This window comes from Undibacterium sp., from assembly GCF_030683615.1.
Taxonomy (GTDB): Bacteria; Pseudomonadota; Gammaproteobacteria; order Burkholderiales; family Burkholderiaceae_D; genus Undibacterium; species Undibacterium umbellatum.
This window is the reverse complement of the sequence record NZ_JAUXQE010000006.1, coordinates 1-57671: the sequence shown is the minus strand read 5'-3', so window position 1 is coordinate 57671 and position 57671 is coordinate 1. Positions and strand designations below refer to the sequence as shown.

Below are 57671 nucleotides of genomic sequence, written 5' to 3'. Positions count from 1 at the left end.
CAAGTGAAGAGAGACTGACAGCACAACTCACGCAAAGGCTGTATAGCTACCGCTTCCGTCTTGCGCAAATGGCAGGGCCGAATGCGACTTTTGGCTGGTGGAGCGTGCCAGAAAAAGATGGCGATGCCCTGTTGACCACCTATGCCTACTATGCAGACTGGCATGCCAGTCGCGCCTTGAAACTGTCACTACCAGAAGGCCACTTTGACAAGCTCAATGATGTCTACCGCAAGGATGGTGTCAAGCAATCACACTGGCAACGCGCCCTGATGCTTTACTGGATGCAGGACATGGGTTTGCCGATACGCTCCATGGCAGAAGCCCTGAGTGAAGAACTCGGTGCCAAAGGGGCATTTGCAAAACCTGTCGTGATCACTCCACGCTCAGGCATGAACAGCATGATCTTTGCCAACAAGGATGATGATGTACAGCATGCCATGAGCACCTTGCTGGCCGCCTATGTAGTCCAGCAAAGCAAAGGTAACCTGACTGGCATTACCGTCACGAGCTTGCCAGAAGCAGCAGCACGCGTACATCAGGCGGACCTGCCTTTGGGTGAAGCCTTGCTGATACTGACAGGTAAACGCCCCGCCAGTGATGCTGCTGCCGTACTGGAACGTGTCAGATCAGAATCGCCAACTATTGATCGCGCATTGAGTCTGTTGTGGACTTATCGCGCCATGGGTGGAAAATCAGGCACGAATGATCCCCTGCTGCGCAATAACATGGCCAAGGTCGAACTGGAAGCTGGCTGGCAAGCGCGCGAAACCATCACAGGTCAAAGCGTGTACCGCTGGAATACTACCGCCGCAACGCCAACACCAACGGTCATCAAAATGGCATCGACGCCAACTGCTGGCATGATGGCAATTGCCCAGTTTGACAGCCGTGAACCAGAAAAATCCAGCCTCCCAGTGAAACTGGAACGCCGCATATACCGCCTGGTCCCAGAAGCTCTGCCAACACCAAGCAGCGCCAGCAAGCCTGCCATCAATCCAGCGACAGGTGCGCCAGTACAGCCAATAGCTGGAAAAGCGGGCTTCAAGCTGGAATTGCTGGGCGACGGTGCAGCACTGAAGACAGACGAAGTCTATCTGGATGAAGTGGTACTCACCCGCACATCCGGCCCTGAACTGAACTTTGGCATTGTTGAAGTGCCCTTGCCACCAGGCACCTCGGCTGACCGTTCTACCTGGGGTATCAGCCTGCGTTACCCTGGCGGCAAAGATATGGAAGCGATGGAGCGTGCACGCTATGAACAAACACCACGCGGCTATGCCGTGCCAGTGGATGCACTCGATGGCCAGGTCGTGATACGTCACCTTGTGCGTGCGGCACAAACCGGCAAATTCGCCTTGCCACCTGCACGCTACTACCGCATGTACCAGCCAGACCAGAAAGCCTTTGAGGACAAGCCACGTGCGTTTATGGAAATCCGCTGATCCTGCCCGTAAAGTGATCAGCACCATCATGCTTGCCAGCGCGACTGCAGTCGCGCTGGCTGGTTCTGCGCAAGTTGCGCATGCAGCAGATGCAGCTAGTACAGCAACAGTCGCCTGGCTGCGTGACGGCCAGGTGGAAGTGCGGTCTCTAAATTCTCAAGACAGCAAATTCACAGAACAAAAGATACCCCTCGGTAGTTTGTGGAAGTTATTTGTCTATGCATACCTGCAAGACAATCACATTCAGGAAGCCGCATATACCTGCACAAACAAAAAAGATTTGCGCGAGAACTTTCGTGAAAAACAGGAAAAAAATGAAGACTTGTATTGTTGTGAACCAGGTGAACAGGTAGAACGCGACTCTGCCCTGGCACGCTCCTGCGCCCCGTATTTTTCGCCAGCGCGCCTGGGTGTCAACGACAAGGCATGGAAAAGCTACTGGCAAAGCCGCAGCGATGCCAGTTGGCTGCAACGCACAGCACAATTACAGCCAGATACCCAGATAAGCGTAAAAGAACTATTGGAAACCCTGAACAAATTTTCCCCGCAAGCCCGCGCCGCTGCCCGCACAGCCTTGCTGGAAACCGCTGTACAGGGCTATGGCCGCGAAGCCTGGGCGCAACTGGGTACAGGCATACGCTACAAAACCTATTCCTGGCATTTACCCGACAACAGTGCCTTTGGTGGTGCAGCCGGCTGGCTGGCCGATGGCACGCCATTCTGGTTTGGAGCCCGTGGCTCCAGCCGGTCTACTCTGACGACCTGGGCAAGTGCGCTGACAACCACCCTGCCCGTTCCCCGCTGGATTGGTATCAATAATATGGACAACGTCGGCGACGAAGCGCATTGCGTGGATGTGGATTTTTTTGCGCGTTATCCATTGCGCGAAGTATTGTCTACATCCGCAGCAAGTGCTCCAGCGCGTGCTGGAACACTGTTTGGCAAATACAAACTGCAATTCGCCAACGGCAATAGCCTGGACATCAATAGCAATGGCAGCCTGATGTTGCAACGTTCTCCAGGCATGGCACCGCAAGTCACCGGCCGTTTCGCCGTCAATGATTACGTCGCGCGCGTGATAGACCGTGAAGGCGATGCCAGCAATATACACACCGCCCGCAGCCTGGCGATTGCGGCGCGTACCTATCTGGTACAAAACGCTACTCTTGATCACGGCTGCTGGCGCATTGCCGATACGACTACCCGTCAACGCGTCAGCGCCAATGCGCCCACCGATGCGGCCATGGCTGCGGCCTGGTTCACTGATGACCTGATACTGCAGGGGGCAAACGTACGCTATCACAACGACAGTGCGGGCGCCAACCGCATGTCTTTAAAGGAAGCAACCAGGCAGGCAAATCAGGGCTGGAATTTTGAACGCATTTTAGCCACCAGTTATCCGCAAGCCAGCATCGCCAGCTTCAATGGCAAATCTGATTGCAAGCCGCTGGCAGCAGCACAGACCTGGCTAAGCAAGGCCAGCAGCAAATGGCAAAAAGTACTGAGTCGGGAGCCCGGCTTTGAAAGCCCGGACACACCACCTACAGTCTGTTCGCTGGCAAGCGGCAACCCCTATTCAGACCAGAAGCGCATGCGCATCTACGTACGTGGATGGCGCAGCTTGGACGAGCGCATCACTCTCGCCCATGAATACCTGCACCTGGCTTTACGGTTTCATCCGAACGGCGCCAATGAAGACTATGTAGAAAAACTGGCACGACGTCTCATAGAAGGATCAACATGATCAAGTTTTACCCAAACCGAATTATTGTTTGCATGGTCAACAGCCTGCTTGCTGCCTTGCCTTTCTGTGCGATGGCAGACACCAGCGTAGAACTGCCACGTGGCGGCTGGCGCAATAGTGGCGGCGAAGCCGCAGGTTTTAAACAGCCTGTGCATTACCCTGCGGTGTCAGTCAATGCTGAAGGCCAGAATGAAATGGCACTCATCAAGGGGCGAATCAGTACCAGCAACAAGAAAAAACCAGGCAAGCTCATCGTCAATGGTGCTGCGATGCCCTTATCCATAGGCGAAGGTGGTGAATTTTCCCGCCCTTACTCATTCAGCTCAGGTTCCAATAATGTAGAAGTGCGTAGCCCCGATGGTAGTGAAGTCAAACGCGTACAATTTTTTGACACCAACACCAGTCGCCCGAATGCCCGCCTGCGCGTGGTATTGTCCTGGGACAGCGATGGCACTGACCTGGACTTGCATGTTGTATCACCTGATGGTCAGCATGTGTTTTATGGTAACCGTGTGGTACAAAATGGTGGCGCACTGGACGTCGATGTTACCACCGGCTATGGACCGGAAATCTATGCCAACACTGCCCCCCCCAAGGGTAGCTATCATGTCTATGTGAATTATTACGGCAGTGGGGGCGATGAAAAAAATCTGACTATCGCCAGGGTTGCCATCATCAGCCAGGAAGGCACACTGTCAGAAAAACAGCAAAGCTTTCAGGTGCCATTGCGCAAACCCGGCGAACTGACGCTGGTTAAATCCTTTACCTATCCATGATGATCATGCAAACGATAATGAAACCGTCCCTGCTGGCATGCACCCTCTTCATCGCTGCTGCCAATTGTGGTGCTGAAGACAAACCCACCATCAATAGCCCGCGTGGTGGCTGGAATTATGGCGGTCTGACCGACAAATCCGGTGATACACGTGCTTCCTATCCCTTGCCTCCGATAGACCGTGGCACGCAAAAAAACCGCACTCTCATTGAAGGTCATATCCTTGAGGCGGGCAAACAGAGGAAACACACCCTCATCGTCAATGGCAACCCCATGGTGCTCAATTACGGCACTGACGGCCGCTATGAACGCCATTACGCCTTTGGCAGCGGTTCCAACAATATAGAAATCAAGGGACCAGACGGCAAGAGCCTGCAACGCGTGCAATATTACGAAGCCAATACCCAGCAACTGTCACCACAGTTACGCGTCATCTGTTCGTGGGATGCTCCTGAGGCAGAGGTTGACCTGCACATCATTACACCGGATGGCCAGCATGCCTTTTTTGCTGCCCCCATACTGAACGGCGGCGGAGGACTGGATGTAGACAGCGTTGATGGACCAGGTCCAGAAATGTTCACCACCATCGCGCCCAAGCATGGTGCCTACCATGTCTTCGTCAACTACTGGGGTAACTATGGTGCAGGCGGATATAACTTTGATGAAGGCCAGCGCAAGCAACCTATCATCACCACCCGCGTGACCCTGGTGTTTTATGAAAATACAGCAAAGGAAAAACGCGAAAGCTTTGTCATCCCGCTACGCAAGATCGGGGATTTGAATTTGGTAAAGTCGTTTATGTTTTAAAATGAATCCGCCAATGACTTTATTAGGGCTTACCCAAAATTATCACAGCAAGGCGTCAGCGACGAAGACAGTACTTTAGTACGGCTAGGAGCTGCAACGCAGCTGGGGCGATTTTGCGTAAGTCCTATTTATTAAGAAAAACGTAATTCCATCTTGTTGCACTCTTGCAAGATACATGTTGATCTGCAATTCCTGAAAAATTGCGCCCTCTGAGAAATAACGCAACAAAACCCTCCATATTGACCAGGTAAATTGACCTATCCTTGCAACTTTTACTTAAAGCGAATTCAAGGTAATTACCGTGAAAGTGTATACCGAAGTCCGTCGGTTGCTCTATCGAGAACGACTATTCCCTCAAACCGATTCCCAGCAACTGCGCTGCTTCCTTGAGTTTTTCCAGCGCTTCTTCAAATTCATATTTGCTGATATGTTTGCTGATCTGATTGGCTTGATTGGCCAGGTCAAGCTGGCGTAGCTCGCCTAAAATATGAGTAGCGAGTTTATCTGCACGCGCATCGTCATCAGCAAGCAGCTCTGCGAGTTGTTGTAACTGTATGGCGAGCGCCGCCATATCCACAGTTTCTGCTATTGCTACTTTAGGTATAGTACCCGCTATATTGTCAGGCAAAGCTAGTTCAATGTGTTTCAATTGGATGGCAAGCTCTTGCTCAAAGCTCGGCAGGATTACTGTCAAACTGTCTGTCTGATCATTTCGTAATGCGGTTTCCAATTCAGCAGCCAGAGATTGTATTTGGCTGGCACCAATATTCCCCGCAAGTCCCTTGATGGTATGAGTCGCCAGTATGGCCTCGCTCAAATCATCGCGCATCAAGGCCTGCCTGATATTGATGATGGTGCCTCTTTGATTGTCCGCGAAGCGCTGTATGAGTTTTAAAAGTAGCGCATGGTTCCCGCCGAGACGTTGCAAGGCTGAGTCCAGATTTAATCCAGCAATGACTGGCAGCTTGATGTCAGGCCCCAGCACTTCCTGAGAAGCAGACGATCCAACATCTGGGACGGATACTTTTTGGGTCACCCAACGAGCCAAAGTTATAAACAATTGATTCACATCGATAGGTTTGGCGATATGATCATTCATGCCTGCGTCCAGGCAAAGCTCTTTGTCACCGCTCATTGCGTTTGCGGTCATAGCAATAATGGGCAGCTTCGCAAACCTCTGCATTCCGCGTATTTGACGAGTGGCCGAAAAACCGTCCATGACCGGCATCTGGCAATCCATAAGGACACCATCATAGTCGTGAATTTCTATCATGGAGATGGCCTCGAGGCCATTATTAGCAATGTCAACTTTTATCCCCGCATTTTGCAAAAGCTCCGTTGCTAGTTCCTGATTGACACTGTTATCTTCAACCAAGAGCAAATAGGCACCTTGCATTTTTTCTTCAGCTTCGTTGCTTGCTGCATGGCGCTGCTGCCTGCGTCCAGGGTTCAAAATTTCTTTTCCCAGCGACATCAGCATTGCGTCAATCAGAGAAGAAGGATTAATTGGTTTTTGTAAGATACCATCTATTCTGGTTTCCCCCGCTTCTTCCAGCAAGGCATCGATGCTATGAGCTGTTGCCATCATGAAAACAGGTATTTTTGCTAAAACCGGTATGGCACGCATTTCTCTTAATGCAAACAGCCCGTCGCGCTCAGGCATTAGCCAGTCCATTAGCACCAGACCATATGGCTGGGATTGCTCTTCTGCGTAATTTAGTTCCTCTATCGCAGCTCTGCCACTGGACACTGCGGTGGCGGAAAAGTGCTGCGACTTCAGTATTGCCAGCAAGATTTCACGGGCGCGCGCATTGTCGTCCACCAACAGGACGCGCAGGTCATTCGAGTCATGGACCGCTGTTGGTAAAACTTTCTGTTGCGCATATCGACCAAAACTGGCGGTGAAGTAAAAACAGCTGCCAGTACCCAACTGGCTACTTACACCAATCTGACCTTTCATCAATTCGACCAGGCGTCTACTGATGGTAAGACCCAGTCCGGTTCCACCATATTTGCGGGTTGTGGAGGCATCTGCTTGCGAGAATGCGTCGAAAAGCCTGGCGCATTGTTCTTGACTGAGCCCAACACCTGTATCAATGATTTCAAAGCAAAGGACTACTTGATCTGAAAAATTCTGTTCTTGGGCTTCCTGCAATTGAATGCGTACTGTAATCTCGCCTTGATCTGTGAACTTGATAGCGTTGCCAACCAGATTGAGCAAAACTTGGCCCAAGCGCAAGTCATCACCAACTAGGGAAGTTGGTACGTCAGCAGCCACATCGAACAAGAGTTCCAGTCCTTTTTCCTGGGCTTTGATGACGGTTAAATCTGCCAGGTTATCAAGCACATCCTCGAGGCGAAAATCGCGCATTTCAAATTGCAGCTTGCCTGCTTCTATCTTGGAAAAATCGAGAATGTCGTTGATGATGACCATCAAATTGCGCGCTGCCGCATCGACTTTGCTGATGTAATTGCGTTGCTTGGAGTTAAGCTCAGTTTTCAGTGCCAGATGGGTCATGCCTATAATGGCATTCATTGGGGTACGGATTTCATGACTCATGTTTGCCAGGAAATCTGATTTCATGCGTGTCGCGTCTTCTGCCATGTCCTTGGCTTTGCGCATCAGTTCTGCTGCTTCACGTTCTTGCGAAACATCGTCAAACAGCCAGACCGAGCCTCGCGACAAATCTTTACTGTCAATAGCGCTACCACCCAACCTGCACCAGAATGAGCTGCCATCCTTCCGCGTCAATCTTTGGGTACTGTGATGAATCTCGCCACGCAACAAGTCTTGATAAGGACCATCCTCCGCCGCTACACCCTGATTTGACCAGATTGCTGGCGACAGCCCTAACATCTGGCCTGCCTCCCAGCCAAATAGTTGTTCAAGTTTATGGTTGGCCCTGGTTATGATCTTATCCTTGATGAATGCTATGCCCAGCGTAGCTGATTCAAAAATAGCGGTTTGCTCATCATTAGTCTGACGGATATCGCGGTTAGCCTTTTTTTGATCAGTGATGTCGACCAGCCATGCCAGAATGCCAGGTTGATCTGCAAAGTCTGTCGGCAAGTAGGTCACGAGCAAATCGCGCACTGTGCGGTGCGGGCAATACATTTGCAGTTCCATGTTGCGGATCATTCCCTGGGCTAGCATCTCCTTATCTATCCTGTCACGGTCTTCTGGCAACACCAGCGACTGCGCAGATGGGTCTCCAACCTTCATATCAAGCAACTCAGTTACACGCGGATTGGCAAAGCGCACGATGCCGTCAATGCTAACCGCCACACCTACGGGAGCAGTATCAAGGATATTTTGCAAGCTGTTGTTTTGTGCATGCAATTTCCTGACCAGCATATTGATGGTGAGGCCAATCAAGGTGGCATTAATAACCATCGTGATTAACAGTGCCAACCATAAATAGAGATGGAAATATTTGCCCCTGAACGTTGCACTCATGTCGCCATGCGCATTGAAGATAGCCTGCACATCATCGAATGCACGCCATAACAGCAGGCCTGCGGCGGCCGCTATGGGCCAAAGCAAGAGCAATCGCCTTGTCGTGCCGGAGCGTGCACGCATTTTTTGATCAGTGTCGTACAACACTTGCATAACCACCAATGATGTCGCCAACAAAACCAATACACCTGCCACATTTGGCATACCAAGCATATATATACCAAATGCTACAATGGCAACGACACCTATCACTGCATAGTCCCGCACGCCAGGGGGGGGTAAGTCATACAGTCCCCGAAGTCCAACACGAAACAGCACCGCTGCCCCCAGAAACATCACGTCAGCAAGATTAAAAGATTGATAAAATTCCACAACGCTACGATCCGAACGCAGCGACAAAGCCGCCAGATTGCCCGCCAACAGCATGATATTCGCCAGGCTGAAGTTAATTGCAGATACGCGAGAGATATTTAGTCGCCAACCTAACCAGCCCCAAGCAAGACTAGCAAGGCCCGCCAGCATGACAATGATATGTGCAAGCATTTCGAGTTCGCCTACAGGCATGCCTACCTCCTTTAAGATGTAAGGGCATTTTTCTCAAATGCCTCAACTTGCCAACTCAAGCTATGCTTGCTTTAGGCAAACGAACCGTCAGCGTTGTCGTGTTGGACTCATCCGACGTCGCCATTCTGATTTTTCCGCCCTGAGTTTGGGTAATCAATTGTGCAGAAAAAGTGCCCAGACCAGTTCCACTCTCCTTGCCCGAGGTGCTGAACTTCTCAAAAAAAGTCTCACGTATCCCTTCTGGTACTGCGCCATCATTGGTCATGATTATCGTGACCCAATCATCGGTAGATTCCAGTTCAATTTGGATGACTGTATGCGCTCTTGCGGCTTCCATCGCATTTCTCAGTAAGTTACTAAACATGGAATACGACAATATTTCATCGCCGGCGATATACAAATCTATCGGCGCAGGAGTTGCTTCGCAGTGGGAGCTGAATTGAACACTAATTTCACGGGCATTCAACTCGGAAATGACTTCATTGAGTATGCGCTGCAACAGCTTGCCTAAATCCACTTTACTAGGGTGATAGATATAACTACCCTGCTCCATCTTGTAAAGATCCAGCGAGAGATTGACCATTTTCAAGACATTGTAGGCAGACTGCTCTATATACTCGATAATTTCTTTGTGCTCGTCTGCTAACTGTGTTTCGCTTAGCAGATTGGAAGAAAAATTGATGATGCCTGCTATGGGATTTTTGAGATCATGTTGCGCAATGCGCTCAAACTCGTCACGGAGCCGAAGATTTTCTTCTAACAGCGCGTTTTGTTCTTTCAAGGCCAGACGACTTTGCCGTAAATCTTCAAACGTGTTCCGCAGACGTAACTGCGTCGCTATCCTTGCTCGCAAGATAGGTGGATCTGCCGGCTTCGAAATAAAGTCCAGTGCGCCTACAGAAAAACCTCTAGTAACATCCACCGTTTCGTTCATTGCCGTCAGAAACATGACAGGAATATCTGCTGTGGACGGATTAAGTCTGATCTGGCGGCAAACCTCAAAACCATCTAGTTCAGGCATCATCACGTCCAACAAGATCAGATCAGGTATCTTGCCTGATGCCAGTATTTTCAGCGCTCGCACTCCACTATTGGCAACCTTTACCTGATACTCGTCACTCAACAAGTCAACGAGGATATCAAGATTGTCTGGTATGTCGTCAACTACCAAAATAATGGGCTTGGTGGCAGCATTTGCGGAATGTGCTAATGAAATCTCTGCTGTTTTGGGCACCAATTGCCCCGTCGGCGGCAAGACTGCAGGAACGACTTTCCTTTGTTCCAACGAAGTCGGTCGTGGCTGCTTGATGACACGATCGAGCTTGGCTTCCAGCGCCGCTACGTTGAAAGGTTTAATGATATATTCAGATACTCCCGCCTCAAGTGCCGCCTGCACCTGAAAGCGCTCTGTTTCAGCGGTCATAATCAACACAGGCATGTCTGCCAGTTTTGGCGTGCTGCGCACTTTTCGAAGAAGGTCTATGCCTGTCATGACAGGCATATTCAAATCAGAAATCAGTACATCGATCGCCTGTACCTGCAAGATACGCCAAGCTTCGCTTCCATTGGCTGCAGTAATTATCTTGCGTATGCCTAATTGGTTGAGGCTATTGATAAGTATGCGTCGCATACCCTCCATGTCGTCCACCACCAAAAATGTAATGTCCTGTTTCATTCACGCGTCCTTTTGTGTTCGGCTACGTAATATTGTGTCTTGTCCATTTGATAGTGCTGACTAAAGTATCCTCCACTCTGGTGTATCTGACAAACATGATTTATCAGTAAAATGGCATATGTATTGAATTTTCTCCGTTTCTCAATAAGCAAGAATCTCGTTTTACGCAGGAAAGGATTTTTTACTGAATTTTCAGGAAAATGACTTCTATACAACTTGAAGACCATGTTGATGGCAACGTAACTGCTTTTACGTGGAATTTTCGGCTCAGTCGCGTTATTGATCAGAAGGCGCAATTTTTCCCGGAATGGCATATCGCCGCCTCAGACTGGGCGGTGAATCGATGACCGTCCACTTTCAGTCCAGGCTGTGCCAAACGTAAAATTCACAAAAAATCTTGGATAGGTTCACCCTTTCCGATATCGAATAAATCTGATAGCGAGTTTTTTGAAAGGTCGATTTTTATTGAGAAAAAAAACTCAGCGTTTTTACACAGTCTGAGTCTTTTCTGTTCATCCTCCACCGTTACTATTTTTAATAATTTTGTGGTTATCTCAAATTGAAGCCAAACAATAGTAGTAAGACTATCGCTGGCGATATTGCAATCAATGTGAGTGTTGACTCTGATGTAGGTGATGTGATTTCCTAGTCTGTATTCGATTAGCATTGCAATCAGGTTTGTAAAATAAACTCTTTTCTTCAAAAAAATTTCTTTCACCCGAAAATTTCCTGTTGCAAATCTGATCAGTGTAGTGTGCTTGATCTGCTTAAAGGCCGACTTCCTCAATTTCCAGGTCGCAACGCCAACCATGCTGCATCCGCAAAAATATCGCGAAACTCTTTGATATCAGTGCGTGTTCGGCCTGAGAGCCAGAGTCGAGCGTAATCATGAGCGGCTCCCAGTACCAGCGAGGCATAACATTCAGAAGGCAGACGCTTGATCTGGCCGCTGCTAATGTGGGGCTTAAACCAATCACGAATTAAAAGAAGATGCGATTGAGTTTGCTGCTGAAGGGCATCAGCCGCGCCACTCTTGACCAATTGACCGCGGCTATACAAGACAAACCGTGCCATTTCAGGATTGTTCGCTACCCAGTCCACGTAGGAGCAAGTTACGGCCTTAACCCCCTCTTCTGCGCTTTGCGCCTGTTCCAACAATTTTTGCAAAATGGCATGGTAGTCATTCATTGCTAGCTGATACAGCTCCGCGCCGATACTCTCTTTGTTGCCAAAATGGTGATACACACTGCCTACACTGGCGCCACTTAGCTCTCTAATCATCTCTATAGTACTGGCAGCATAGCCGTGTTGATTAAAGCAATGTAAGGCAGCATCGAGGATTTCTTGTTTGCGGTTTATTTTAGAAGTAGCCATGTATAAATAGAGTTGCACAGAATAATATTCTAGAATACTATTCTAATGTAGCTTGCGCCGACGTTTCGGTTTTGGTTGGTAAGACATTGTTGTCAATTTTATGCCATGTTTGTGGTGGCTGGTTTGGCGCAAGGTCGAGCTGCCAATTTTTTTATGATACTTTCCGGTGCAAATCCATGCAAAACCAAGCTCCAATTAGTCCTGCTGCAATAAATGAAACAGTAAGCGGCACCCGTCAGCAAGTCGTCGCCAGGGATGGCCAAGTACTTGTCACCCACCGGTACGACCCTTCCGGACCAGTGCGTGGCGTGGTTGTGATTGCACCAGCAATGGCTGTAGTGCAAGTATTTTACGCGTCATTTGCAAGTTTTATGGCGCAGCAAGGATTCCGGGTCTGGACGTTTGACTATCGTGGCATCGGTGCATCGCTACAAGGTTCAATGCGCCACGTGAAAACCGACTTGAGTGAATGGATAGAAAAAGATTATGACGCTGTGCTCTGTGCCGCAGGCGACTATGATCCTGCGCTACCTCTTTTTGCTATTGGCCATAGCTTCGGCGGCCAAGTCGCGCCACTACTGCCGTCACGTCAGCGTTTGAGCGGGCTGATCACTGTGGCTTCTGGCAGCGGCGCAATGCGCCACAACACACCAAATACGAGGCGGCGAGCGCCTTTGCTATGGTATGTGTTGGCCCCGATACTTTGCCGCTTGTTTGGATTTTTCCCAGGCGCGCGGATTGGAGTGATTGGCGACGTGCCTAGCGGCGCGATTTTGCAATGGCGGCGCTGGTGTTTAACACCGGAATATTTGTTGACGGGCGAGCCAGGCGCTCGCGAAGCCTATGCCACTGCGGCTTATCCTGTTTTGGGATTGGCCTTCAATGACGACGAATTACTATTGGAAAATGGTGTTCGTTTGCTGCACGATGCTTACCTTGTACAGCCAGCAGATTTCCGTTTGATCGAAGTAAGCAAATTGGGTCTAAAGAAAATCGGTCATTTTGGTTTTTTTAAGCGACAAAGTGAGTTGCTGCTTTGGCCAATGGTGACGACCTGGCTGACACAAAAAATGCAACATGACCAAGAATGCAAAGCCTGACCAGAATAGATCCGCATTACTCTAAATCCTGGTCACTTTCCTGAAATCCCTGGGCCTGAATCCCATCAGCGCCAGCGCAGCAAAATAAGTCGCTGCACAAGAGACCAATACGAAGCCCAGAGCGGCAATGCGCAACATGGGGGTATTGCGCATTGCCAACCAATGGAATTGATCTTTAGTCCACAAGGCGACGCCTGCCATTAGCAATAGCGCAGCAAGCAATTTAAGCAGGAACATGGGCCAGCCTTTTCTGGGCTGGTAAATACCGCGTTTGCGCAAACCTGTGTAGAGGAAAATCGCATTCACGCACGCGCCAAGGCCCACTGACAAGGCCAGACCAGCATGATCAAAATACGGCACGAAGACATAATTCAATGCCTGAGTCACCAGCATGACGGCAACAGCAATTTTTACTGGCGTACGGATATCCTGTTTGCCATAAAAACCCGGCGCCAATATCTTGACGACGATCAGGCCAAGCAAGCCCAGGCCGTAGGCTACCAGGGCATTGGAGGTCATTTGCACAGCATGGTCACTGTATTTGCTGTAGTGATAAAGAGTGGCGGTTAGGGCTTCAGGTATCGTCGCCAGGCCCACAGCAGCGGGCAAGGCCAGCAGGAAAGTCAGACGCAGGCCCCAGTCCAGCAAGTCTGAATACTCTGCAGTATCGCCGTCAGAATGTGCCTTGGCCAGACCGGGCAATAAAATAGTCCCCAGTGCCACCCCCAGCAATGCGGTAGGGAATTCCATCAAGCGGTCTGCATTGGCCAGCCAGGTAGTGCTTCCTGTTGTCAGGCTGGAGGCAATGCTGGTGTTGATAGCAATGCTGATCTGGGTTGCTGACACCGCGAGTATCGCTGGCACCATATTGCGCACGATGCGGCGCACACCTTCATCTTGCCAGGCTGTGCCTACCCTGAAACTAATCTTTGGCAACATACCTATCTTGAGCAGTGCAGGGACTTGTATGCCCAACTGCAATACGCCACCCACAAATACGGCTATCGCCAATGCATAAATGGGTTGTTCAAGGTAAGGCGCCAGGAACAGAGAAGCAGCGATAGATGAGAGGTTATATAAAACTGGCGTAAATGCTGCCACTTTGAATTCGCGCCAGGTATTCAGTATGCCACCTGCCAGCGCCACCATGGACATGAAACCAATATACGGGAACATGATGCGCGTCATGATGATGGCTACATTGAATTCAGTCGCCTGGCCGACATAGCCCTTGGCCATGAAATACAATAATACCGGTGCGCCTATGATACCCAAAACACAGGTTACCACCAGCGTCCACGTCATCAGGGTAGCGACATGATCGACCAGGTCTTTGGTGGCGGCTTCGCCCTGCTTGTTTTTGTATTCTGCCAGGATGGGAACAAAGGCTTGTGAAAAAGCGCCTTCGGCAAACATACGGCGCAAGAGATTGGGAATGCGGAATGCAATGTTGAATACGTCAGTATAGGCGTCCGCACCAAAGCGCGTAGCGATCAATACATCGCGCCCCAGGCCGGTAAGGCGCGACAACATGGTCATGCCACTCATGGCGGCAAGGGTTCTTAGTAGATTCATGGTGCGGCATTATACTTTGTAGCGCAAAGAGGGGTCATATTTGCCACATTGGCGATTGCTTCTCTCGAAATACAATTATCAAAATAATCACCCTAAAATGTGTTATTTATATCAGCTTAAGCAATTCGCTTCTGACTTCCTGCAATACTCCGGACCAGTCGCCTGGAACTGTCTGCCTGAATAGCCGCATTACATCCGGATACCAGGGGCTGTCATGCCTGTCCTTGAGCCAGCGCCAGTCAGTCTGGTATGCGGGTAGCATGACCCAGCAGTGCTTGCCCAGAGCCCCAGCCAGATGGGCGACGGCGGTATCAACGGCGATCAGCAAATCAAGCTGCATGAGAATCGCGGCAGTGTCAGCAAAGTCATGAATGTCTGCGCCAAGTGCAGTGATAGGCTGCGGCATTAAGGAGGCAGTAATATCTTCTTCACCCGCCCCTTTTTGCAGGCTGAACCAGTGCACGCCAGGAATATCTGCCAATGCCTGCAAGACATTGAGGTCATGAATAGAGCGATCTGCATCATTCTCAAACCCTGGATTGCCTTTCCATACCAGTCCTACGCGCCGACTACTTCCTGCGACTGACATGGCATTGCTCCAGTGTTGCCTTACCTGCGGCGCACCATGCAGGTAAGGCAGGCTTGCTGGAATTGTCTCCAGCCGGGTCTGAAACAAGCCAGGTAAACTCAGTAGTGGCACCCAGTAATCCCAGTCACTGAAAACGATAGACTCATCAAAGCCATACACATTATCAAGGCCATCCATCGTGGTAAACAGTTTTTTGAGCTGTGGATGACACAAGCAACTGACGCTTACAGCCTTGCGCTGTTTTAACAGGCTGGCGTAACGGACAAACTGTATCATGTCACCATGACCAGACTCAAACAGGATGATGATGGATTTACCACTGAGGTCTTGCCCTTGCCAGCGAAAAATATCAGGCTCTTCGCTGAGGCAATTGTCCAGTACTTCAAGCCCATCGCGCGCCTCCAGCATGTACCAGCCTTCTGCATAGCGGCCCTGTCTTAGCAACAGATAAGCCAGATTGAAGGATGCCTTGCGATAAGCCGGGTCCAGTTCCAGCGCCTGACGATAGCAAGCCTCGGCTTCTGCTTCACGCCAGGTGCTGGCCAGCAAGACACCAAGATTAGACAGCGCGAAGACAGAATCAGGCTCTAGCTGCAAGACCAGTTGATATAGATGCTCTGCTTCATCAAAGCGCCTTTGCTGAGCCAGCATGACGCCAAAATTCAAACTTATTTGTGTGTCCTCAGGTGCCAGTTGGCGTGCTCTTTGATAAGTTGGCTCTGCCTCTGCAAAACGCCCTTGCTGCTGCATTAGCCAGGCCAGATTGGCATGTACTTCTGCCAAACCGTCTTCCATTTGCAAGGCCAGCCGTAATTTGTCTTCAGCAGCAGCAAACTGCCCTCCTGCCAATAATTGATTGGCTTCATAAAATAGGGATTCTGCAGTATCGGTCTTCATGCATACACTCAGGACGCCAGGAACCAAAACATTATAGGTGGCAACAAGCTGCCAGCGCATGTCCTGGCGATACATTTGTTAAACTATGCTGAGATGCAAAAATTGTATGATATGCATATTCCTTAATGAATGGAGCCTGTCGTGACAAGACACAGTCTAACTATACAACGCACCCTGCGCTTACTGGCCGCAAGCTTGCTGGCATTGGGTTTGCATGCCACCACCAGCCTGGCAGCAAGCCCTAAAGCTATCCCCAGCCTGGAGGATGCTGCAAAAAATCTGAAAAACAGCGGCTTCCAGGGCCTGGTATTTGCTGCGCGTGGCGACAAGGTATTACTGGAAAAGGCGTTTGGCAATGTCACCGACACCCGCCAAACCTTCCGCTTTGCGTCCATCACCAAACAGATGACAGCGATCCTGGTCATGCAGGAGGTGGAAGCAGGCAAGCTGCAACTTGATCAGACACTGGGTACATATTGGCCTGATTACCCCAATGTGCAGGCACGCAGCGCAACCCTGCGCCAACTGCTGACGCATTATTCCGGCTTGTATAATGAAATGATCAATCCGGCCATGCATATGATGGATGCCAATAGTGGCGATGACATACAAAAATTCGCTACTGGCTTATGTGCAGGTCCATCCACTGCCGCACCAGGGGCCAAATTTGACTACAACAATTGCGACTACATCGTCCTTGGTGCCTTGCTGGAAAAAATCAACAAGCAAAGTTTTTTGAGCTTGCTGCAGCAACGCATCTTCAGCCCGGCAGGCATGCAACAAGTTGGCTACTACACTGCCGCCCAGCCAGACGTAAAAACCCATGTCCACGGCACCCTTGGCGGCAAGCCTGAGCCAGCAGTCAATTTTGCCAGCTATGGCCCGGCTGGCTCCAGCTTTGGTACGCTTGCTGATTTATATGCATTTGATCTGGCTTTCATGCGCGGTAAATTCTTGTCAGGCAAAAGTCGCGACGAGATGGTCAAACCAAATAGTGTCGGTGGTGCAATCGGCGTCTGGTCTTACCCATTCAAGGCTGGCGACAATGCTGCGCCTGCAATGATCGTCGAACGCCAGGGCTGGATAGCCGGAGTACGCATATTGAACCTGGTGGATTTGCAAAACCAGAATATCCTCATCATCGTCAGCACCAATGGTGACCTGGATTTGTCGCAAACCTGGGCCAATAAGGGCACCGCAGCTGACTTATTACGTTCGCTGATGAATACACGTTAAAATGAAAACGGCGTGCCAGTTTTTTCTGACACGCCGCCTGCGTCATAAATAACGTCCAGATTATGGATTTCTTTTCGCTACTTCGTTACCTACGTAGCCACCACCTACAGCACCAGCGATAGTTGCTAGTGTACGGCCATTGCCATTACCCACCTGGCTACCAATCAAGCCGCCGATCACGGCGCCCACCCCTATGCCGACCGGGCTATTATTTGCCTGCGCTGGCTGCGAAGGATAATTTTTGGTTGGCTGACGATGACTATTATTCTGTGCAACTCTGACAGGGGCCGGAGCGGGGGCAACATAATTGTTTTGTGAGGTCTGCGCAGTATTTGCATAATTCATTGCAGGCTGATTTTGATTATTCGCTGCTGGTGCAGGATAAGTCAGGTTGCCATTGGCCCCCAGGGCTGGCACGGTATTGCTGGCGGGCGCATTGGTGCTGTTTGAACTGGGCAACACGCCTGTAATGGCAGCGGCACCCAGGAGACTCACCAGAATGACTGAACAGGCCGCACCTGCCATTAATGGGTGTATGCGCTTGTTGGTAGTAGCTAATTCCATCTTGATCTCCTTCAGTTTAATGATGACTCATGAGCAAATAACGCGCCAAGCCAGCAATAAGCTGACCTCGATTATGTTACGGTAGTAAGTAAATGTAACGAAAGGCTTGGCACGCAATGACATAATGAGCGTGAACATGCTCCAGGCTATCCAGCTTAATCTGGGGCCACGGTTGAACTTGGTGGACTCATGAGAGTTCATGGCACAATACAGTCATGAAGAATTCGCCGCATCTGGCTTTACCCTACCGCATACGCGCTGACTTGCTGCAACAGTTGGCGGCATTAAGCCATGCTGGCATCGCACCCTTGCAAGCCTTGCCGATGATGAAACTGCCTTCCCCTTATCAGGACAGAATGGTAGTGACCTTGAAAGGCGTCAAGCGCGGTAAAAACCTGGCTGATGCGGGCCTGCATAGTGGATTATGGACACCGCTGGAAGCAGGCTTGATAGGAGCCGCCCTGGCGGCTGGCGACCCCACGCCTGTTTATCGACAACTGGCCAGCTATTATCAGGAAAAAGCCCAACAGATCGCCAACATCAAATCGCGCCTGATGCTACCTGCTCTTATGGGCATACTTTCATTGCTCATTCCACCCTTACCGCAATTGGTCACAGGTGCGCTGAGCATGGGGGCTTATCTTTGGCAGATCGCCAGGACTATTCTGCTCGCTGCGGGTTTGGTCACTGGTGGCATCTATGCATACCGTCGTTTCCAGGTACGCCCAGCAAATGCCTCAGTGTCCTGGCTTGATCAGTTTTTATTGGTCTTGCCAATATTTGGCAAGATGCATAAACGTCGCAATCTCTGTGATTTCTGGCAAAGCATGGCACTCTTGCTGGAAGCTGGCCTACCCATGTTTGATGCGCTGCCGCTAGGCTTGCAAGGGGCCAGCAATGTTTTGTTGCGCCGCCAGCTCGCGCGCATTTTGCCATTAATGCAAAAAGGGGCTACGCTGGCTGATGCGGTCCGCAGCTTACCCGACATTCACGACGGTACTCTACCAGGCCTGATACATACTGGCGAGGCAAGTGGAAAATTACCTGAAATGTTATCGCGCTACGCCAAGGGAGAAAATGCCAGCCTGTTGCTACAACAAAGACAGGTAGCAGACTGGATACCGCGGATAGCATATGCTCTTGTTGCCGCGACGATAGCCTATGGCGTGCTAACAAGCAGCGCGTTCAACCCGCAAGTGCCGGTCCATCTTTAGCCAGGAGCATAAAATCTTGCACGTGGATTTCAAAGAGTACAGCCTGCCACTTTCTGTCTTTGAAAAAACGCGATGCCATATCAACATCTGCTCGCTGCATCCCTAGCGACTGACAGACGCTGGTCGCTCCCCGATTTTCAGCCAGGGTCTCGGCATACACCCTTTGTACCTGCAATCCGCAAAAAGCGAAATCCAGCATGGCCCGCGCCGCCTCTCTTGCCCTGCCCGCATGTTGCCAGGGCACACCCAATTCAAATCCCATGGAAGCTTGCCCCGCTGCTTCCAGTCTTATGCCGCATGACCCCATGAGTACGCCATCTTTTCCACAAATAGCCAATTGAAACTTCTGACGCGGGTTTTCCTGGCTTTGCTGTATGAAAAGCTGGAGCAGGAATGCAGTTTTTTCTGGCGTAACATCCTCATCATCGTAATAAACCTGGAAATCAGGATGGCTGCGTAAGGCGATATACAATGGCAAATCTTGGATGGAAAAATCACGCAAGACGAGGTTTTTTTTTGTATTTGCATATGTGTACATGTCTCTAGTTATGCGCAACAATTCAGGCGAACCAACAGATTTATTTAAAAAAAACTTGAATCAATAATATATTGATAGCACTGCCGATGCAGCGATGAAACGAAAATATCCCTTAAAAAATATTTCACAAGAAACTCCCCAACGGCACGGAAATACTTCCACTGGCAAGGGCGCTGCCAGACGTGAAAGAAACAGGAAATTTAGGGCACAATATGCCAGCGACATGAAATCACGACGTATTTCACGTTTTGTTTTTTCATGCCTGGAGCGCTTCATTTTTCCACTGTTCGGCTCACATTGGGTTTGCCTCTTATTTTGGCCCTTTCTGGGATTGACGTGGACAAGCTTTCCTGGCTATCCGGATTTATCAACGCCGCCACCCTTGCTTGCTACTTTGACTGGGGGCGGGATAGGCTTACTATTTTTTACCTGGAAAAGAAGATCGCCATATCTCATCATGGCAGGCTATGGCGCCGTAGCGGGCTTTTTATTTGGCGGAATAACCGGCACATTGACAGACGCGATGCAGGACGCATTCATAGGCATGTTGCTTGGCCTGGCGTCACCGATTGTTGTTGTGTTGTTTACGAACTACTTTTGATTGAAAAATAGCTACAGGGGAGGCAAAAAACTGCCCTCCCTTATTTCCAAACATCCTTTTAATGTTCAGGCTATCCGAACTTACTTGGACTTACTCGTCGTATTGCTGTCACTAGCGGCAGCAGAACTTGCCGTGTTTTGAACATTCTTGTCTTGCGGATTTTTTGCAGCATTGGCTGAGCGACCATTGCGCCATGTATCAAACTCCGTTGAGAATTTTTGATAGCGCTCTTTGCGCCATTCATCATAGTCATTATCAAGCGCTTCGATTTGCTGATTGCGCCACTGATGATAGTCATGGTCAAAATGTTGTCCATGACGTGTATCTTCATAGCCACCACGCGTCACTTGCTGGCTGTCGCCGCGGTTATTTCCGTCGCGGTCGCTTGAATACTGGCGTGGAGAGGAAGCGCCATTGTGTTCATATTGACCGAAGTCGTTAGGATGATAACGGCCATCATTGGCCTGGCTACTATGGAAGTCCTGGCTGGATTGCTGACCGTTATAACGGCCGGCCTGACTTACATTCTGACGATCGTGCTGTTCAGGATAAGTGCGGCCGTTGTCATTGGCGTAGCGCGGCTCTTGCTGACGGCCACCGTCTACGCCGTAGAAACCTTGCGAACCCGAGTTACGGCTTTGCATTTGTTCACGGCCAAAATCATTGGTGTAGTTTGAGGATGCATGACGTACATCCCTGTTTTGATCGAATTCGTGATTATCACCATAGCCCTCGTGACGGCTGCCATTATTGGCATGGTGCGTCCTGATTTGACGATCACGTTCCTGGAAAGAATTGTCTTGCTGACGTCCGTTCTTCATATAAATCTCCTGAATACTGGTTAATCAATGCAATACGCAATACGATCCGCAATCCAATGCGAAAATTGCGCAAGGGGATTTTCGAGATTCCTCAAAACCCTGTACCTACTTTTTAGCTGGTGTACAGATAGGTGTAAGTTCAAAGCAAAAAAAAGGGACATCAAAAAATACATGCATATTCCTGCTATCCATCTACGTTTCTTTACTTTGAATATACTGCACACAGTGTAATCAGAAGACCAATTTTCAGATATCGGACCAGTCCTAAAAACTTGTAAGCGTTGACTGTCGGACGGATCTATTTTTTTCCCGCCTCAAGCGAAAATGGCAAAAAGATACAAAGCAGTTGATTTTCTTGAGCCACTTAAGCGTGCTCACGATGTACCACATGCTGCATGAGCAGGGCTGGAGCTGCCAGCGCCTGCGCTAAAAAGGAAGGACGGATATCAAGATCTGCCAACTCTGCCCGACTGAACCAAGCAAAAGTGAGCTTCAAGTCACCTTCATTGCCCACATAAGGGCCTACTGTTGTCAGCAGGCGTGAATCTGATGCCAAGCGAACCAAGAAATACAAACCAATTTCATGATGCTGCTGACCGCGATAAGAGAAAAAATTCTCAACTGTCCACAACAGGTTTTCACAGCTAACAGGTTCTGACAATTCTTCCTGCATCTCCCGCACCACCGTGGTGGAAGCGAGCTCTCCTGCATTTACCCGGCCACCAGGTACACACCAGAATGCATCGCTTTCGATTTTGTGCAGCAGCACCCTGTCGCCATCTAGAATGATGGCGGCTGCACGCAGGTTGTAACGATACTCGTCAATATCAAAGGAAATCATGGCAGAGTGATGGTAACGCGGTAGAAGATTATTCAGCCACTAGCAAACTGGTCGCGATTTGCTGTGTATCCTTTAAAGTTTGCAACACGATGTTCGAGCGTATATCAAGCACGCCAGTCGTCTTATAAAGTCGTTCCAGCACAAAAGCAGAATAATGCTTGAGATTGCGGGCACGCACGCGCAACAGGTAATTGGCGTCGCCAGTGATGATATAAGAGCCGATGACTTCCGGCCATTGCAGTAACGCTTGCGAAAAGTTCTCATGCCATTGTTCCACATCGCGGCGCATAGTGACCTGAACAAAGGCATCCACTTCCAGCCCGACTGCCGCTGCATCAATGACAGCGCAATAATGGTGGATGATGCCCGCCTCTTCCAGCATGCGCACGCGACGCAAGCAGGATGACGGGGATAAAAAAACTTTATCAGCAAGCTCCTGATTGCTGATGCGGCCATCGGCCTGTAATTGCTGGAGGATTTTAAGATCGGTGGCGTCGAGTTGCATTTGACTAATCTACTTATTTATTGATGACAAAACCTCTCAACACAGAGGCACAGAGGACACACTGAGAAAAAAAGATGCAGAAAAGCTTACTTGCAAGCATCCCTCCTTTTATCTATCTCGCCGGGGCCTGTGTCTTTTAATCTATTATTACTAGCAGATGAGAAGAGCAAGCAATTGCAAAAACACAAACAATCTGGTGCCTTTGCGCAATGCAAAAACTCATTAATGCATTTTATATCAAAATCTTAAATATAATCGGCAGAATATTCTATTAATTTTGATTTTCATACTGCAATTTGCAAGAAAAATTCAGACAATCCGGCATAAAATCTCTGCATATTTTTCCGCGAGTCATCGTCTCCTGCGAAATCGCTTCTTGAGACCATGAATTGATTTATCTGAAAAAAAACTTGTCGGGCTTGATGCCAGCCCGCGATGCCTCATACTAAGGAGCCTGTTGTAATGACACAAACCACCACTATCACCCGCAGCGATTGCGAAAAGCTTGATCTGCAAGACCCGCTGGCTGCCCTGCGCGAAGAATTTGATTTGCCAGTCGGTGTGATTTACCTTGACGGCAATTCCCTCGGTGCCCGCCCCAAGGCAGCGCTGCAAAGAGCGCAAGAGGTCATCACCCGCGAATGGGGAACTGATCTCATCAAGAGCTGGAATACTGCTGGCTGGTTTGATTTGCCATCCACCCTGGGCAATCAACTCGCTCCCTTGATTGGTGCTGAAGTCAATGAAGTGGTCGTCACCGACACGACATCCGTCAACCTGTTCAAGGCCATCGCCGCAGCACTGCAGATACAGACGGCTGATACCAAACGCAAAACCATCATTACCGAACGCAGCAACTTCCCTACCGATATCTATATGGCGGAAGGCATCACCCGCTGGCTGGATCGCGGTTATCAAATCCAGTTGATCGACTCTCCAGAAGAACTGCCGCAAGTCATCAATGACAGCACGGCACTGGTGATGCTCACGCATGTGAATTACCGCACTGGCTATCTGCATGACATGACTGCCGTCACTGCCCTTGCACATCAACATGGCGCATTGATTTTGTGGGACCTGGCCCATTCTGCTGGCGCAGTTCCTGTACAACTGAATGCCGCAAATGCTGACTTTGCCGTTGGTTGTACTTATAAATACCTGAACGGCGGACCTGGCTCGCCTGCATTTATCTGGGTGCCTGCACGTCATCAAGAAACATTCCATCACCCGTTGTCTGGCTGGTGGGGTCATGCCAGCCCCTTTGCCATGGATCCGGGTTTTACACCTACGCCTGGCATACGCCGCGCCCTGTGCGGTACCCAGCCAATTACGTCACTGGCCATGGTTGCCTGTGGACTGGATGTTTTTGGCAAGACAGATATGCAGGCAATACGCAAAAAATCGCTGGCACTGACGGATATGTTTATCACCCTGGTAGAAGCCCGTTGTGCATCACACCCACTGGAACTGGTAACACCTCGCCAGCACCAGCAACGCGGCAGCCAGGCCAGCTTCAAACACCCACATGCCTATGCCGTGATACAGGCGCTGATCAAGCGCGGCATCATCGGTGACTATCGCGAACCCGCTATCATGCGCTTTGGTTTTACGCCGCTGTACACTAGCTTTGTCGATGTCTGGGATGCAGCAGAAGGTTTGCGGGATATTCTCGACAACAAAGACTACGATGCCAACGCTGAACGAAATGCAGTGACTTGATTCAAGACCCCTCAACACAGAGACACAGAGACACAGAGAAAAGCAAAGAAGAACAAAATGCATAAAAAGCTCTTCGCCTTTCTCTGTGCGACCTCTCCGTCTCTGTGTAATATGGTTTTAGGTAGAAAACATTTTAAGGAAACCTCATGAGCAACAATGAACAAGCTGGCAAATGCCCTATGTCATGGCATGGCGCACAAATGGACTTTAGTGAATCCATGAGCTATGGTGATTATCTGGGTCTGGACCAGATATTGACGGCGCAACATCCACGCTCACCCAATCACAACGAAATGCTGTTCATCGTCCAGCATCAAACCAGTGAATTGTGGATCAAACTGATGCTGCATGAACTGCATGCAGTGCGCCAGCATATACGGAGCAATGATTTGCCACCCGCCTTCAAGATGCTGTCACGCGTCGCCCGCATCATGGATCAACTGGTACATGCCTGGGATGTCCTGTCGACGATGACCCCTAGCGAATACACGGCGATACGCCCTTACCTGGGTGCATCGTCAGGCTTCCAGTCACATCAATACCGTGAACTGGAATACCTGCTGGGTAACAAGAACGCCACCCTGATGACTGTCCATGAAAGCAAGCCAGAAGTACATGCAACTCTCGATGCTTCCCTCCGTACACCGTCTATTTATGATGAAGCCATCATGCTCTTGTCACGCCAGGGTTTTGCGATTGATGCAGACCGTTTGCAACAAGACTGGTCGCAAGGCATAGTCGCCAATGAGTCCGTCAAAGCCGCCTGGCTGCAAGTCTATCAAACACCAGAAAAATATTGGTCTTTGTATGAACTGGCAGAAAAACTGGTGGACATGGAAACCGCCTTCCGCATCTGGCGCTTCCGTCATGTCACTACAGTAGAGCGCATCATCGGCTTCAAAACCGGCACGGGCGGCACTGCAGGTGTCAGCTATCTGCGCAAGATGCTGGATGTGGTGTTGTTCCCGGAATTGTTTGCATTGCGGACTGCGCTGTAAGAAAGCAAGAAAAGTCGATACTCGTGCAGAGGGGTCTTCCTCTGCACGAGCAAGTCAAACGCTAAAAGCCTCTTCCAGTGCCAGCACAAGCTTTTGCACATCTCCGGCATAAAAGCCTGATGAATTCAAGGTATTGATTTCAACAATTTTCAAACCAAGCTCGGTATCGCACACGTCAATGACAAATGCCTCATGCGGTTGCCATTCTTCAATGCGCTCCTCCACATATTGCGTGAAACTGTCATCCACTTCACTCGAATAAATCACCCGGTCACCACGCTTATAAATGGACTTGGTGATAATACACCCCTTGACTACCCAAAACCGCGCTTCGCAGTAAATCAGGATAGGTTTGACGACTTGTATCAAGGTCTGCGGCGTCAGGCTGCTTCCATCTTCAAGTTGTAAATCGCAAACCTGGATTTGCCAGGTTTCAAATTCTTCGCGTGAAAATACACGTCCAGCAAAATACTTGGAATCATTGCATGGGCGTACGAACATGAAATCATCGGTAAAAACCGCATCGGCAAAACTACTGATAACTGAACTGGCATTGAGCATATGCTCACCCCAATGCTTGAGCTGTTGGCCGAAATCCTGCTCGAACAAATCAAATACCCCAGGCGTCCAGCCATGTCGTTTGGCAGCATGACGCATGGAATAGGAGCCTATGCAAATGACGTTATCATGACCAATAGTTGCTGGCGGTTCCAGCTCGCCAACAAATGGCACGACCTTGTGAACAGAATGAGAAATCCCGAAGCGATCGATCGTTTGCAACAACTGATCCCAACCTGTTTCTGAGAAGATATTATTTTGTATAATCCAGTGCATAAAATTCTTAAACTATTGTTAAAAGAGGCTCATCTCCCACGCATTTTTTCCAGAGATGCAAAGGGCCTCGCTGTCATCCACAGGAACGCTTAATTTTCCTGAACGTCATGCTAATCCGCGCGCCAGCACCTGCTTCTTTAGGGATGGCATGCAGCCACTCGCTTTGTATGGCTGCAGACATATACAACAAACTTCCGGGAAGCAATGGATATGAAAACTCCTGGTTTTTATCTTGTTTGCTGCGATAGGCGATATGACGCAAACTGCCTAGCGAAATGATGGCAACGCCACTGCCCTCTGCCAGTTCATCAGTCGAATCTGAATGAAAACCCATGGACGAATTACCGTCTGTGTAAAAGTTCAACAGACAGTTATTAGGAAGGAAGCCCAATTCATCTTCCAGAGCCTGACAAATCACTTGTAAAAAATCTGGCATGGGTGTCGGTGCATACGATATTTGAGAATAATCATAGGCCACACCAAAGCTCGCCGTCTTACGGGCGCGCATTCTTTCATCCCAGATGATTTCATTTTCAAGTTTGGAAAATAAGACCTCTGGTGCGAAGAGGAAATCTGGCTTTAAGTAAATTGCTGGCGCTTGCATAAGTGCTGAAGAGATTTGATTGCACTGGAAAGATGTCAATCTATTGCATTTTGCATTCAAAAGATAGAAATATATTAAACTGCGATTGCCAATCAAAACAATTCAATAAAGGAAACCTGAAGTGGAAGTCACACAACCAATAGCCCTCACCCCAGGTGACCTGATCATCCGCGAAAAAAAACCAGGCTGGATAGCCATGAAAATTCTAGCCTTGGACTCGTGGCCAGACGGCGATGCAACCGCGCATTGCCTGACGTATGAATCAGTTCTCAAAAAACCGGACTTGGCATCCTTGAAGACGGCCAAGGTGAAAGTGTGGCACGCTCCGATTGACGCAAAAAACTTCAATTCAGGATGGGAGCGAGTAGGCAATACCCAGGCAACAGAAGAAGAACTGAGTGGTTTTGTCGAGTACCTGAAACACACTGATTTCCCCCGCTATGCGAACTTCACTGGTCAAGAAATTTCAGAAATCATTCACCAGGCCAGTGAGCATTACAAACACGCTTATGCTCTTGGTGATCAAGGCAAGAGAATCGAGGCGATAGAAGAATATAGCAAGGCCATCGAACTTTTTCCTTTATTCTTTGAAGCAGTGGATAACCGTGCCTTCACTTACATGGAATTAGCTCTCTATGAATATGCACTCAGGGATTTCGAAGTTTCTCTTTACCTTAATCCTGATGGCATGAGCGCCTTCTTTTCCAAGGGAGAATGCTTGTTGAGGTTGGGCAAATTGACCGCAGCTGAAGAAATTTTTTCTGAGGGGATCAGTCGATTCCCTGAGCATGCTTCATCATTTCAACAATTTCTGCAGCAGGTACAGGAAATGCAAAAATAACGGAATATTTGTATGCTTGATCCCGCCGCAGCATTTCGCACAAGATCAGAGAGTGATGATCATTCAAGCAAATACTTTGCTACTCTGGACTCATAAAAAAAGTCAGGGATTGATCGCAATCCCTGACTTTTTTCATCACTACGAGTTATCGGCGGCTTGCGCCTCGACATTAGCTGCCACTTCAGGCATTGGACCTCCAGCTTCAAGTACACGTGGTTTTTGTTTCCATAAACGGCCACTGGCAAATGCCGCCCAGCCCCACTTCAGCCAGTTCAGTAATGACCAGGCCAGCCATAGCGCCCAGATCAGCATGAGGCCGCGATAGACCAGGATGGGCAAGGACAATACCCAGGCAGCTTGCAAATCCGCTGTTGCTCTGTCCAGATACCAGATCAGATTATGCGCACTGGATGCATTGCCGCTGACTTGCATGTCAGGCTGCCCCAGCAAACCACTTTCTACTGCGGCCAGCAAAACCCCAAGCATTATCATGGTCAGGACGACCAGGCTCAATTGACGCAGATTGAATAACCATCTTGCGGTCGCGCTTTCGGTCATTTTTGCGCGCTGGGCAAAGGCAAAGAACCAGGCCACGACCAGGGCAGCACTCCACCAGGCAACTTGTGTCAAACCCAGTGTCAACAGCAGCCATTGGCGGGTAGTCACAGGCAAACCGGCAAAACGCCCCAGAGCGACAGCGACCATCAGCAAGACAATGAGTTTGCCCCAGAACAGGATGGCAGGCCCCATGCCGGGGCCACTAGCCAGCAATAACCAGCGATCATGTGGCAACTTCAATTGCAGCGTATTGTTGACACTCGCCTGCTGCAAATTGACGGAAGCGCTTGTATAACTGCTTCCCATGCCCTGGTCCAGACGCCATTGCACTTCGATGTCTTGGGCACCCGGCATAACCGGCAACACCAGTTGCCTGCCATTTGCACGTAATGGCCTGACCTGGTGATTGATGCTGACACGCTGCAGGACTGCACCTTCTGGCAGAGTCAGGGTATAGTCACCACCACGGCTGCTACGCAAATGCAAGCTTAATTGATAGTCGGTTGCCCTGCTGCCAGGGCTGACCAGCAGCCTGCTTTGATCGATGGTCAGGGTTTGACCAGCGATGGCTTGCGGGCGCTCGACATTCAGGGCAAGCGTTTCGCCCGGCCAGGGTCGGAACACCAGTTCGCCATCGTTTTCACCGCTATTGGCATCGCTGGCCAGTGGCGGCAGACCTGTCGCACTCAAATGCCAGATACCTGAGGCTGCGACTATCCAGGTTTCAGCCCAATGGCTTTGATTGCCAATGCTGAGCTTGATCTGCGCAGACTGCGGTAGATTTGAACGCCACTCGATGCTATCTGTCTGAGGCCCTAGGTTAACGGCCACCATGCCATCCTTGATTGTCAAACCGGCGGTGGTCACTGCCTCACCAGGCAATAAGGGGATTTGTGCAAGAGCAGGCTGACCCAGAGGAGTGTGCCGCGACACGGTGGTTTCCACCTGCCATTCCTTGTCCAATATCAAGCGTCGGGTGACATGCAAAAAACTGGGTAAGGCTGAGGTTTCTGTCTTATTGCTGGCTTTGATGCGACGATTGAATTGCAAGGTATCTGCAACACCTGCGTCGTCAGACAAACCTGCAACATCCCAGGCATCAGCCAGGATGTCAACACGCCTTGGTTTTTGCGGCAACGGCAACTGCAAGGTATCACTTAGCATTAACTCGCCGGTCAGTTCCAGCCTGTGACGCCCTGCTGGTGCCAACAACCAGATTGTTCCATCACCCGTACGACGTACATGGGCAGGCTTGCCATCCAGACGCACATCACTTGGCAACCAGTGCTTGATACCACCTGGCAAAGGAATGCTCGTCTCGATAACGGCATCGATATCCAGACCGAGCCTGACATTGTTGCCATTGATTTGCACCAGCATGCGCGAGATTTCTGCGCAGTCTGGCAGACACTCGGCAGGCCGCATGAGTTTCTCTTTGAGTTCTTCGAGTTGTTCTTTACTGGGCATTTGTGCCTGTACAGGTTCACTGTGCAGGCTCGCCAGGGCAGCCAGGCTGCTGATAAGCACGATGGACGCTGTCTTGCCAAAACCACGCCAGCGCCACCCGCTGGTAGCAGTTGCATTGGCATTGCCTGGTCCGCGTCCGCGACCTTTCCAGAGATCGCTTACGCAAACCAGCAAGACCCCCAACAAAATCAGGCGCAGCAACACCAGTATTTTATTCGCCCAAGGCGGCAACAGCCACAAATCCAGTTGCTGATCCTGTTTGACCGGGCCATCAAAGATCAGACGGTGCGAACGCCAGTTCCAAGTCGGCAAACCAGGCCCGGTCTGCACTTTGGCATCTGGGTCCATAGCCTGGTAGTTGGTGGATCGCGATCCAGTCGCCGACTTGGATCTGACCATGCTGTATGAATTCATGGCATTGGCTTTGGCTAGTTTGTTCGCATCTCTTTGAATGGGCATACTTTCTTCATTCATCACAGGAGGGGGCGGCGGTGCTTCCGCACCGCCCTGCACTTGCGCATTAACCTCGGCAGGCACAGCAACTGATGCAGCGGGCGCAGGTGCTTCATCAACTTGAGCACGCTGAAATCCATAGTCAGCATTACCATCCGTTTCCAGCACGGGATACAAAGCCGATCGCACTTGCTGGGTTGCAAATGCCAGGCTCAACAATGCCAGCACCAGCAGGCTGGCTTGCTGCAGTCGTTTGATCCAGATTTGAAAGCGTCCAGATGGCAAGACCCGAACAATAGCCGTTAGCGCCAACAAGACTATCCATGAGTAGCGTGGCGCATCCATCTCCTGATATGACAACACTAGAGCAAACAAGGCAAGCACGCCCCATTGCTTGCCCCACAGTTTTCCGGCAGCCAGCGCAATCACCAGCACAACGAAAAAATCAAGCAAGTTCCAGCGTGACAACCAGGCCCCTTCTGCCTTGTCGACCCCTCCCGCATGCAATAGACGCCAGCCAGCAGGCAATATCAATTCTATGCCTAACTTATCAAAATCTTGCTGCCAGGTCACCGCAGATAACTTGCGTGTGGCATTGCCAACCACGCTGTCTGCACTTACTGTGATGTTGCCACGCTTGATTTCTATGCCCGCCAGTTTGTCATTACCACGGGTAATCAACTGATCTTGTCCGGACAGGCTGACTCGCCCCAGTTGGGCTATATCACCCATGATGAGACGACTGGAACGGCTAATGTCGCCCTTGATCTGATCACTCATGGTCAGGGTGGAACCGTCAAAACTTAACCATAGACGGCGTTGCATGGACAGTTTGTCGGGTGCCGGATCGCTGTCACCTCGACGTATCTCTTTGATTCCAAATGTACTGCCGGCATGCATGAGATAAGCAGGCAGGTTGCGCCATTCTTGTGGCAATGTCGTTTGCTGGGGATCAACTGTGGATGGTCCTTCTATCGCAGCAGTACGTATCATGGGTGTTGCTTCATAGGACCAGACTTCTTCTTCCGCCATCAATCCATTCCCCTCTGGCAGAGCAAGATTTTTAACAGCGCCCGGATGGCGTGCTAGCAGGCGTATATCCCATTTGCCGGCCCTTACCTGTACCTTCATGCTGCCGTCAGGCTGCAATGCAGCTGGCAGGGCCGATTGCAGTTCCGAGGGGATCAGGTCTGGCAAGAGCGCGCGGCTCAGACTGACTTCACGCCCCTTGCCAGATACTTCAAGGCGGAGATATGTTTCTACGATGATGGGTACGCCATCGGTGATTTTGCGAAAAGTCCTTAACTGAATTTGCTCACCAGCGTCAGCTTCTGCCTTGCGCTGCAACCACAGTTGATTGTTTTCATCACGCACCGGGAAGCTCACTGGCTTGCCATTCAATTCCAGTTTAAGCAAGGCCGCACTGTCAGGCAAAGGCAAGAATTCTGGTACGGCAGACCAGAAAAAGCGTCCAGCCAATTTATGCGTACCGCGTGTCAGTTTAATGATGGGTAGCTCTTCACGCGCGATGACTGGCTGCGGTTTCCCATCCACACTGACATCCTGCGGCCAATGCAGCGCATTTCCAGGAAGGTAAACCCAGGTGTCGCGCAAGACTTCCAATTCCTGAGTAAAACTCGCCCCCTGGGCATGGGCCTTGATTTCCAGCACGCCTGGCCATACGCATTGCTTGTCATTTGCCTGGCCCTGCTGTGGGCAACCTGCATTCTCTACCCCATCCAGTGCCCATGGCACCCATGTCTTCAAGGGATCAGGCACTGCACTCACAGGAAACTCTGCAGCTCTGCTGGCAATACTGCTGCATGCGAGGAGCAGAAAGACCATCCATTTTTTCAGCATATTATTTCCCGAGCGTTTGCATAAAGTAAGAGCAATTATAGTGGCATATTTTACAATCACCATAAGGAATACAATTTATTACTCACCACCATGAGTCATGGCAAACGCAGCCTCAGAATTGGCAGATGAACTATGTGAAAATAAAGCTGCACAGGACAGCAAACTGCGCAGTGCTGATCTGCCAGTCTATGCCTGCCCTATTGTCAGTGCTGGCCCTATGTACCGCTGGCGCTATTTTTTTCCTGCGCTCCCATATAAATTCGGCTGGGCAAATCTATACACTGGACTTAGACAGCAGTAAAAAATATGCAAGACAAGATCAGGGTTTGCAAAGGCTTTTTTTGCAGCAGCTTTATTTCAGCAGTAAAGATTGAGGCATCGCCATCACATCCCGCCAGACTGTCATTGCAAGTTCTGCCACACGGTACTCAGCGTTTCAAAAAACTATACCTTGCACCAAACCATAGTCTATTGACAAAGAAATGGTAATACTGCGCCCGCTGTACTACCCCAAACACTCCCCAAGTTTGGCTCCCTGGTATTTCACCAAAGTGCCGCTGACCTTCATTTATCCGGATGACGTTGACGGCCTACTTTATAAGGCTGGACTATGAATACACGCTTGAATTTGACACTGCTTGCAGTCTGCATTTGCGGCATACTGACTGCCTGCGGAGGCAGCTCAACCCCTTCGGCGCCTACTACCGCCGCGACCACAGAAGTGCAAAAGCCGATAGCACTATTAACTGGCGAAGCCTTGCGTGCTGAAGTCGAACGCTTCCGCAGCAGCAATAACTTGCCTGCGATTTCTGTCAGTATAGTCAATCAGGATAAAGTAGAAAGTGTGGTCACCGGCACCAGGGAAATCAATAGCAACAAGACTACTCTCAGCACTGATCTGTTCCAGCTTGGCTCACTGACAAAGGCAGCTACGGCGACCATGATAGGCCGTTTGGTAGAGCAAAAGAAAATGCGCTGGGACACGACCATCGTCGAAGTGTTTCCAGCCTGGCGCACTCAAATTCGCCCCGAGTATTTGAATGTCACAGTAGAACAACTGCTACGTCATCGCTCGGGCCTGCCGCGCGAAGTGAATGAAGCGACCATAGAAAAAGCCTTGCCTTTGCTGTCTGGCGATTTGCTGGCAGACCGTCGCGCATTAGCCGTGCTACTGTTACAGGATGCGCCAGAATATGTCCCCAATAGCAAACTGCTATATTCCAACATAGGCTATGCCCTGGCCGGGTTGATGGCAGAAATTGCTGGTGGTGACAGCCATGAAAACCTGATGCAAAGGGAAGTATTCGCCCCCCTTAACATCAAGGCTCATTTTGGATTCCCTGAAGATGCTGGCATCAACAATAATGCCGGACATACCTTGGTTGCAGGTAAATGGACAGTCACGCCACCAGTCATTGACCCACGCTACGCATTTTTCATCAACGCTGCTGGCGGCCTGAATTTGAACTTGGCCGACTATGCCGTATTTTTGCGTGAACACTTGCGTGGCTTGCAAGGACAAAGCAATTATTTGAGCAAGGCGAATTTCCAGCTTATGCATACCCCGATTGATGAATATGGTCTGGGCTGGAATGTAGTCAATGCCCAGGGCCTGGGCAATGTCAGCTTGCATAATGGTACGGAACTGACCTATTACGCCAGCAACAGAGTCATCCCCAGCAAGAACATTGCTTTGGCTATCGCTTGCAACTGCTATGACCCCAGCGTCATGAACAAGCTGGATGAATTTGCAGATTCTTTACTGCGCCCGCTATTACCTCAATAAGCAAAAGCTATGTCGCTACTGTGGCGACGGCACTACCATTCGGGAAGCAAATGTTTTCCGCTACTGAGTTGCTACTGCTCAGTAGCGGAGTCGTAACGAAACACTTGCTTTCCCTTACTATCCTGTTTCACTTTGACAAAAGGATGAGCAATCGCCTTATCCTTTTCGGCTGGCTTTCAGTCCTTGAAAACCAGGCCCGTCAACTTATCATTGTCCAGACTGGTTACAGAGGCAGTTCTGGAACAAGTCATCAAAGCCAGGCTAAGGACGCAAAACGACAAGCGGAGTGCGGACAAGCGTAAAAAATCAGGCATGTTGAGTCACAAAGAACCGCACAATCGCCAAGGACAACGCAAACAAATAAGCACAGGCAAAGCGGTTAAGAAAGATACCTTGCTGATCCCCGCCGCGCCACGCGGCAAACGCGCCGGCCAGGAAACCCATCAGCACTGGCGTCAACAACAAGTTGGCAATGCGGGCAATACTGCCATGTAAAAAAGCCTGGGGGAACATCCACACACTCACAAAACCGGCGAAGACACCCAGCCCGGCATACACGATTGCGCTCAACCAAAGTGGTAGCCGTGTCTGCCTGCTACGCTTCACTCCAGAAGAAAACACCGCTTCAACAATTTCAAAAACCAGTTGCAGTAACACTTCAAAGATAAATTCAATCATAGAGTTTCCAGTATCCTTTAAGCCAACTTACTTAACACACCTGTTTTATCCAGACGATAACGCGCAAAATCTTCTGCTAGGAATAAATTTCCTTGATAATGCGCTTCCGCTTCAGCCTGTATCTCACTGATGCATGGCGACTTCTCGCTGTCTGCCTGATAACGGGCACTGAAATGTGTCAACACCAGATTGGACACGCCTGCCGAGGCCGCGAAGCTTGCAACTGCAGCGGCCGAACTGTGCTGCACACGCTCACCCACTTTCTCTGCTATCTCTATCGTATAGGTGGCTTCGTGTACCAGCACTTGCGCTTTTGCACTGGCTTCGCGCAACAAGTCAGGCTGATCATTATCACCGCCGACGATGATGCCACGCAGTGGATAGGGGTAGTGCAGATAATCAGCACTGGACAGTGTCTTGCCTTCATGAAGGATATCTTCTCCTTTTTTCAAACGCCCCCACAAGGGGCCCGCAGGTACACCCTCGGCCTGTAATCTGGCAGTATCCAACACAGCTTCAGTATGATTTTCAGTAAAGCGATAGGCGAATGAAGGTACGCGATGCGACAACATGGTCGCCTGCACTGTCACTGTATGGTCTTGCCAGCTTTTCATTTCCTCGACCGCTATAAACTGCAATTCGAACGGCAAAAAAGATTCCGACATCGCATGAGTAGCTTCCAGCCAGGCTTGTATGCCTGCCGGTGCGATGATTTGCAAAGGTGTTTTGCGGCCATTCATGGCAGCACTGGCCAGCAATCCTGGCAAACCATAACAATGGTCACCATGCACATGCGTGATAAAAATCGCTTGCAAGCCATGTACCGACAATGGAGTATTCAATAACTGATGCTGGGTAGCTTCACCACAATCAATCAAATACCATGCGCTGCCCTGATCAGGCAACAAAGCCAAAGCACTTACATTGCGCTGGCGGGTTGGCGCACCTGCGGAGGTGCCTAAAAATAAAATATCCACAAATTCCTTTTACTTGATGGCTAACTGTCCATGCACACTTTATTGGCTTTAATGATGACAATTTACTGATGTTGCAAATTGTTTCACTATATGCGACGACACCCTGTTCTATGCGTTGTTCAACAGATAGTTTTACGCTTATGATGCAAACTCACCATTCATCTTGAGTCTGACACATGAAAATTCCTGCCGCACTGCAATCGATTACCAGCGCTCTCAGGGAACGCCAGAAAGAGCGCAAGCGTCTGCGTGGCCCTGCTGACTTGTATTATGCCATTGCTGACTCCATCAGCATGCTGGATGCAGGAGCATGGCAAGAATTGGCGGCGCAATCCGGCTTTTTCATGTCGCTTGAATATCTGACGGCGCTTGAACAAGTGCTGCCACTCAACCTGTCAGCCCGCTATGCCCTGATTTTCGATGGCACGGGTACAGATCGTCAACTGGTGGCGGCAGTCTATATGCAAATTGCCGACATCAGTCTGGCACAAGCGCGCCCGGAAAAGCCGGCAGATACAGACAAGAAGTGGGGATTGCCGCTGGATCAACTGGCCCAGCATGCCAGGCAGCGCATACTCAGTTGCGGCAATTTCCTGACTTTCGGCCAGCATGGCATTGCCTTTGCCAGGGATGTCGATCCCAAATTGGCATGGCATGGGGTTGTCGAAGTCTTGTATCGCGTACGTCAGGCAGAAAAACTTGCAGGCAAGACCCATTTTGTCATGATCAAGGATTTGCATGATCCTTATATAGACCAGGCAGCCCATCTGGAAAACCTTAGCTATCGCTATGTAGAAACAGAACCGAACATGGTGCTGGACCTTGCTCCGGCATGGAAAAACTACGATGACTACCTGGCCAGCCTGGCATCCAAATACCGCAGCGGCATTCGCAATGCCGTCTTCAAGCCCATGGATGAAGCCGGCTGCACGCTGGAAAGACTGGATGACCTGACACCAGTACTCGACCACATCTTTGCCTTATACAAAGCCGTGCAAGTGAATGCCAGTTTTCGCCCATTTGAATTACTGCCCGAGTACTTTCCTATACTTCAAGCTGCCGCAGGCGACAAATTCCGCTGTAGCGTCATCAAGCGCGAAGGGCACTTGTTGGGCTTTTTGATTTCCATCGCAGATGGTGAGACTGCATTTGCTTATCACATCGGCTTTGACCGCACTGCCGCAGAAGAACTACCGATTTACCTGCGCCTGCTGCATGCTGGTATCGCCGACGCCATAGACCTTGGCTGCAAGCGTATTTCTTATGGCCGCACAGCGCTTGAACCCAAAGCAGCACTGGGTGCCAAACCACAAACCTTTGGTGTATTCGTACGCCACCGCCAACCCGTCCTCAACAAACTCATGAAACGCTTGCTGCTAGGCATAGAGCATGATGATGCGCCAGACCGCAATCCCTTCAAAAAGGAAAAAGCGGCAAAAAACAAATCACCAACTTGAAGCTCACATCAAGACTGTTTCCGGCTCAACACCTGAGACAGTCTTGCTGACAAATCAGATTCAGAATGCGCCGCACACCACACGCGCACCACCGCCACCCAATACTGCCGGACGATCTGAGTGATTGTCACCGCCTATGTGTATCATCAGGGACCGGCCTTTGATATCCGCCATTTTCAAGCGCGGTGCCAGTACAGGTTGAGCGGCATTGCCACTGGCATCGACATACAGAGCGGGCAAATCGCCCATATGACCATCACCCCACGGTGTGCCATGGCGATTACTGTTTTCAGGATCATAATGACCACCAGCACTTAATGCTGGAACCATCTTGCCATCTTTTTCCTTGCTGCTGCAATCCGCATTCTGGTGTATGTGAAAACCATGCAGACCAGGTGTCAAGCCCGCCAGGGCAGGTGTCAACACCAGGCCATACTTGCTCTCAGACACAACAACCTGCCCCAGTTTAGTGCCGACACCAGCTTCACTGACCTGATTCATGCTCACTGTTACATCTGCCGCTGCAATCAGCGGCAAGGCACTTAACAGGGAGAAAATTAATTTTGATTTCATGGTGGTATTACCTTAAAAATAATCGTTCGACGCCAACATCTCGACGTAAGGACAAAAATATACGCCACTGGAAAGAAATTAGCAATTTAGAAACACTTGATCGTCCGGGCATGTATTGCCTTACACAACAAGCGCGAGCTTGACTGGCAATACCGCGAAAGTGAATTACCAATACAGCGTAAAGAGTACCAATGAAATGAATAGCAAAAAATACAAATAACGCAATGATACAAACACCAACTCTGGAACTAATCCTCTCATTTGCATGGCAAACACGCGCCTGCGCTCGCAATTTTCAGCCATATAGCTGACAATGCGCTTGATACTTTTGCTGGTGGAGATTTGGGTGGAAATTGGGATGGACCTGTGGTGGGGTTTGGGTGTGACGGTTGTAGCCGTCTTTTTGATATTGCAAGTGCTGGCTCTGCTGATAGGCGTAAACCGCTTACTGAAATTGCAACTGTGGGCGCCACGCAAAACTCCCTGTTTGCGAGCGGCCAGCGGTGATCTCTTGCCTATACTCGATGCGGCGCGCCTGGAAATGGAGCAGGCGGGGTTTCGCTACATGCATAGCTGGCGCGAACGTTCCATCGTGGCGGCTGATGATATCCCGGTCAGCTACATCGATGTCTATCACCATCTGGGCCAGGATGTCCATGCAGAAGTTGTACTTACTGAAGCCACTGTAGATAAACGCCCGTACACCATCTATCTATGGAACACATACATTGACGGCAAGGCCTTGCTAACAGTCAACGGCATGCTGCAAACCATGGTGCCCTTCCCTGCACGGGTCAGTGTGATTGATGACAAGAGTACTGACTTTGCAGGACAACTAGCGACGCATTTGCATGTGCGCGAGCTGATTACGGTGCAACGCAGTGACCCCGCAGACGCGCCAAAAATTGCACAGAACCTGGTAGATCGCTGGCTCGTGCGCCTTGAACGAGAGGGCAAGGTATATCAACGCGAACAACGTGGTGATGAAACGATCTATGGTTTTCGCATTTTTCCCGCGATAAGAATGGCGTGGAATATGCGAAAAATAAAACAGCAACGTGCAGGAGGCGCAGCGCCAGAAAGCACAATTCCGCTTACAACGGATATGCAGGCAGCACGCCGGTTGCGCGACCGTTATTCTTTTGTACGAACGCTGTGCACCTTGCGCTCCATGTTGGCGCCGCGCTGGTACCAATACGCAAGCTTTAGCTTGTCTGCCCTGGTGTTCCTGGCATTGGGATCCTGGTGGTGGGGTATCACTGGCGCATTGCTCATCGTAGGCGTGATTGCCTTGCATGAAGGCGGCCACTGGCTGGCAATGAAGCTGGCAGGATTTCGAGATGTACAGGTGTTTTTCATTCCTGGCATGGGTGGCATCGCCAGTGGTGAAAAACACGAGGCTCGTCCTTTGACACATATGTTGGTCTATCTGGCAGGCCCGATGCCAGGATTACTATTGTCACTATGCAGCTTTGCCCTGATTGTCTGGGAGCCAGGCATCATGAACACCTCATGGGGCCCGTATTTGACCATGGCAGCCCTGGCATCATTGCTGGTCAATGGCTTTAATCTCTTGCCTGTGTTACCGCTGGATGGCGGGCGCATCATAGAATTATTACTCATTGCTCGCCTGCCCTGGTTGCGCTTTGTTTTTTCACTGGCCAGCAGTCTGGCTATGTTAGCTTACGGCATGTATATCAATGACAAAGTATTACTGGGCCTGGGTCTGGTGATATTGATCAGCGCCCAGTTTCAATTCAAAATTGCCAAAGCTGCTTCTTTGCTACTAAGGCAAAAAGCCCGACCATCCAATCACATGGACTTTGCCAATGCCGCTGGTGATTTGTACGACTTTCTTGATCAAGCCAGTTTTGCAAAGTGGACCTATCGCAGCAAGCTTGAAGTAGGCCAGAGTTTATTGTCGCGCTATCTGGGTGGTCTGCCAGGATGGCGTGAGAGCAGCGCAGGAATAGCCATTTATCTGACTTGCCTTATCCTGCCCATCGCCGCATTGTCTGGCTTACTCTACTCTGCACCCAATACCATGTTGAAAATGGCCGGGCAAGGTTTGTCTTCGCTCATGGCATCGACAAATCCCGTACAAGCCGTCAATGTGGCTAAGACTGACGTCAAGGGTACTGCCAGCACATGGGAAGAAGAAAAAAGTATGCTGAGGTTGGCTCGCGCTGACAAAATCACCGCAGCACAGGGCAATGAAAGAGCAAAAATACTCAAGGCCGCACTGGAAGAAGCCAGCGACAACGACGCAGAAGATGCGCTGCGCATCGCCAAAATTTACTATGCCGAGAATAATAACTCGGTGCAGGCAACCTACCATCACGCAGATGCCGCCTTTGCCATGGCTATCGCTTTACGCAACTGGTCCGGGCAAGATGAACTGGAAAGCGCAGCAAAAAATGATGCCGACATCGCCAACTACCTGCAAGAAGCAGAGGCAGTTTTACGTGCAAGACTGTATGCTCAGGGCGACAAAGAAGATGCACGATTACTCGCCCAAGTATTACAGGCAAGAGATATAGAGACAGATAATCCGGCACACCTGTTACTGAAACAGGAAATCGTCAAGCTGTTCTCCAAAGACAAGAGCCAGGACGACACCCAACTCCTGCAAGCACATCAAATGCTTGCGCGCAGTTATTACATGTCTGGCAAAGCAGACGAAGCTGCGCAAGAATTACAACTGGCAGCCAATGACTATGGTTGCGCTGAAAAAAAGACTGACATCTATTTCTGCCATTCCTTAAAGGTCGATCAGGCCTGGTTACTGGTAGGTAAGAAGCAATTTGCAGAAGCCATAAAACTGCTGGCTTCCTACAACACCGAAGCAAAAAATCGCCGGCAGGCTGACACGATGTACAGGGAAAATCATCAAATCAAATGGATGATCGCCATGCTGCAAAAAGACTATGCTCAGGCCAGGCAAGAGGCGCAGTTTTTGAACATGCTACAATCACCGGGCACAGGCAACTGGCTGATGGACTTTTTCATACAGCGCGCCCAACCGCCCAGCAATTATCAGGCAGATCTGATGCTGATAGAAAGCTTGCGCGCAAGCGGTGAACAAGATGAGGCAAATAAAATCGCCGGGCGTCTGCTTGAAAATCAGCACAAAACACGCGGCGATTTTAGTAATACAAAACCTGGCAACACCGAGCCTATATGCAAGATCACCAACTATGGCAGTGCATGGAAGAGTCAATTTCAGCAAACCTTGCTCAATATCGAGCAAAGAGAAATCAGGTGCGTGCCACGCTTAAATACGAGTCAAATACCGCGCTAATTTTGCATGTTAATGCGAGGTCAGAAATTTACTGCGTTTCAGCACTTGCCCTTATCACCGGTTAGATCTGACATGAAGATATTTCACGTTTAAGACTTATCTGCAAACAACAATCGTATGCTTTTTGCATAAGCTTCCTCAACATCGATACGCGTTAATTTTCCAGTGCAATTTGCAAATGTTTTCTATCAATTACTCCCCTCCGGCATCATAGGCAATGCACGAGATATTTGGTTGCGCCGGCCTGCAGCAGGATGGCCACGGCTGCACTTGGTCCTGTAAACGCTGACGATTTTCACGGCAAACTGATACTTTAATTCAGGCTCTTTCAACTTGGCTACCATAGAGAAAATATTCAATGATGCCTGAATTTAAGTCAGGCATACGCATGCTGTAAAATGGAGATAGACCTCTCTGCCGTCACTTCACGCCTCCAGGTAACATTTAATGAAAACCTTCATTTCTGTTTTGGCTTGCCTGCTGTTCAGCCTGACATGCCAAGCTGCCGACCCGCGCTTTACGGTTATCAGTGTTGATACCGAACACGAGGAACTGCAGTTATTCCTGAATGATGAAAACGGCAAGGGCTTCAAGCGCTTCGATACTTTAAAGACATGGCTGGCAGGCAAAAACAAGGAATTACGATTTGCCATGAATGCGGGCATGTACCACTCTGATTATTCACCCGTAGGTTTATATGTGCAAAATGCCAAACAGGTGTCGGCACTGAACCTGGCAGACGCCTGGGGCAATTTTTTTCTGAAACCAAATGGTGTATTTCTGCTCACGCAAGCCGGGCCGCAAGTGATTGAATCCTCAGAATATCCAGCCATTGCCAATGGTGTTTTGCTCGCCACACAGTCTGGGCCCCTGTTGTTGAGAAAGGGCCAGGTTCATCCTGCATTCAGGCCTGAATCAACTTCTCGGTTAAAGCGCAACGGCGTTGGCGTCATCGGCAAAAAAGCTATCTTCGTCATCAGCGAGCAGCCAGTCAATTTTCATGAAATGGCAAGCTTTTTCAGAGACACATTACACTGTCAGGACGCCTTGTACCTGGATGGCAGTATTTCAGGCATTTATTCTGTCGACCTTGACCGTAACGATAGCACCGTAGATTTGGGGCCGATTATTGGCGTAGTGCGATAAGCTACCGCCTCACCAAAATATACAAGTAAGCTGCTCAGGTATTCTTTTGGTATTTGTACAAATAGGCATTGCAGATTTTCAGCAATTCATCAAATCCCACGTTGAGAGAATTGGCTGAAATAGCGACAGGACTGCCGCACATCTTGTAATTCATCCTGTTAAGCATGCGCTTGAAGGTTCCACCAGCCTTGATGTAACGCTCAGGTTCGCGCACCTTGATAACCAGGGTTTTCTGTTTTTGCATTTCGAAAATGCTGAAACCAATAACCTCAGACCATGGGACAAAACCCGCCGAGACAGCACTGCTATTATCATGAATACCTGAGGAATTTAATATCAGGCCAGGCTTTTTATCCAGCAATTTTCTGATGCCGACAGCGCCGCAAAATCCAAAAAACAGAATGCCTGCTGTACCTATGCCATACGTCAGGACTGGGCTATTGTAACGACGCTGAGAGGCAATCTGAGAACTATCAAGTAGCACCATCCAGAGACCCATGATCACAAATATCATGGAGCCAGCGACCAATAACCGCAATTTGGTTTTACTTAACTCGATGACTTTTTCGTCTTCAGTATGCATAATCCTCTGTCGCTCTGATTGATCCGCCTTGAAGACGGCATATTCTCAAATGAAAGCCAGAAATATCATTTCCGGTGAAACTCAGGAACAGAGGAATATTAGTATAATTTTTTTTACCTGGCCACTTGCAAGCATTGTTAGCTACACAATATCTATTTCAGGCAATGTTTGATTCAAGGGAATCAAGAGAATTAAGGATGGCGGAGCCATCCTGGGGATTTGAATAAGCTTCAATTTTCAACATCGGTTTGCGCCGTTGTGACTTCACGCATCTGTTTGACTATATATAGGTATAGCAAAGCGTAAGTTGCCTGAAACAGCAGGTCAAACACCCGGCTCTCGAATATATCGACTACTCCCTGCGACACAATCGCGGCTGTGGTCAGCGGTATCATCAACAAGAGAATCAATACCAGATAACGGATGGAAGAGATCAGAGAAATACTGACATAACGGGGCAAAAATTGCGTGCCAGATGCACCGCCATTGGCTTTAAAAGCCATCATCGTGCCAATCGCAGGAATCAATATGTTCATGATGGACGCAAAATAAGTCCAGCCATCCACAGTTTCGTGGGGGACATATGCCATCATCTCGATTGCTATTGCGCTGAGAATGGCATACACCAGCATATAGGAATAACTCTGAGCTTCAGTTAATCCCTTTGCAATCAATTGCTTCTTCAATAAATCCAGTTTCCAGAAATACATTGCAACCTCAATGAGAAATTTATCTGGATAACAAATCCAGACAAGATGGTGATGGTCACCAAGACCTGGGAATCAGTAAAATTACGAGAAGAAAGCTTGACGGGAAGTTGACATTCGAACTGCATATTTAATACAACACGCATCAGAATTAATGAATTTTAGCCTAAATTAACCGATGTTATCTGGAGTTAGTGCCAAAACTGGTCCCGCCGACAGGAATCGAACCTGTATCTTACGCTTAGGAGGCATACGTTCTATCCATTGAACTACGGCGAGACACGGTGAGAAATGCCCATATTTGCTTGTGCATTTCTCAATCAGCCCGCCATCTTACCTGAGCTTGGGCCAACAATCAATTCAGCAGATGAGTTTAGGTGCCTAGCTAGCGTACAATACTGCTTTTCTCTAATTTATGTCCGCGCATCTGCACTGATGCCGGTTTCACAGGGTTTTATGGCAGTTATCTCATTAAGCGATGCCCAATTGGCATTCGGTCACGTTGCTCTGCTCGATCATGCAGAGTTTTCCATAGAGGCAGGCGAACGTGTTGGCCTGATCGGGCGCAATGGCACGGGCAAGTCCTCTTTGCTCAAAATCATTGCCCGCACATCCAAGATTGATGATGGTCTGCTGGTCATGCAGCAAGGCATCAAGATTGCCTATGTCGAGCAAGAGCCGCAATTTGACATGGGGCTCAGCGTGTTTGATGCGGTTGCATCCGGTCTGGGTGAACTGCCCGCCCTGTTGCAGGAATATGAAGCATTGACTGGCCAGTTTGGCGGTGACAATGATGATGCCCTGATGGAGCGCATGCATGACATACAGGTAAAACTGGATGCGGCTGATGCCTGGAGCCTGGGTAACAAGGTAGAAACCACGCTGGACAAGCTGAACCTGTCGAAAGACGCCATCATGGGCACGCTGTCAGGCGGTATGAAAAAGCGCGTGGCCCTGGCTTGTGCGCTGGTCAGTGCGCCTGACGTGTTGTTGCTTGATGAACCAACCAATCACCTGGATTTTTCATCGATACAATGGCTGGAAGCCTTGCTGAAAGACTTTAAAGGCAGTGTGCTATTCATCACCCATGACCGTAGTTTTCTGGACAATGTAGCGACGCGCATCTTGGAACTGGATCGTGGCAAGCTGACTTCTTTCCCAGGCAATTTCACGACTTACCAGACCCGCAAAGCGGATCTTCTGGAAAATGAAGAAGTAGAAAACGCCAAGTTCGACAAGTTTTTGGCGCAGGAAGAAATCTGGATACGCAAAGGCGTCAAGGCCCGCCGCGTACGTGACGAAGGCCGCGTCAAGCGTCTGGAACAACTGCGCCTGCAACGCAGCGCCCGCCGTGACCAGCAAGGCCAGGTCAAGCTGGATGTAGGCTCTAGCGAACGCTCAGGCAAGATCGTGGCAGAACTGGAAAACGTCAGCAAACGCTTTGGCGAGAAAGTCATCATTGATGATTTCTCCAGCATTATTTTGCGTGGCGACAAGGTTGGCCTGATAGGCCAGAATGGTGCCGGTAAAACTACCCTGCTGAAACTGATTTTGGGCCAGGATGAACCAGACAGCGGCACCATCAAGCAAGGCAGCAAATTGCAGATCGCTTACTTTGACCAGATGCGCGCGCAACTGGATGAAGAAGCCAGCCTGGCAGATACAATCGCGCCAGGTAGTGATTGGGTAGAAGTGAATGGCCAGCGCAAGCATGTGATGTCCTATCTGGGCGACTTTTTGTTTGCGCCAGAACGCGCACGCTCGCCGGTTAAGTCCCTGTCTGGTGGTGAACGCAACCGCCTGTTGCTGGCCCGTTTGTTCGCCAAACCAGCCAACGCACTGGTGCTGGATGAACCGACCAATGATCTGGATATCGATACGCTTGAATTGCTGGAAGAATTGCTGGAAGAATACACTGGCACTGTCTTTCTGGTCAGCCATGACCGCACCTTCCTCGACAATGTGGTGACCCAGGTTATTGTTGCTGAAGGCGAAGGCCAATGGCGTGAATTTATCGGTGGTTATAGTGACTGGGAACGCTACCGCAGCACAGTGCCGGTCACCAAAACAGCGAAGACCGAGCAAAAACCAGCAGTGGCAGCCGTATCGACGATGAGTGCGCCGGCAGCAGCAAAACCGAAAAAACTCAGCTACAAAGAGCAACGTGAGTTGGAAGAACTGCCCAAGCAGATCGCGGCACTGGAAGCTGAGCAGGCATCCATCACAGCAAAACTGGCCGAAGCCAATCTGTATAAAAACGGCCCAGAGCAAGCCAATCAATTGAATGCACGGCATGCTGAAATTGATGAGCAATTGCTGGACGCACTGGAAAAATGGGAAGTGATAGAAGCCAGGAGCAAAGGCTAATTACCCACAGCATCCCCTAGCAATTGCTGGGGATGCATTACAGCAGGGTGCGCCATGCGCACCACCCCACTCTCAAAAAAATCCTTTCAAACTCTACGCCATCTGCGAAAAATCTTCATCCCGGTTACCATGCTGTGATGATTTATTTTTCGCAATTTTGATACATGATTCCATTCATCAATTATGAGGGAGTAGCCATGACAAAAGTAGCATTGGTCACCGGCGGCAGTCGCGGCATAGGTGCCGCCACAGCACAGCAACTGGCTGCTGCCGGTTATGCAGTCTGCATCAACTACCTGCACAATCATGAAGCGGCACAGCAAGTCGTGCAAGAGATTCAGTCACTAGGCGGCACAGCGATTGCCATACAGGCTGACGTTGCCAATGAAGTGGAAGTAGTGCGCCTGTTTGCTGAGCTAGATGCGCAATTGGGCAAGCTGGATGCACTGGTCAATAATGCGGGCATCCTCATGCAACAATGCCGGCTGGAGGATTTGACGGCAGAACGTATCAACCGCTTGCTCAGCACCAATGTCACCAGTTATTTTTTATGTTGCCGCGAAGCGGTGAAACGTATGTCGACCAGGCATGGTGGTCGAGGTGGCGCCATCGTGAATGTGTCATCAGCCGCGGCGCGACTAGGTTCAGCCAATGAATATATTGATTATGCGGCCACCAAGGGCGCGATTGATACCTTGACCAAGGGTTTATCGATAGAAGTGGCAAATGAAGGCATACGCGTCAACTGTGTGCGGCCTGGCTTGATTTATACCACCATGCATGCTGACGGCGGTGAAGCCAACCGCGTCGAAAGATTAAAAGTTGGCGTCCCCATGCAACGCGGCGGCGCACCGCAAGAAGTAGCAGCGGCCATCAGTTTTTTGTTGAGTGATGCGGCTTCTTATATAACGGGTAGCTTTGTTGACGTATCAGGCGGACGATAGATTTATTGTTACACACCACGGGCTGATGCCATCGCTTGCAGGGTCTGATCCCAGGCCAGCAATTGGGCTGGTGGTTCGTCAAAACGTATTTGCAGCAATGCAAATGGTTCCACGCTTAAACTCCCTCGTTTAAACTTCATCTTGACCAGCACCTCTGCATGCAGAGTATCGCGTGTATAGATTTCATGTGAAAAATAGGTGCATTTTTCATTTGCATACATGATACGGGTATCTACCCGCACTCGTTGAAAAAGACGTACCGGCCTCATAAAACTCACCAGCTGCGATACATTCACAAAGGCCGTGCCGCTCGCCAGCATGGGAGCCAGCAATCCAGTTCTAATCACAAAATCCAGTTGTGCGGATTCTGCAAGCAGAAAATACTTATCACTCTTCAAAGTCTTGATACCTGTGTCCCAGGGGCCAATCCAAAAATATGTGCAAACCCTGTTCGCAACGCCTGTACACTTGCGGCCAAATCGAGAGGAAAACAAGCCAAGTAGTACTGTGAAAATATGACGGATCAATCCAGACACAGCTACACCCTCTATGCAAGAGAAAGGATAAAACGATAAGCAGTCATCGCTTTGGCAACTTGCTCACGTATAAGCAGGACTATTGGAGATACAAGCCGTGAACTAAAAACCTTGTGAGTGTTTTGACCATTTTACCATCGGGGATGGTAAAGTTCAGCTTTAAAGATTTTCAAAAACAGGCTTACTCAGTATGTTAAAATTTCGCGCACTCACCACATCCCTTGGCATTTCAGCATCCCTGTTGGTGGGTTTAAGCACCGGCTTTGCCACGACAGCTCAGGCGCAAAATTTGTATCGCTGTGGCAGTACCTACCAGGACAAGCCCTGCGACAATGGCCAAGCCGGTCAATTGATCAAGAAAAATCCCAGCCCGTCAACTTCAGACAAACCTCCACTGGATGCGAATTGCATACGCCGTGGGGAAGAAGCAAAAAAAATACTATGGCTAAAGGAAGGTGGCGCATTCCAGGATAAAGTGGCAGCAGATGCCAAGACCGGGGACCAGCGCAGATTGGTTGCAGATGTCTATGCCCTGCGTGGCAATTCCAACGACATACGTCTCAAGATAGAAAGCGACTGTATGGCAGAAAAAGAGAATGACCGCAAATTTGTTGGCCGCTCGAATGAGGATGAAGTCAACCGCCATCTGGCCGCTGAGCGCAAAGCGACAAACGGGATGAATTCAAAAGAGAGCGGCAAACCTGATGCCAGTGAAGCTGCGCGCAAGCAAGAGGCATGTGAGAATGTACGCAGGCAGATCAGTGCTGTAAGCACCAATCAGAAAGTAGGTGGCAGCGCGCAAGAAATGGAAGCCATGGCTGACAGCAGGCGTAAAATTGAGACCAGCCTGAAAGATATGGGCTGCTCCAAATAAGCATGTAAGGCCTGGGCAAGTTGGTGAGTGCAGGAACAAGCTCACTCTTGCCTCCGACCACACTTGATGCATCAAACCCGGATACCAAACACCTCTTCCGTCGTACGCACCATGATGCGGCTATTGACGGGCGTGGCAATATTCGACCACACCCAGTTATGATGTTCGACTATTTTTTCAGCCCGCATATGCGGCCTGTCCCCCGTTGTATGGGCATCTGATAAAGCTGTTACATCAAACCCGTGAGATGCTGCTGACCGTACAGTCGTATCCACACAAAATTCAGTTGCCAGGCCGCACAAGATCAAATTGCGCGCACCAGTGATTTTCAAATGTGCCAGCAAACCTGTCTCCGCAAAAGAGTCACAGGCGGTCTTATCAACAAATACATCGCCAGGAGTAAAAGGCAACTCTGGTATCACCTCCCAGCCTGCCGAGCCTAACATTGCATCATCATTGGAATGGCGCACAAAGATGACTTGTCCACCATGCTGACGAACATGCTCAGCAGCACGACTGATACGGGTAATCACATTAGTCTTGTCAAAACGTGGCGTTCCACCATGCAGCCAGGCGTTTTGCATATCAATAATTACCAAGGTATCCATTTGGCAACACCTCAAAGTTCTAAAACCTTATGATACTGCGTCCAGCGTCTGTGCGTGCAGTGCAGCAATCCTGTCAAGGCGTCTAATTTGTTAAAAATTACTGCAAGCAGAAAGAAAAATATTAGTTCAGCAAGTTTTGTATTGCTTCATTTGCAAACAACTCTATTAATTGGTCAGCCACTGCCCTTACTCTGGGAGATCGCCTGACATCATCGTGCATGACCAGCCAGAGTTTTCTTTGTACGATACTTGCATCTTGCTCTATGCGATACAAATCACGGTGAATCTGATGTAAATAATGTGGTAATACAGTGACCCCTACACCTGCGGCCGCACATTGCGCCATGACCATCTGATCATTGCTGCGTAGGTTGACTTTGCGTTGTCCCAGGTAATTTTCCAGCCACTGGTGATGTGGCGTGGGAGAATTTTTTTCATATGCAATAAATTCCCAATCCCCGGCGGCATGTTTCTTCAGATAGGATTTGCTGGCATACAGTCCGTAGCCTACGCTGGCAAGGGGTTTAATGACCAGGCCCGCTGTTTGCGGGCGCGTCATGCGCAGGGCTATATCTGCTTCGCGCTTGCCCAGGCTGACATGGTGACGTTCAGCCTGTAATTCCAGTTCTATGCCAGCCAGGCTGGTGCATATTTTTTTCAGATTAGGAGCAAGTACAAAGGTGGATAATGTAGGAGGTGCAGAAATGCGCACTACTCCCTCCATTTTTCCTGTCTGCAGTGCTTTTCTTTCAAAACTGAACCAGCGTTCTTCCACCTCCCTGGCATGAGCAACCAGATCCCGTCCTTCAGTCGTCAATTGCCAGCCACGCACCAGCCTGTCAAATAATCGCAAACCTAGCGCCACCTCCAGCGCATCAATGCGCCTTGCAACCGTTGTATGCTCAACTTGCAGACGACGCGCAGCGCCGGTCAAGGTGCCGCTGTCGACGAGCGCCAAAAAATAACGTAGATCATCCCAATTCATCATGGTGCAATTATGCACAGTCCGGGCGAAAATTTCAGTAATTTTCTTTTTTTGCTACTTTGATTAAGCTGCGAGTCATTCGTTCAACGAGAGAAAGACTATGCAGGCAATACAATTATTTTCGCAAGGTGGTCCGGACGTACTGGAGTTACGTGACGTAGCAATGCCTTTGCAAAAAAATGGCGAGGTGCTGGTACAGGTTAGCTACGCCGGGGTAAATTATGCAGATGTGTACCAGCGCAATGGACAAAATCCAGCCATCCTGCCTTGCATCCCTGGCGTCGAGGGTGCTGGGATTGTGATAGCAGGAAATGCGTCTATACCTTCTGGCAGCAGGGTGGCATGGCTATCGCAAGCAGGATCTTATGCAGAATACCTTTCTATACCAGCCTGGAAACTGATCGCATTACCAGCAGACGTGAGTACGCACGATGCGGCAGCAGCCATGCTGCAAGTCGTTACAGCACAATACCTATGTGAAACCAGTTATCGTGCGCAAGCTGGCGAGACGGCACTAGTGCATGCCGGTGCAGGCGGTGTTGGCCTGCTGCTGACTCAGATACTGAAACACAAAGGGCTCACAGTCATCAGTACGGTATCAACTGCAGAGAAAGCGAGACTGGCACTAGCAGCAGGGGCTGATCATGTAGTGCTGTACAGCGAGACTGACTTCATCCGTGCCGTAAAGGATTTGACACTGCAGCAAGGTGTGCATGTCGCCTACGATTCAGTGGGGCTGCAAACTTATCAAGGCAGCATGGCATTATTGCGCCCTCTTGGCAGCCTGGTACTGTTCGGTCAATCCAGCGGCAATGTGCCGTCCATTGACCCCATGCACTTGTGTCGCCAGGGATCCTTGTTTTTGACGCGCCCTACCCTCGCCCACCATGTTGCAGACGCGGAGAGTCTCAAATACCGCAGTCAGCGAGCCATAAGCTGGCTACGCGATGGCATAGTCGATTTGCGCATACATCATATCTATCCACTGGAGCAGGCAAGCCTGGCACACGCCGATCTTGAGTCACGTCGCACTACCGGTAAATTACTACTGGCTGTCAGCTCAGCTGCGCGCAAGTGCCTGACAAGGAGCAAGCATGAATAATACATTCAACAAAATAGCATGCATGGCACTGAGCTGCATTGCACTACTAAGCCCGCCCGCCCATGCTTTCATGGAGCAAGACATAGACAAGCACATGCAAGCACAAAAGCGCTTATCTGGCACCTGGAAGCTGACGGCCGCACCAGAAATACGCGCCGATGGTAGCCAAAGTGCCAGTTTTGGCATCAATCCCCATGGCTTACTCATCGTTGATGAAAATGGGTATTACTCTTTACAGATCTACAAATCCATACGCAGCAAATTTGCAAGCGGCGACAAACGCAAAGGTACAGAAGCTGAATATCGCGCAGCCGCCATCGACACCAGCTCACATTATGGCCGTTGCTTTATCGATACCGAACGTAATGTGCTGGTGTTCAGAATAGAACATGCATCCCTCCCCAACTGGGATGGCAGCGAGCAAACCAGCCAATTCGAACTCAAGGGCGATGAATTGACATATCGCGTACCGGCCAGTGCCAGCGGCAACGGCATCACTGCCATTTCTTCATGGAAGAGGTTGCGCTGAGGACAAGCGCAGCTCAAGTAATTTCAACCGGTCGCGAATATTCGCACCCATTGCTATTTGTGGGTTGGAATAGCCATCGGTCTTGCCAGCCTCTTCTTCGCGCTGTTTGATAATGGGCCTTGCCGAAGCAAGCGCAGTTTCAAAAGACAAAGTCTTATTGCGCAACTGCTCATCGTACATGGCACGGCCAAAAAAAGTCAGGTCTGATTTACTGCCGCAACCATAAGAAGTATGATCGGCATCAGATGCCGTCATTACCAGCGTGTCAGCATATGACAAGGGTGCAATCCAGTTGCCGGCATAGCAGGCAGAAATTGATATTACCCTGTGCTTGATGCCAGCCTCATCCAGCCAACGTTTCAAGTCTTCTGGTGTGACGGTGTTAACCGTCAACGGCCACATCCCGGCTGACAATTCGCCATCGCTGGCACCATGGGAAGACATATGCAGGAACAGGATATCTTCATTGACATCCATACGTTTTGCCACGTGTTGTATGGCCCGCTGCAGGTTCAATGGAGTTGCCCAGGGCAGGCTATTCATGGTACCGGGGTTATTCACAAGTTGCAGACTGCGCCCAGCAGCATCAAACCGTTTCTCCATGACTTGCGTGACCATGCTGGTTTCATTCAGAAAGACATTTTCATCACCATAAGGTGCAAAGTTCAGGCTATACAGATCAATAATTCCAGTCCTTTGCGGCTGAAGCCCGCTCATTTTCTCCTGGAACAATGCCGCTTGCGCCTCAAATACTTCCTGAGAAATATCCGGCGTCCTATCACTACTATCTGCTTCGCTGCTTTCCACTCGTTTCGGATACCAGAAATGTGGAGGACGGGTAGTGATTTGCATCGCAATACTGCTGACGGTGACAAAGAATATGAGCACCATGGACCAAGCACGGCGATCACATGCTCTCCACAAAAAGACTGATTGAATTGCTATCGTTAACAAGAGCGGAACAAGGTAGATCAGCCAACTGATGACCTGACTGAAACTGCCATACGTGATCCAGCCCAGGTACATCGACAGGCCAAAAGGCAGGTTTAAGATCAAGAACAAAAACAGGCCTTGCGCCATCGAGAGAACAAATAAATGACTGGCGCTGGGCGCCGTGCTGCCATTGCTTCCATCCGGTTTAACAGGATCCCGGCGCAAGCTGAAACAAAGCCAGGCCCATGACGCAAACGCAAACCAGTTTGCGCCTATAGCGCGAAAATGAAAATCAGCAGGGCCCGCTATTGCCAGGCGCTGCAAACACAAGGTAGCGAGTATGTACCCAGTCACCAGGATCAACATGATGACCGGTGAAGCGGGTATTCCTTCCCAGCGTGGATGCTTTAAGAAACTGGTTCTTAAAGTCTCATTGATTAAACGCCCCCACTCTGGTTTTTCTTCGGCACTTATGTTTTCAGGCGAAGTAGCAGGTAATTGTGGCTCCAGCCCACCCTCTGCTTTTCCAGGCTCATTTGCAGCATGCACATTATTGGATTCGGACATAAAAACTCAAAATGATATTTTTTTGGATCAGATTTAACATTGAATCGTCACTGCAAAACTGGCAGACATACTCAAACTGGGCATGGATTGTCTTGCCAACATTATCTGCGTGGAGCAAAGTAACGCGATCAGAAAAAGACTGGCTCTACCTCTAATTTGACAGCAAATCTGGCATATACATCGGCGGATACTGCCTGAGCCAGCGCCCGCACCTCTGCCCCGGTTGCACCACCATGATTAACCAGCACCAGCGCCTGCTTCTCATACACGCCCGCCCGACCTAGTTGCCTTCCCTTCCAGCCACATTGATCTATCAGCCAGCCGGCTGCCAGTTTGTAATCGCCACTATCCTGGCGGTAGCTGACCAGGGTGGGATACACAGCCAGCAAACTGTCGCGCTGAGCTGCAGGTACGATCGGGTTCTTGAAAAAGCTGCCTGCATTACCTATGTTGGCTGGGTCTGGTAATTTGGCCTGACGTATTTCAATGATGGCGGCACTGATGTCCTTGGGCGTCGGGCTATCGATCTGATGCTGACGTAGGTATTGCGCGACATCGACATAAGCCAATCTTGCCTGCCAGCGCTTTGGCAACGCAAAACGAACGTTGACGATGACCATGCGGTCTTTATACTCCCGCTTGAAAATACTATCTCGATAGGCAAAAGCACATGTTGCCTTGTCGATATCGACCAACTCGCCGCTGGTAAAATCGAAAGCAGTCAGGCCGGTGAATACATCCTGGATTTCCATTCCGTAGGCACCGATATTCTGTATCGGTGCAGCACCTACGGTGCCAGGTATCAGAGAGAGATTTTCCATCCCGCCCAGGCCCTGCTCCAGCGTCCACAGCACAAACTCATGCCAGTTCTCGCCTGCTGCTGCCTGTACGTAGACATAATCCTCATCCTCATCAAGGATTTGCCTGCCCTTCAAGCCCATCTGCAAAACCAGGGCATCTACCTGATCAGACAACACCAGATTGCTGCCACCTCCCAGGACCAGGCGTGGCAGAGCTTTAAGCTGGGCATCGGCAAAGATGGCTTGCAGTTGCGCTAGCTGCTCTATACGCAAAAATTGCCTGGCACGGGCCGCAATACCAAAGGTATTCAAGCTTTGCAGAGAATAATCTGCTGAAAATGTGAGTAAATTCGTCATAAGACCCGAATTATAGCCTTTGCTCTCTCAGGCCTGCCTGCATTTGCTAAAATGGCGGTTAATTCATCATTTTATGCAAGGAAGCAAGATGCCCTCTTTTGATACCGTCTCTGAAGCCAACATGGTTGATGTCAAGAATGCCATTGATCAAACCAATAAAGTGGTCACCAACCGCTTTGACCTGAAAGGCAGTAGCGCCAAAGTCGAACAAAAAGACCGTGAATTGACGATCTATGGCGATTCCGAATTCCATCTTGATCAGGTTCGTCTGGAATTGACGATGACACTGGCCAAGCGCAATGTCGACGTGCGTTTTCTCGACATGGGCAAGATCGAAAAAATTGGCGGCGACAAAGTCAAGCAAGGTATCAAGGTGAAGAACGGTATAGAAACCGAAGATGCCAAGAAAATCGTTAAAGCCATCAAGGACAGCAAACTGAAAGTGCAAGGGAGCATACAAGGCGATGCAGTACGTGTCACTGGTACCAAGCGTGATGACCTGCAAGCCGCAATGGCGATGTTACGCAAGGAAATCAAGGACCTGCCTTTGGAATTCAACAATTTCCGCGATTAACAACTAGATTAAGCCAATAATGCCATTATCTGTGAAATATTTGAAACGACTCAGTGCTATGAGCTTGCTGGTTTGCTCCGCATTGAGCCATGCGACCGATATAGGTGTGGTTGGCTTGTTCCCGGGCAAGGCTATCCTGGTGGTAGATGGCGCACCACCTAAAACTTATACAGTAGGCAGCAATATCAGCAGCGACACCAAACTCATCGATGCAGATCGCGAATCAGCCACTGTCATGGTGAATGGCAAGCGCAAGGTCTTGATCCTGGGGCAGACAGTGCACAGGTCCGCGGCCAGCAATAATAGTAGTGTCGTCTTGAAAGCTGGTGACCGCGGCCACTTCATGGCACAGGCAACGGTCAATGGTGGCAGCGTGAATATGATGGTCGATACCGGAGCCAGCCTGATCGCCCTACCCGCTGCTGATGCCATCCGGCTAGGTATCAACTATAAAAAAGGTCAGCTAAGCTCAAGCCGCACTGCGGGCGGCGTTGTCCCCACCTATATCATCAAACTGGATACAGTCAGGATTGGCGACGTGGAACTCAATCAGGTCGATGCCTCTGTCATAGAAGGAGGTCTGGATGTACCCTTGCTGGGCATGTCTTTCTTGAATCGCATGGAAATGCGGCGCGAGGGGGATCAGATGACCTTGACGAAGCGGTATTAGTTTCGCTCTTCGTGAACTCTCTTGGTCACATGAGGTTTTAGCTTTGATATTGACTAGTAATTCATTCTTTGAATAGCTGGTAGCTACTGCTTTACTTGTCCACACCAACAAGTAAAATTTGACGCCACCTCGCCCACGTAATATCCCAGTATATTTTTGCGGCAAGATCGTCATAAGCACCGAATGCAAATCCATCATTCATTTCTATGAGTGCAGTATTACCTTGCTTAGTAACGCCAAAATCAATGGCAAAACCGTCTGGTGCAATTTGCGCATTCAATAGTGCTTGCAGAGCACTCTCTATTTCGTTCAAGTCTGGCCGCACATCTGCATCACCGCCATGATCACAGAGTTTGACATCCTGAATTTTTCCATGCAAAACATACACCCGCCATTCGCTCAAAAAAGTGACTGGTTCTGAAACCCATACTGGCATGCTTTTAGAAACCCCGTTAAACCGATAGTCGTCAGCAAATTCTGGAACAAATCCAGTAAATCGCTTCCAGCCTGAAACTGGCTTGACGAACACCCGTGGCCCGCCATTCTCCAAACGATCCAGCACACGTCGCAAGCTTTTTTCTTGCCATACTTTCCGGTACAGCCAGGGCTTCAATACTTCAGGGTACGGTGTATGCTCCGGCAATTGCGTTCCCAGCAAACGTAAAGCATGGTGCACGAAGGGCACCGTTCCCATCACCAGCGTGTCAACTGAAAGTGCTAACTTCCCGCGCTCCATCATTTTTTCTGAGGCAGTCTCGACTGGCAGGTCGAGACTGCCTGCATACTCTGCGATCAGTCTTTGCTCATGATCCAGCTTGCCTGGCATTTTTGCAGAAACAATCACTTTTGCAGGCAAAGTAAGCATGAAACTCTAGAGTAGCTAAGGATATTTGAAAGTGCAGGTTCAATAAGACTGCTTCAACCGCCTTTGTTTTACTGCCTCAGCCAGCCCTTCCAGCACTTTGATACTTGACTCCCAATCGATGCAACCATCTGTCACGGATTGACCATAGACCAGTTCCTTGCCTGGCACCAGGTCCTGGCGACCGGCAACCAGATGGGACTCAATCATGACACCAACAATACGGGTATCGCCATCGGCAATTTGTTTGCCTATGTCAGCGCATACGGGTATCTGGTTGGCAGGATTTTTCGAGCTATTGGCATGTGAAGCATCAATCATCAGGCGTGACGCCAGGCCGCTGCTGGCGATGTCCTTGCAGGCAGCATCAACGCTGAGGGCATCATAATTGGGTGTCTTGCCACCGCGCAGAATGATATGGCAGTCTTCATTGCCATTGGTAGAGACAATCGCGGAATGGCCGCCCTTGGTCACGGATAAAAAATGATGTGGTTGAGATGCAGCCTTGATCGCGTCAACCGCAATTTTGACATTGCCGTCAGTGCCGTTCTTGAAACCTACAGGGCAAGACAGGCCGGATGCCAGTTCTCTGTGGACTTGTGACTCAGTGGTGCGGGCACCAATTGCGCCCCAGCTAATCAGGTCAGCAATATATTGCGGGCTGATCACATCCAGATACTCGGTGCCAGCTGGCAGGCCCAGTTCATTGATGTTGAGCAGCAGTTCACGGGCAATGCGCAAACCATCATTGATACGGAAACTGTTGTCGAGGTAAGGGTCATTAATGAGCCCTTTCCAGCCTACTGTGGTGCGTGGTTTTTCGAAATACACGCGCATGATGATTTCCAGCTCACCGGCAAAACGTGGCCGCTCTGCTGCCAGTCGCTGGGCATATTCCATCGCTGCTTTGGTGTCGTGAATGGAGCATGGGCCAATGACGACCATGAGTCTGTCATCCTGACCATGCAAGATACGATGCAGGGCGGTGCGGGCATTGGCTGCGGTTTCCGAGGCTTTTTCGGAGCAGGCAAACTCACGTATCAAATGTGAGGGTGGAACCAGTTCCTTCATTTCGCGTATGCGTAAATCATCGGTGCGTTGCATGTCTTCTCCTGAGAATTTCTTAAAAAATAATATGTGTCAATGTAGTAAAAATTCTGATCGGTAAAGATAATTACTATTCAATTTTTTTCTGACCTCATTGCAATTTACTGGTAATAAATGCAAGGGCAAAAAAAAACCGCCTGATCGGGCGGTTTTTTAGAATTTTGGCTCAGCTCTTTTTCTTCGAGTGCTTACCGTCTTTCCACCGCCCTTGGCTTGGAATAGCTAAAATAAAAGAAGAAAAAGAAAGCAGTGTGTTTCATATCAATATTTGCGTATGTATTCAGCTCAATTATTGTTTATACATGATTATGCCCATCAAAATGGGCATCTCAAAACTATAGTGCCTCAGAATTCAGCAATTTGCAAGAATGTTCCAGAAATAAGCTTATTCATTTTGTGACGCTTACACTCATTTATACTCATTTTTTCCACAATGGCGGCGGCTCTGGCGGAACATCCCCCTGATTGGGATAGGCTCCAGGAACCGGGGCTTTTCTTTGCACCGCCGCGACTTGCGGGGTATTGCGGTTCATCCAATTGCGCAATTCATTTAGGTTGGCAGCGATATCAGTACGGTTGGGCGCAAGGCGGCTTGCCCTTTCCAGCAAGTTCAGGGCTTTTTCATTATCGCCTTGTGCGGCTAGTGCCACCGCCTGGTTATTCAGCGCAGACGCATCAAAGGGATTGATCTTGGCGGCTTCGGCAAATTTTTTACTGGCTGCACTATTATTCCCTTCCGCCAGGAAATTACGCCCTTCGACATTGGGATCTTGTGCATGTGCATTCGTACTTGCACTCAGCACCAGCAAACTGGCGCTGACAAATTTAACAATGGATCTCATGACTTTCATCTTGCTTTCTCAATTAATACATTAATTACCCTGATAGTAAGCCTTGGGAGCGACAGGCGGGAAGCCGACCGGGCTCTTGCGTGGCTCAAAGCTATAGCGCAGATAAACCGCTGCCGAGGTGTCGTTGAAGTCTCCTGAGTTGTC

Annotated in this window: 50 protein-coding genes and 1 tRNA gene (1 of these 51 running past the window's edge); 23 read left to right on the top strand and 28 right to left on the bottom strand. The window is 49.7% G+C overall.

The features are described from left to right. The 4 genes in view from Q8K39_RS03240 to Q8K39_RS03225 are tightly spaced (at most 17 nt apart) and all read left to right on the top strand, a layout consistent with a single transcriptional unit that may run on beyond the window. Window positions 1-1442: the 3' end of an alpha-2-macroglobulin gene (locus tag Q8K39_RS03240; RefSeq protein WP_305258270.1), read on the top strand. It extends 3220 nt beyond the left edge of the window; only the last 1442 of its 4662 coding nucleotides appear in the window; its start codon lies beyond the left edge, outside the window; its stop codon occupies window positions 1440-1442. Continuing rightward, window positions 1420-3186: a DUF2300 domain-containing protein gene (locus tag Q8K39_RS03235; RefSeq protein WP_305258269.1), complete on the top strand. Its 1767-nt coding sequence runs from the start codon at window positions 1420-1422 to the stop codon at window positions 3184-3186. The genes Q8K39_RS03240 and Q8K39_RS03235 overlap by 23 nt, the downstream gene beginning before the upstream one ends. Continuing rightward, window positions 3183-3962, top strand: coding sequence for a DUF2135 domain-containing protein (locus Q8K39_RS03230; RefSeq protein ID WP_186954116.1), 780 nt, complete (start codon window positions 3183-3185; stop codon window positions 3960-3962). Before Q8K39_RS03235 ends, Q8K39_RS03230 begins: the two co-directional genes overlap by 4 nt. Before the next feature lie 17 nt (window positions 3963-3979). Then, a complete protein-coding gene (locus tag Q8K39_RS03225) occupies window positions 3980-4768 on the top strand; it encodes a YfaP family protein (RefSeq protein WP_305258268.1) in 789 nt (262 codons plus the stop codon). Window positions 4769-5114: 346 nt separating this feature from the next. On the opposite strand, the gene Q8K39_RS03220 is transcribed toward Q8K39_RS03225, so the two are convergent. From Q8K39_RS03220 to Q8K39_RS03205, 4 genes are all read right to left on the bottom strand, one after another. Then, entirely contained in the window at window positions 5115-8789 is a 3675-nt protein-coding gene (locus Q8K39_RS03220; RefSeq protein WP_305258267.1) for a response regulator, read from the bottom strand. 55 nt (window positions 8790-8844) lie between these two features. Beyond that, the gene (locus Q8K39_RS03215; RefSeq protein WP_186954113.1) at window positions 8845-10464 is read right to left on the bottom strand and encodes a response regulator; all 1620 of its coding nucleotides are present in this window, start codon (window positions 10462-10464) and stop codon (window positions 8845-8847) included. A 385-nt stretch (window positions 10465-10849) separates the two neighbouring features. Continuing rightward, entirely contained in the window at window positions 10850-11275 is a 426-nt protein-coding gene (locus tag Q8K39_RS03210; protein WP_305258265.1) for a hypothetical protein, read from the bottom strand. Beyond that, on the bottom strand, window positions 11248-11838 hold the full coding sequence (locus Q8K39_RS03205) for a TetR/AcrR family transcriptional regulator (protein ID WP_305258264.1): 591 nt from the start codon (window positions 11836-11838) through the stop codon (window positions 11248-11250). Before Q8K39_RS03205 ends, Q8K39_RS03210 begins: the two co-directional genes overlap by 28 nt. A gap of 176 nt (window positions 11839-12014) precedes the next feature. Between Q8K39_RS03205 and Q8K39_RS03200 the strand changes: the two genes are divergently transcribed. Next, window positions 12015-12938 carry an alpha/beta fold hydrolase gene (locus Q8K39_RS03200; RefSeq protein ID WP_305258263.1) on the top strand — a complete coding sequence of 308 codons (924 nt, stop codon included), beginning with the start codon at window positions 12015-12017 and terminating at the stop codon, window positions 12936-12938. Between the two features lie 21 nt (window positions 12939-12959). Here the strand turns inward: Q8K39_RS03200 and murJ are convergent, their stop codons facing one another. Both murJ and Q8K39_RS03190 read right to left on the bottom strand, forming a co-directional pair. Then, complete coding sequence (gene murJ, locus Q8K39_RS03195) at window positions 12960-14513, bottom strand: murein biosynthesis integral membrane protein MurJ (protein WP_305258262.1); 1554 nt, start codon at window positions 14511-14513, stop codon at window positions 12960-12962. Window positions 14514-14619: 106 nt separating this feature from the next. Beyond that, on the bottom strand, window positions 14620-15999 hold the full coding sequence (locus tag Q8K39_RS03190) for a tetratricopeptide repeat protein (RefSeq protein ID WP_305258261.1): 1380 nt from the start codon (window positions 15997-15999) through the stop codon (window positions 14620-14622). Between the two features lie 141 nt (window positions 16000-16140). On the opposite strand from Q8K39_RS03190, the gene Q8K39_RS03185 reads away from it, so the two are divergent. Continuing rightward, on the top strand, window positions 16141-17235 hold the full coding sequence (locus Q8K39_RS03185) for a serine hydrolase (RefSeq protein WP_305258260.1): 1095 nt from the start codon (window positions 16141-16143) through the stop codon (window positions 17233-17235). Between the two features lie 60 nt (window positions 17236-17295). On the opposite strand, the gene Q8K39_RS03180 is transcribed toward Q8K39_RS03185, so the two are convergent. Beyond that, window positions 17296-17799 (bottom strand): glycine zipper 2TM domain-containing protein, encoded by a 504-nt coding sequence (locus tag Q8K39_RS03180; protein ID WP_186954107.1) that lies wholly within the window; start codon window positions 17797-17799, stop codon window positions 17296-17298. A gap of 215 nt (window positions 17800-18014) precedes the next feature. Here Q8K39_RS03180 and Q8K39_RS03175 point away from each other — a divergent pair, with 215 nt between their 5' ends. Further along, window positions 18015-19013, top strand: coding sequence for a type II secretion system F family protein (locus Q8K39_RS03175; RefSeq protein WP_305258259.1), 999 nt, complete (start codon window positions 18015-18017; stop codon window positions 19011-19013). Here Q8K39_RS03175 and Q8K39_RS03170 read toward each other — a convergent pair. Beyond that, window positions 18985-19551, bottom strand: coding sequence for a GNAT family N-acetyltransferase (locus tag Q8K39_RS03170; protein WP_305258258.1), 567 nt, complete (start codon window positions 19549-19551; stop codon window positions 18985-18987). The genes Q8K39_RS03175 and Q8K39_RS03170 overlap by 29 nt on opposite strands. A gap of 94 nt (window positions 19552-19645) precedes the next feature. Between Q8K39_RS03170 and Q8K39_RS03165 the strand changes: the two genes are divergently transcribed. After that, entirely contained in the window at window positions 19646-20152 is a 507-nt protein-coding gene (locus Q8K39_RS03165; RefSeq protein ID WP_305258257.1) for a hypothetical protein, read from the top strand. A gap of 80 nt (window positions 20153-20232) precedes the next feature. Here the strand turns inward: Q8K39_RS03165 and Q8K39_RS03160 are convergent, their stop codons facing one another. From Q8K39_RS03160 to Q8K39_RS03150, 3 genes are all read right to left on the bottom strand, one after another. After that, window positions 20233-20973: a hypothetical protein gene (locus tag Q8K39_RS03160; protein WP_305258256.1), complete on the bottom strand. Its 741-nt coding sequence runs from the start codon at window positions 20971-20973 to the stop codon at window positions 20233-20235. Between the two features lie 364 nt (window positions 20974-21337). After that, window positions 21338-21814: an NUDIX hydrolase gene (locus Q8K39_RS03155; protein WP_305258255.1), complete on the bottom strand. Its 477-nt coding sequence runs from the start codon at window positions 21812-21814 to the stop codon at window positions 21338-21340. A 28-nt stretch (window positions 21815-21842) separates the two neighbouring features. Next, on the bottom strand, window positions 21843-22319 hold the full coding sequence (locus Q8K39_RS03150) for an Lrp/AsnC family transcriptional regulator (RefSeq protein WP_186954101.1): 477 nt from the start codon (window positions 22317-22319) through the stop codon (window positions 21843-21845). Window positions 22320-22781: 462 nt separating this feature from the next. On the opposite strand from Q8K39_RS03150, the gene kynU reads away from it, so the two are divergent. Both kynU and kynA read left to right on the top strand, forming a co-directional pair. Further along, window positions 22782-24038, top strand: a complete 1257-nt coding sequence (gene kynU / locus Q8K39_RS03145) for a kynureninase (protein ID WP_305258254.1) — start codon at window positions 22782-22784, stop codon at window positions 24036-24038. A gap of 146 nt (window positions 24039-24184) precedes the next feature. Beyond that, the gene (gene kynA, locus Q8K39_RS03140) at window positions 24185-25036 is read left to right on the top strand and encodes a tryptophan 2,3-dioxygenase (RefSeq protein ID WP_305258253.1); all 852 of its coding nucleotides are present in this window, start codon (window positions 24185-24187) and stop codon (window positions 25034-25036) included. Between the two features lie 54 nt (window positions 25037-25090). Here the strand turns inward: kynA and Q8K39_RS03135 are convergent, their stop codons facing one another. Together Q8K39_RS03135 and Q8K39_RS03130 are read right to left on the bottom strand one after the other, a co-directional pair. Beyond that, on the bottom strand, window positions 25091-25816 hold the full coding sequence (locus tag Q8K39_RS03135) for an ATP-grasp domain-containing protein (protein WP_186954098.1): 726 nt from the start codon (window positions 25814-25816) through the stop codon (window positions 25091-25093). Window positions 25817-25943: 127 nt separating this feature from the next. Then, a complete protein-coding gene (locus tag Q8K39_RS03130) occupies window positions 25944-26570 on the bottom strand; it encodes an alpha-ketoglutarate-dependent dioxygenase AlkB (protein ID WP_305258252.1) in 627 nt (208 codons plus the stop codon). 25 nt (window positions 26571-26595) lie between these two features. On the opposite strand from Q8K39_RS03130, the gene Q8K39_RS03125 reads away from it, so the two are divergent. After that, window positions 26596-27315 carry a tetratricopeptide repeat protein gene (locus Q8K39_RS03125; protein WP_305258251.1) on the top strand — a complete coding sequence of 240 codons (720 nt, stop codon included), beginning with the start codon at window positions 26596-26598 and terminating at the stop codon, window positions 27313-27315. Between the two features lie 138 nt (window positions 27316-27453). Here Q8K39_RS03125 and Q8K39_RS03120 read toward each other — a convergent pair whose 3' ends face one another. Then, a complete protein-coding gene (locus tag Q8K39_RS03120) occupies window positions 27454-31653 on the bottom strand; it encodes a hypothetical protein (RefSeq protein ID WP_305258250.1) in 4200 nt (1399 codons plus the stop codon). Between the two features lie 125 nt (window positions 31654-31778). Here Q8K39_RS03120 and Q8K39_RS03115 point away from each other — a divergent pair, with 125 nt between their 5' ends. Beyond that, window positions 31779-32027, top strand: coding sequence for a hypothetical protein (locus Q8K39_RS03115; RefSeq protein ID WP_305258249.1), 249 nt, complete (start codon window positions 31779-31781; stop codon window positions 32025-32027). 236 nt (window positions 32028-32263) lie between these two features. Continuing rightward, entirely contained in the window at window positions 32264-33439 is a 1176-nt protein-coding gene (locus Q8K39_RS03110) for a serine hydrolase (protein WP_305258248.1), read from the top strand. Window positions 33440-33745: 306 nt separating this feature from the next. Here the strand turns inward: Q8K39_RS03110 and Q8K39_RS03105 are convergent, their stop codons facing one another. Continuing rightward, on the bottom strand, window positions 33746-34117 hold the full coding sequence (locus Q8K39_RS03105) for a hypothetical protein (protein ID WP_186954092.1): 372 nt from the start codon (window positions 34115-34117) through the stop codon (window positions 33746-33748). A 17-nt stretch (window positions 34118-34134) separates the two neighbouring features. Continuing rightward, window positions 34135-35094, bottom strand: coding sequence for a ribonuclease Z (locus tag Q8K39_RS03100; RefSeq protein WP_305258247.1), 960 nt, complete (start codon window positions 35092-35094; stop codon window positions 34135-34137). Window positions 35095-35270: 176 nt separating this feature from the next. Here Q8K39_RS03100 and Q8K39_RS03095 point away from each other — a divergent pair, with 176 nt between their 5' ends. Next, on the top strand, window positions 35271-36551 hold the full coding sequence (locus Q8K39_RS03095; protein WP_305258246.1) for a GNAT family N-acetyltransferase: 1281 nt from the start codon (window positions 35271-35273) through the stop codon (window positions 36549-36551). A gap of 60 nt (window positions 36552-36611) precedes the next feature. Here the strand turns inward: Q8K39_RS03095 and sodC are convergent, their stop codons facing one another. Continuing rightward, a complete protein-coding gene (gene sodC / locus Q8K39_RS03090) occupies window positions 36612-37124 on the bottom strand; it encodes a superoxide dismutase [Cu-Zn] SodC (protein WP_305258245.1) in 513 nt (170 codons plus the stop codon). Between the two features lie 358 nt (window positions 37125-37482). Between sodC and Q8K39_RS03085 the strand changes: the two genes are divergently transcribed. Then, window positions 37483-40425: a hypothetical protein gene (locus tag Q8K39_RS03085; RefSeq protein WP_305258244.1), complete on the top strand. Its 2943-nt coding sequence runs from the start codon at window positions 37483-37485 to the stop codon at window positions 40423-40425. Window positions 40426-40872: 447 nt separating this feature from the next. Next, window positions 40873-41571, top strand: coding sequence for a phosphodiester glycosidase family protein (locus Q8K39_RS03080; RefSeq protein WP_186954079.1), 699 nt, complete (start codon window positions 40873-40875; stop codon window positions 41569-41571). A gap of 34 nt (window positions 41572-41605) precedes the next feature. On the opposite strand, the gene Q8K39_RS03075 is transcribed toward Q8K39_RS03080, so the two are convergent. The 3 genes from Q8K39_RS03075 to Q8K39_RS03065 all read right to left on the bottom strand — a co-directional run bounded on the left by Q8K39_RS03075 (window position 41606) and on the right by Q8K39_RS03065 (window position 43140). Continuing rightward, window positions 41606-42154, bottom strand: a complete 549-nt coding sequence (locus Q8K39_RS03075; RefSeq protein ID WP_305258243.1) for an STM3941 family protein — start codon at window positions 42152-42154, stop codon at window positions 41606-41608. Between the two features lie 230 nt (window positions 42155-42384). After that, window positions 42385-42864, bottom strand: coding sequence for a hypothetical protein (locus tag Q8K39_RS03070; RefSeq protein ID WP_305258242.1), 480 nt, complete (start codon window positions 42862-42864; stop codon window positions 42385-42387). A gap of 201 nt (window positions 42865-43065) precedes the next feature. Next, window positions 43066-43140, bottom strand: a tRNA-Arg gene (locus Q8K39_RS03065). Window positions 43141-43317: 177 nt separating this feature from the next. Between Q8K39_RS03065 and Q8K39_RS03060 the strand changes: the two genes are divergently transcribed. Further along, window positions 43318-45228, top strand: a complete 1911-nt coding sequence (locus tag Q8K39_RS03060; protein ID WP_305258241.1) for an ATP-binding cassette domain-containing protein — start codon at window positions 43318-43320, stop codon at window positions 45226-45228. 197 nt (window positions 45229-45425) lie between these two features. Then, a complete protein-coding gene (locus Q8K39_RS03055; protein WP_305258240.1) occupies window positions 45426-46172 on the top strand; it encodes an SDR family oxidoreductase in 747 nt (248 codons plus the stop codon). An 8-nt stretch (window positions 46173-46180) separates the two neighbouring features. Here the strand turns inward: Q8K39_RS03055 and Q8K39_RS03050 are convergent, their stop codons facing one another. Next, on the bottom strand, window positions 46181-46708 hold the full coding sequence (locus Q8K39_RS03050) for a thioesterase family protein (RefSeq protein WP_305258239.1): 528 nt from the start codon (window positions 46706-46708) through the stop codon (window positions 46181-46183). Between the two features lie 190 nt (window positions 46709-46898). Between Q8K39_RS03050 and Q8K39_RS03045 the strand changes: the two genes are divergently transcribed. Next, complete coding sequence (locus tag Q8K39_RS03045; protein WP_305258238.1) at window positions 46899-47582, top strand: DUF4124 domain-containing protein; 684 nt, start codon at window positions 46899-46901, stop codon at window positions 47580-47582. A 71-nt stretch (window positions 47583-47653) separates the two neighbouring features. Here Q8K39_RS03045 and Q8K39_RS03040 read toward each other — a convergent pair whose 3' ends face one another. Both Q8K39_RS03040 and Q8K39_RS03035 read right to left on the bottom strand, forming a co-directional pair. Then, window positions 47654-48190, bottom strand: a complete 537-nt coding sequence (locus Q8K39_RS03040) for a cysteine hydrolase family protein (protein WP_186957201.1) — start codon at window positions 48188-48190, stop codon at window positions 47654-47656. A 121-nt stretch (window positions 48191-48311) separates the two neighbouring features. Beyond that, entirely contained in the window at window positions 48312-49178 is an 867-nt protein-coding gene (locus tag Q8K39_RS03035; RefSeq protein WP_305258237.1) for a LysR family transcriptional regulator, read from the bottom strand. Between the two features lie 97 nt (window positions 49179-49275). Between Q8K39_RS03035 and Q8K39_RS03030 the strand changes: the two genes are divergently transcribed. Both Q8K39_RS03030 and Q8K39_RS03025 read left to right on the top strand, forming a co-directional pair. Then, a complete protein-coding gene (locus Q8K39_RS03030; RefSeq protein WP_305258236.1) occupies window positions 49276-50277 on the top strand; it encodes a quinone oxidoreductase in 1002 nt (333 codons plus the stop codon). Further along, window positions 50270-50806, top strand: coding sequence for a lipocalin-like domain-containing protein (locus Q8K39_RS03025; RefSeq protein ID WP_305258235.1), 537 nt, complete (start codon window positions 50270-50272; stop codon window positions 50804-50806). Before Q8K39_RS03030 ends, Q8K39_RS03025 begins: the two co-directional genes overlap by 8 nt. Here Q8K39_RS03025 and Q8K39_RS03020 read toward each other — a convergent pair. Further along, window positions 50786-52306, bottom strand: coding sequence for a C13 family peptidase (locus Q8K39_RS03020; protein WP_305258234.1), 1521 nt, complete (start codon window positions 52304-52306; stop codon window positions 50786-50788). The genes Q8K39_RS03025 and Q8K39_RS03020 overlap by 21 nt on opposite strands. A 128-nt stretch (window positions 52307-52434) precedes the next feature. Then, window positions 52435-53463, bottom strand: a complete 1029-nt coding sequence (gene murB / locus Q8K39_RS03015; RefSeq protein ID WP_305258233.1) for a UDP-N-acetylmuramate dehydrogenase — start codon at window positions 53461-53463, stop codon at window positions 52435-52437. An 88-nt stretch (window positions 53464-53551) separates the two neighbouring features. Between murB and Q8K39_RS03010 the strand changes: the two genes are divergently transcribed. After that, window positions 53552-54037 (top strand): YajQ family cyclic di-GMP-binding protein, encoded by a 486-nt coding sequence (locus Q8K39_RS03010; RefSeq protein ID WP_186957195.1) that lies wholly within the window; start codon window positions 53552-53554, stop codon window positions 54035-54037. Between the two features lie 31 nt (window positions 54038-54068). Continuing rightward, window positions 54069-54707, top strand: coding sequence for a TIGR02281 family clan AA aspartic protease (locus Q8K39_RS03005; RefSeq protein WP_305258232.1), 639 nt, complete (start codon window positions 54069-54071; stop codon window positions 54705-54707). Window positions 54708-54798: 91 nt separating this feature from the next. Here the strand turns inward: Q8K39_RS03005 and Q8K39_RS03000 are convergent, their stop codons facing one another. From Q8K39_RS03000 to Q8K39_RS02990, 3 genes are all read right to left on the bottom strand, one after another. Then, window positions 54799-55572: an ATP-grasp domain-containing protein gene (locus tag Q8K39_RS03000; RefSeq protein ID WP_305258231.1), complete on the bottom strand. Its 774-nt coding sequence runs from the start codon at window positions 55570-55572 to the stop codon at window positions 54799-54801. 39 nt (window positions 55573-55611) lie between these two features. Continuing rightward, window positions 55612-56673, bottom strand: coding sequence for a 3-deoxy-7-phosphoheptulonate synthase AroG (gene aroG / locus Q8K39_RS02995; RefSeq protein WP_186957191.1), 1062 nt, complete (start codon window positions 56671-56673; stop codon window positions 55612-55614). Window positions 56674-57095: 422 nt separating this feature from the next. Then, window positions 57096-57518, bottom strand: a complete 423-nt coding sequence (locus tag Q8K39_RS02990; protein WP_305258230.1) for a tetratricopeptide repeat protein — start codon at window positions 57516-57518, stop codon at window positions 57096-57098. Window positions 57519-57671 lie beyond the last annotated feature (153 nt).

Bases quoted from the DNA above. Each gene is read 5' to 3' on its own strand.
- Q8K39_RS03115 (WP_305258249.1), top strand. From the start codon at position 31,779: ATGAACTATGTGAAAATAAAGCTGCACAGGACAGCAAACTGCGCAGTG.
- Q8K39_RS03000 (WP_305258231.1), bottom strand. From the start codon at position 55,572: ATGCTTACTTTGCCTGCAAAAGTGATTGTTTCTGCAAAAATGCCAGGC.
- Q8K39_RS03175 (WP_305258259.1), top strand. From the start codon at position 18,015: ATGAAGAATTCGCCGCATCTGGCTTTACCCTACCGCATACGCGCTGAC.
- Q8K39_RS03060 (WP_305258241.1), top strand. From the start codon at position 43,318: ATGGCAGTTATCTCATTAAGCGATGCCCAATTGGCATTCGGTCACGTT.
- Q8K39_RS03110 (WP_305258248.1), top strand. From the start codon at position 32,264: ATGAATACACGCTTGAATTTGACACTGCTTGCAGTCTGCATTTGCGGC.
- Q8K39_RS03210 (WP_305258265.1), bottom strand. From the start codon at position 11,275: ATGGTTGGCGTTGCGACCTGGAAATTGAGGAAGTCGGCCTTTAAGCAG.
- Q8K39_RS03025 (WP_305258235.1), top strand. From the start codon at position 50,270: ATGAATAATACATTCAACAAAATAGCATGCATGGCACTGAGCTGCATT.
- Q8K39_RS03010 (WP_186957195.1), top strand. From the start codon at position 53,552: ATGCCCTCTTTTGATACCGTCTCTGAAGCCAACATGGTTGATGTCAAG.
- sodC (WP_305258245.1), bottom strand. From the start codon at position 37,124: ATGAAATCAAAATTAATTTTCTCCCTGTTAAGTGCCTTGCCGCTGATT.
- Q8K39_RS03220 (WP_305258267.1), bottom strand. From the start codon at position 8,789: ATGCCTGTAGGCGAACTCGAAATGCTTGCACATATCATTGTCATGCTG.
- Q8K39_RS03045 (WP_305258238.1), top strand. From the start codon at position 46,899: ATGTTAAAATTTCGCGCACTCACCACATCCCTTGGCATTTCAGCATCC.
- Q8K39_RS03035 (WP_305258237.1), bottom strand. From the start codon at position 49,178: ATGATGAATTGGGATGATCTACGTTATTTTTTGGCGCTCGTCGACAGC.
- Q8K39_RS03190 (WP_305258261.1), bottom strand. From the start codon at position 15,999: ATGAAGACCGATACTGCAGAATCCCTATTTTATGAAGCCAATCAATTA.
- Q8K39_RS03215 (WP_186954113.1), bottom strand. From the start codon at position 10,464: ATGAAACAGGACATTACATTTTTGGTGGTGGACGACATGGAGGGTATG.
- Q8K39_RS03040 (WP_186957201.1), bottom strand. From the start codon at position 48,190: ATGGATACCTTGGTAATTATTGATATGCAAAACGCCTGGCTGCATGGT.
- Q8K39_RS03020 (WP_305258234.1), bottom strand. From the start codon at position 52,306: ATGTCCGAATCCAATAATGTGCATGCTGCAAATGAGCCTGGAAAAGCA.
- Q8K39_RS03225 (WP_305258268.1), top strand. From the start codon at position 3,980: ATGAAACCGTCCCTGCTGGCATGCACCCTCTTCATCGCTGCTGCCAAT.
- Q8K39_RS03095 (WP_305258246.1), top strand. From the start codon at position 35,271: ATGAAAATTCCTGCCGCACTGCAATCGATTACCAGCGCTCTCAGGGAA.
- Q8K39_RS03170 (WP_305258258.1), bottom strand. From the start codon at position 19,551: ATGTACACATATGCAAATACAAAAAAAAACCTCGTCTTGCGTGATTTT.
- kynA (WP_305258253.1), top strand. From the start codon at position 24,185: ATGAGCAACAATGAACAAGCTGGCAAATGCCCTATGTCATGGCATGGC.
- Q8K39_RS03105 (WP_186954092.1), bottom strand. From the start codon at position 34,117: ATGATTGAATTTATCTTTGAAGTGTTACTGCAACTGGTTTTTGAAATT.
- Q8K39_RS03160 (WP_305258256.1), bottom strand. From the start codon at position 20,973: ATGAAGAACGGACGTCAGCAAGACAATTCTTTCCAGGAACGTGATCGT.
- Q8K39_RS03070 (WP_305258242.1), bottom strand. From the start codon at position 42,864: ATGTATTTCTGGAAACTGGATTTATTGAAGAAGCAATTGATTGCAAAG.
- Q8K39_RS03165 (WP_305258257.1), top strand. From the start codon at position 19,646: ATGAAACGAAAATATCCCTTAAAAAATATTTCACAAGAAACTCCCCAA.
- aroG (WP_186957191.1), bottom strand. From the start codon at position 56,673: ATGCAACGCACCGATGATTTACGCATACGCGAAATGAAGGAACTGGTT.
- Q8K39_RS03080 (WP_186954079.1), top strand. From the start codon at position 40,873: ATGAAAACCTTCATTTCTGTTTTGGCTTGCCTGCTGTTCAGCCTGACA.
- Q8K39_RS03030 (WP_305258236.1), top strand. From the start codon at position 49,276: ATGCAGGCAATACAATTATTTTCGCAAGGTGGTCCGGACGTACTGGAG.
- Q8K39_RS03120 (WP_305258250.1), bottom strand. From the start codon at position 31,653: ATGCTGAAAAAATGGATGGTCTTTCTGCTCCTCGCATGCAGCAGTATT.
- Q8K39_RS03075 (WP_305258243.1), bottom strand. From the start codon at position 42,154: ATGCATACTGAAGACGAAAAAGTCATCGAGTTAAGTAAAACCAAATTG.
- Q8K39_RS02990 (WP_305258230.1), bottom strand. From the start codon at position 57,518: ATGAGATCCATTGTTAAATTTGTCAGCGCCAGTTTGCTGGTGCTGAGT.
- Q8K39_RS03230 (WP_186954116.1), top strand. From the start codon at position 3,183: ATGATCAAGTTTTACCCAAACCGAATTATTGTTTGCATGGTCAACAGC.
- Q8K39_RS03200 (WP_305258263.1), top strand. From the start codon at position 12,015: ATGCAAAACCAAGCTCCAATTAGTCCTGCTGCAATAAATGAAACAGTA.
- Q8K39_RS03180 (WP_186954107.1), bottom strand. From the start codon at position 17,799: ATGGAATTAGCTACTACCAACAAGCGCATACACCCATTAATGGCAGGT.
- Q8K39_RS03085 (WP_305258244.1), top strand. From the start codon at position 37,483: ATGGACCTGTGGTGGGGTTTGGGTGTGACGGTTGTAGCCGTCTTTTTG.
- murB (WP_305258233.1), bottom strand. From the start codon at position 53,463: ATGACGAATTTACTCACATTTTCAGCAGATTATTCTCTGCAAAGCTTG.
- kynU (WP_305258254.1), top strand. From the start codon at position 22,782: ATGACACAAACCACCACTATCACCCGCAGCGATTGCGAAAAGCTTGAT.
- Q8K39_RS03150 (WP_186954101.1), bottom strand. From the start codon at position 22,319: ATGCAACTCGACGCCACCGATCTTAAAATCCTCCAGCAATTACAGGCC.
- Q8K39_RS03205 (WP_305258264.1), bottom strand. From the start codon at position 11,838: ATGGCTACTTCTAAAATAAACCGCAAACAAGAAATCCTCGATGCTGCC.
- murJ (WP_305258262.1), bottom strand. From the start codon at position 14,513: ATGAATCTACTAAGAACCCTTGCCGCCATGAGTGGCATGACCATGTTG.
- Q8K39_RS03055 (WP_305258240.1), top strand. From the start codon at position 45,426: ATGACAAAAGTAGCATTGGTCACCGGCGGCAGTCGCGGCATAGGTGCC.
- Q8K39_RS03155 (WP_305258255.1), bottom strand. From the start codon at position 21,814: ATGATTTCCTTTGATATTGACGAGTATCGTTACAACCTGCGTGCAGCC.